Consider the following 57,671-nt stretch of genomic DNA (forward strand, 5'->3'; position numbering starts at 1 on the left):
TCGAATCCTTCTGCGTTCACGAAAAGCCACTCAAATCGAGTGGCTTTTTTGTTTTCTACTAGATTGGTTTTTAGTAACGTAGCTCAGCTGGATAGAGCATCCCGATTTCCAATCGGGACGGTCGAAGGTTCGAATCCTTCTGCGTTCACGAAAAGCCACTCAAATCGAGTGGCTTTTTTGTTTTGCATTAGATTGGTTTTTAGTAGCGTAGCTCAAGTGGAAAGAGTATTCCGATTTCAATCGGGACGGTCGAAGGTTCGAATCCTTCTGCGTTCACATCAAAAGCCACTCAAATCGAGTGGCTTTTTTGTTTTTGCATTAGATTGGTTTTTAGTAGCGTAGCTAAAGTGGAAAGAGTATCCCGATTTCAATCGGGGACGGTCGAAGGTTCAAATCCTTCTGCGTTCACATTCATTTTTTGATTTTTACATTAATTATAAATTAGATGAATTACTTCTATATTTTATATTCAACTTCATTAGATCAATATTATATTGGTAACACATCTCAAAGTTTAGAGGAAAGATTACGCAAACATTTATCAAATCATTCTGGATTTACTGGAAAAGCAAAAGATTGGACTATAACTTACTTTGAAGAATTTGAAACTAAATCATTAGCTTATAAACGTGAATTGGAAGTTAAAAAATGGAAAAGTAGAGTACGAGTTGAAAAGTTAATAAACGAATTAAAGGAATAGTTGAACTGAATTGAATTTTCCAGTTTTTAATTGTGAGGGTCTAAGGTTCGAACCCCTCCGCGGTCAAAATAAATATTAAAAAGCCTGTAAAATTATACTTTACAAGCTTTTTTTATGGCAAGAATCCTTAATAGTCTAAGCTTTGTTTAAATAGTAAAACAAAAAAAACAGCCACAATTTCATTACTTGTCACAAGACAAGTGCCACAGGTTTTATTCGCTCTTTCTTTGCATAGTATTAAACAAACAAATATTATGGAAACCGAAAAAACAAACACACAGAACGAATTAAATTCTTCATCATCAAACAGTAAAAACACAATTGTAATTGTTCATGGAGCATGGTCATCAGCTAATGACTGGCATCATGTTGCGGGTTATCTTAACTCTCCAGAAAACAATTTAATTATTGTAAATCTTCCTGGTCATGGAACTGACCAAACACCCGTATCGAATATTAGTTTGCAACTTTATGTATACGAGGTTTTAAAAGCTATTGGCAGCACAACAAATGTTACCCTTGTTGGTCACAGTTTTGGCGGAATAGTAGTAAGTGAAGTAGCAGAGCTGATTGCTCCGCAAATAAAAAAACTAATTTACATTGCTGCTTTTGTTCCTCAAAATGGAGACAGTTTACTGTCACTTGCACAAATGGATTCAGAAAGTCATGTAGGTAAAAATCTTATTGTAGATGAGCAAGCGGGAGTTGCTTCTATAACTAAAGAAGCAATTACAGACGTCTTTTTAGCCGATGCTCCAAAACCAGTAGCAGAATATGTAACTAATAATCTACGACCAGAACCTTTAGCTCCATTGTCTACTCCGGTTACATTAACTGATGCTAATTTCGGTAAAGTTTCTAAGGTATATCTTCACAGTCAAAATGATCATACTATTGGCTATTCACTTCAGCAAAAAATGGTTGCAGATGCAGGAATCTTAAGAATTTACTCACTTCCTTCAAGTCACACTCCATTTATAGTATTTCCTCAAATACTATCCTCAATTATAGCCTTAGAAGCTAAGTAAAACACATTTCACAACATAAATAACATTTAAAAATTACAATCATGAAAAAATTCAAATTGATTCAATTCGTCATGGCCGTATGTGTCATAATATTATCATCTTGTTCAAATGATGATGCACAGCCACAGCCTGAAAAACCTAAAAATTATGTACTCGTTCATGGCGCATGGCAGGCTCCCTTTGTATGGCAGGCAGTTAAAACTAATCTGGAAAAACAAGGAAACAAAGTAGTTGTTGTCGAATTACCGGGCCATGGCGCTGACCAAACTCCTCCAAGCCAAATAACGCTGGACGTTTATAAAGAAAAAGTAATAAACGCACTTTCAACAATAGACGGGAAAGTAATTTTAGTAGGTCATAGTTTGGGCGGTATGATAATTTCTTCTGTCGCAGAAGCTATGCCTGAGAAAATTGAAAAACTGGTATATGTTGCCGCTTATTTACCGGTTTCAGGTCAAACATTAGATCAGTTGGCACACATGGATCCTGATTCTCAACTTGGAATCACTGGCAATCTAATTTTTCATTATGATCAGGGTATTGTAGATGTAAAAGAGGACCAGATCGTTAATCTTTTTATTCAGGATGGTACTCCGGAAATTCAAAACCTTGTGTTGAAAAACTACAGAACAGAACCTTTAACTCCATTCATTAATCCTGTAATGCTTACCGACAATAATTTTGGATCAGTTAAAAAGGTTTACATCAAAACTTTACAGGATCATGTTGTGTCACCGTATTTACAAAACAAAATGATTTCAGCTAACAAAGTTGAATCGGTATACGAAATAAATACAGGACATAGCCCATTCCTTTCAAAACCAGATGACTTGTCATCAATCTTAACAAAAATCGCAGTAAACTAATTATCAACAAATAACAAATATATATCATGAAAAAGTCAATTTTATTAATAGCAATGCTATTGCTTACAAGTATTACAGCTTCATCACAAACGAGCAAAGCTAAAAACGAAAACACAATTGTAATAATCCATGGTGCATGGTCGTCATCAAATGATTGGCAGCATATTTCAGAAGATTTAACTGCTGGTGGAAACTCTGTTATTTCTGTTAACCTTCCGGGACATGGAAGCGATAATACAGTAATTTCAACTATTAGTTTAAAGCTTTATGTTGAGGATGTGAAAAAGGCCATTGGAAACAAACAAAATGTAGTGCTTGTTGCGCATAGCTTTGGCGGAATTGTAGCAAGTCAGGTTGCAGAAGACATTGCACCTCAAATAAAAAAGGTAGTTTACATTGCAGCTTACGTACCAAAAAATGGAGAAAGCTTATTATCTCTTGCACAAACTGATGGAGAAAGTCACGTTGGAAAAAATCTTATTGTAGATGAGAAAGCAGGAATTGCAAGTATAAAAAAAGAAGGTATTGCTGATGTTTTCCTTGCAGATGCTCCAAAACAAGTTGCTGATTATATAAGTAATAATTTAAAAGCAGAGCCATTAGCTCCTTTAGCGACTCCGGTAACTTTGACCGAGGCTAAATTTGGGAAAATTAATAAAGTATTTGTTTACACTTTAAATGACCATACAATAGGTTATACGCTTCAGCAAAAAATGACAAAAGATGCGGGCATCGAAAGATTATATGCGCTTCCGTCAAGTCACACACCTTTCATCATGTTCCCACATGTTTTGGCTCAAATCATTGCTGTAGAAACAAAATAAATCTAGCTTAAATTAAATAGACAGGTAAGAATCATTGTTAGTCAATAACAAACTTGAATTAAGCTTTCAGCGGCAAATAATTGTTCTTATCTCAATTATAAATAATATCTAAAAACAAATGGAAACAAAAGAAAATATTTTAGCATTAGGCGAATTCAATCATAAAACAGCGCCGACAAAATCTATAAACGTAAATGGAGCCGATTTTACTTACCGCTCTTTTGGAAAGAAAGAAGGCATACCAGTTATTTTTTTACAACACTTTACCGGAAACATGGACAATTGGGATCCTGAAGTTACAAATGCAATTGCGAGTAACTATCCGGTAATATTATTTAACAACAGAGGTGTTGGGAGTTCAAACGGGATTACTCCTGAAAATGTAACAGAGATGGCGAAAGATGCTGTAGATTTTATCCGCGCTTTAGGTTACAATAAGGTTAATATTTTAGGTTTTTCTCTTGGCGGCTTTATAGGGCAGGAGATAGCGGCAAATTATCCGGAATTGGTGAATAAACTTATATTGGCAGGTACAGGATCGATAGGAGGAAAAGCAATTGCGCAACTGGAGTCGCATTTAGAAAAAGCTTTTGTTGATGGACCAGACAGAGTACTGATTAACCTGTTTTTCAGCAAAACGCCAAGCAGTATCAAAGCGGGTGAGGCTTTCTTAGAAAGATTATCTGAAAGAAAAATAGACAGAGATTCCCCAACGAGTCAGGATACAATTGCAAGCCAGGCGAAAGCTATTATAAACTATGGTTTAGCAACAGATGAAAACAACACACAGCTTAAAGCTATTAAGCAGCCTGTACTTATTGTTAATGGAAATCAAGATAATATGGTCGATTCGATCAATTCTTATATAATGCTTCAGAATATTCAGAATGCAAAATTAGTACTTTGGAGTGATTCAGGTCATGGCGGGATTTTTCAGTATTCTAAAGATTTTTCTCAGGAAGTAAATTCATTCTTATTGAATTAAAATCAAATTGAAGTATATAATTTATAAATAAAAACCGGTTGCTGGGCTATTGTTTTGAGATGATGGTAAAAGAAATGGCAGCAGTAACCGGTTTAAAAAAAACAATAAACGATTGGTTTATGCAATTGCAAAAAGAACATAAATTTTGTTATTCAATAAATATAATAATCTTAGTCATTTCTATACTTCTGATCCTGATACAAAGACAAAAAAAGCTAACAGCCCAAAGGAGAAATCTGGAACTTGAAAAGCAAATTAGTGAAATGAATAATGAAAGGGAATTACTCAAAAAAGAAATTGAATTGAGAAACAGGAAGCTTTCTGCGAGAGCATTATATCTTTCGGGCAGAAATCAGCTTATCAATAATTTGATTATGTCTATAGAAAATATTCCAAAACTTTCAAAAATCTCCACTTTGGATATTCATATTAAACATTTAAAAGATTATTTAAAAAGCGATAATGAATGGGAAACATTTGTTTTTCATTTTGAAGAAGTAAATCCCGGTTTTCTGGCAAGACTTCGAAAACTGCATCCTGCATTAACCTCAAATGATATGCGCTATATTGCTTATATCTATATGAATTTAACGACTAAAGAGATTTCAAATCTGTTGAGTATAACAATATATGCAAGTAAAAAAAGAAAAGAGAGAATTATTTCGAAGATAAAACTTCCTAATGATATAACTTTATACTCTTATCTCTCAAATATTTAGAAAAAATGTCTCTCATTTGTCCCTTAATAGTGTCTTTTTTTTCAGGTGATTTGAGATTGTGTTTTATCTAATTATTAGGTAATTGATTATTTTTGACCTGCAACGGTCTTGTAAAGAAGCTGTTGAGTATAATATTAACTAAGAAACCAATGGACAAACAAGGACTAAAAAATTACATCATAAAAAATTTACCATTTCCAGACCGTACTTTAGATGAGGTGGTAGAATTTTTTGAAGAAATTACTGTTGAAAAAAATGAATTTTTTCTGAGAGAAGGAAAAATAAATGAACATTATTTCTTTTTGCAGAGCGGTTTTATGAGAGCGTTTACACATGATATTGATGGAAATGAAATCACTACAAATTTTTATCAAAAAGATAGTGTGGTATTTGAAGTGTCGTCATTTTACTTAAAAACCAAATCATCTGAGAATATACAAGCGGTTACAGATTGCAGAGGTTTTGCCATCAGTTATGATCAATTAAACGCATTACTGCATACGGTTCCTGAGTTTAGGGCTTATGGAGTAAAAATGCTGGCTAAAGAATATATGATGTTTAAAAAACGTGCGCTGGAATTAATTAATCTTAGTGGTGAAGCCCGATATGAAAATCTTATTACAACCAATAAAGAAGTATTTCAATTTGCCCAGCTCAAACAAATCGCTTCTTACCTAAATGTTACCGATACATCATTAAGTAGAATTAGACGGGAATTTTCAAAAAAATAAATCGAATTTTGTTACTCATTTAAATAAATTATTTCATGCCAAATATTGCAAGATTCTTTTTAATCACTTTTTTTTCTTTAGTGTCATTATCCCTTTTTAGTCAGGAAAATGCAAAGGAAGAAATGTTGATTAAAAAACCGCTTTTCTTCAGTACAAAACATACTATTGATATTAACGGAAAGCCTTTAAATTTTACGGTAATAGCAGATGAAATATTTCTTAAAAATGATGATAATAAAGTTATAGCCAGTGTGTTTAGTTTTTCCTATATAAAACAAAATAAAAATAAAGAAGTCAGACCTGTCATTTTTGTATTTAATGGCGGTCCGGGATCGTCTTCTATTTGGCTGCATTTGAGTAGTATTGCACCGTGGAAAGTAAAATTGACTCCAGAAATTAATTCTTCAAATGTACCACCATTTGGATTAGAAGCTAATAAAGATTGTTTGCTCGACGTAGCAGATTTAGTTTTTATCGATCCTGTGGGAACTGGTTTTAGTCATATTATTTCTCCCGGTACACCGCAAGATTTTTATGGAGTAGATCAGGATGCTGAATCAATGGCGCAATTTATAGAAAAGTGGCTGATAAAAAATAATAGATGGAATTCGCCAAAGTTTCTTATTGGAGAAAGCTATGGAAGTCAACGCGTTTCAGTTCTTCCCAGAGCACTTATGGGTGGAGTAACGTATTCTGGTATAATGAGATGCATTACATTAAACGGTATTATTATGCTGGGAACTACACTGGAATCGCCTTTAAAAAAGTTAACAACAGATGCAAAATTAGAAAGAGCAGTATCATTACTTCCGACTTTAGCAAAAACAGCCTGGTATTATAATAAAATAGACAAAACGTTATCTTACGGAGAATTTCAAAAGGAAGTTTCAGCATTTGCAGAAAAAGAGTATTTGAATGCACTTTTACTGGACAATCAGCAAAAACTTTCGGTAGAAGAAAGAAATGTTATAGTTGAAAAACTTTGCAAATACACAGGATTGTCTAAAGATTTTTTTTCATCAACTCTTGAAATAGCTCCCAAAATTTTCGCAGACAGTCTTTTGTCGAAAGAAAATTTACAAATTGGATTATACGATACAAGATACAATCTTCCGCTGGAGCATTCTGGTAATGATCCGGTTGCAGACGATCCTTCAATGGCGAGATATGTTCCCGGATATACTGCCGCATTTAGAGAATTATTAGCTTCAAAATTAAACATTGACATTCAGGATCCGTATAGAACTATTGATTGGAAAAATATTTCGTTTCAATGGCAATGGTCACGAAAAGAAACTAAAGAAGGCCCTGATTTTACCGACGATTTAAATGTTGTTTTACGAAGAACTCCAAAACTAAAAGTATTCATAGCGGGAGGAAGTTATGATTTAGCTACTCCGGTAGGTTATGCTAAAAAAACGACCGAAAAAGCAAAATTTTCTGCAGACAGAGTTATTTTTAAAGAATACGAATCCGGGCATATGTTGTATTTAGGAAATACCGGAAAATTATTTAGCGATGATTTACGATCGTTTATTTTAAGTTGCTCAAAATGAAATTGATAAAATTTAAAAAGTTTGGATTTGATAACTTAAATTCACAAAAATCAACACTCAAATCGAGTGTTTTTTATTTTTTTAATACTTGTAAACACGAGATTGTTTCCGTTATATTTCTTTTAATATTTTTTCATTTTAATAAAATAAAAAAAGAAAGTTTTTAATTACATATTGATACATTTCTTAGATTTGTATAACCACTCAAAAACTTTTAATCATGCCGGTAATTGAACAATCAGAATATAATTTTCCTTCTATTATTCATCGTAACAGGCACGTTTCGACTATTTATGCTGCGTTGTTTAAAAAGTTTGATGTTCCAGGATATACAAGAGAAAAACTGGAGTTGAAGGACGGAGATTTTATCAATATTGATTTTATTATAAATGATCCCAAAAAAGCAGTAATCCTGTGTCATGGTTTAGAAGGGGATTCCCGAAGAACTTATAATAATAGCTGCGCGGCTTATTTTCAGCAGAAAGGTTTTTCTGTTTTTGCATGGAATAATCGCACTTGCGGAGGAGAAATGAACCGTTTGCCAAGATTGTACCATCACGGAGCAGTTGATGATCTGGATGAGGTAGTTCAGTTTGTTTTACGAAAAGGATTCGAAGATGTTTATATGATTGGATATTCAATGGGAGGAGTTCAGCTTCTGAATTATTTTGGATGGACAAAAATCGATGAACGTATAAAAGCCGGAGTTTCTATTTCTGTGCCAACGCATATTGCAACAAGTGCCGAGATATTGAAACAAGGCTTTAACAGAGTGTATTTAAAGAACTTTACAATCGATATTAAGAAAAAACTAAAATACAAAGCGGCGCAATTTCCTGATTTTATAAACCGTGATCAAATTGATAAAATTACTTCTTTTGATGAGGTTGATCAGTATTTTACTGCACCGCTGCATGGTTTTGCAAGCCGTGACGATTATTATCAGCAGGTTTCTCCTGAATTTTCGCTTAAAAATATTACTACTCCGGTTTTGATTATTAATTCTCTTGATGATCCATTTTTAGGTGAAAGATGTTATCCAAGAGCCATAGCGCAAGAAAGCGAATATGTTTATCTGGAAACGCCAAAGTATGGCGGACACTGCGCTTTTCCGCTGCGAAACTCAACTTATTCTTATGCAGAAAAAAGAGCTTATAAGTTTTTCAAATCTTATAAAACTGCAGAAAATATTAAAACAGAATATTAGTAATTTCTTTTTTGGGTCATTTCCAGTAAATTTTCCATACTATCAGGAATCATATATAATAACAAATTGTCTGAAGTTGTTGGAAGCCCTTCATAGGAAACTGCGCCCAGATACTGCTCGGCAAAATCAAAACTATATACCTGCCAGTTCTGCGTGTTTTTTACGAGTTTAAATTCTAAATTATGCTGTCCGTCTGTGCAGGGAATATATTTGAAATCCTCATCAATTCCTTTTCCTAAAGCTTTTACAAAGGCTTCTTTCCGTGTCCATAACGTATAAAAAGTGGTTTTTTTATCATCAGCATTCTGAATCAATAATCTTTCGTGATCATCAAAGATATCCGGAAGCAGGTTTGTGAATTTAAAATCTTTAGATAAAAATTCAATATCCAGCCCCACTTTTTTATGTGAAACCGCTATCGCCGCATAATCTTCCGAATGCGAGATATTGAAGTGCAGCCACGGGTGTGAGGCTAGATATGGTTTTTTATTAAAGTCATAATCAAGATGAATATTTTTTATATCTGATTTAGTGTAAGCTCCTAGAATAAGTTTTAAAATCGATCTGTATATAATGAATCGGTCCCGGTCAATTTCCTTATAAAAGCGTTTTGCTTTTTTGAGTTCAGGAGAATTTAGAAACTGCGATAAATTAGATTTAAGCTCAATGAAACTGGGCAGATAAATACTATATATGATAATATCACTAGTATCTAAAGAATATTCTTTACCAGAAACCAAAGTAACGCCCTTTATATCAGAAAAAGAGATAAAGAGCTTAGATGTTTTCATTTTTTTCATCTAAGATTTCTTGAAGTAATCTCGCTAAAAATACATCATTCGGCGGGGCTACAATGTCTAAATGATTCCCAGAGATATTATGAATGGTTACGCCTCCCAGCGCAGCTTTTTTCCAGCCAAGATGTGTTGGGTCAAGTCTGTAATTAATGTCATCTTTAGAGCGAAATAAATCAACTTCAAAGTTTTGCGGTTTAAGGTGGTAACGATCCACAATTTTTTTAACCATGCTGTCAGCTTCAATAAATTCTTTTAGCGCCAGTTCTTCCTGTTCGGTCATTTCATCTTTTTTACCAAAATGCCTTTTCAGGATATATTCTTTTTTGCCATTAATACGCATTTTAAAAGCTTTCCAGCTCAATAACATTTCCTTTAAAAAGTCTAATCTTCTGTGTGTAATATCAAAGTATCTAACGAGTTGTTTGCGTCTGTAACTTCCATAATAATAAGAAGAATCCACATAAGAGTCCAGTAATGCCGTTAAGCTTACTTTTCGTCCTTGTTCCTTTAATTGACGGGTCATTTCGAAAGCTACAATTCCGCCAAAAGAAAAGCCTGCCAAAGCATAAGGCCCTTTTGGGTTTACTTTTATAATAGCATCAATATAATGCGCAGCCATAGCTTCAATGGATTCGTACCATCCGTCAAAACCTTTAGGCTTAATACCCTGAATGGCATAAATAGGCTGATCTTCATCAAAATGTTTACTCAAATTGACAAAATTTAAAACATTAAGTCCGGCACCGTGAATAATAAAAAGAGGCACTTTATGTCCGCTTGGGCTTATTGGAACTAAACAATCAGAATAAATTTCGGTACCCGTATTCAAAAGTTTGGCAAATTTCTCAACAGTCGAATATTTAAATAATGCTGATAGCGGAATTCGTTTTCCGGTATATTTCTCTATTTCGATCATGACTTTTACTCCCTTAATAGAATGTCCGCCCATTTCGAAGAAATCACTAAAAATATCGATATTTTCTAAACCAAGGCTTTCTTTCCAAATAGCCGCTACAATACTTTCTTCCTCTGTGCGTGGAGCAGTATATTCAATTATTTTGCTTGTTTTATATTGTGATAATGCTTTGCGATCAATTTTGCCGTTAAGTGTTGTTGGTATTTTCTCCAATAGATTAAAATCATGCGGCATTAATTGTGCAGGCAGGCGAGTGGCCAAAGTTTCGCGCCATAAAGGAATTTTAATTTCTGCGTCCTCTATACTGGAATCAGGAACAACATGAGCTATAAGAAAGTTTTCATTAGCCAATACAACAGCATTTTTTACACCGTCAAGCTGCAGCAATGCGTGTTCTACCTCACCGGGTTCAATACGTTGTCCTCTAATTTTAACCTGTTGATCCAGACGACCTAAACATTCGATTTCATTGGTTTGAAGTAATCTTCCTAAATCACCTGTACGGTAAATGATGTTTTCTTTATTAATAGAAAAACTATTTTTAATAAATTTTTCTGATGTAAGTTCAGGTCTGTTCCAATAGCCTTTTGCAACACCATCACCGCCAATGGCAATTTCACCAACTTTTCCCGGAGCGACAAGCTGCCCTTGTTCATCAATGATATAAAGTTGTGTATTGGCAATAGGCTTACCAATAGTGATTAAAGTATCATCAGCTTTTACCTGTTTTACAGCCGAATATATAGTGGTTTCCGTTGGTCCATAAACATTCCACAGCGTATTACATTTACTTGTAAGTTCTTTGGCAAGATCTGCAGGCATTGCCTCACCGCCGCATAAAGCCTTAAGCGATAAAGGTTCATCCCAGCCAGAATCTAAAAGCATCGACCATGTTGTGGGAGTAGCTTGCAGAAAACTGATATTTCCCTTTTTTACTAATTCAAGTAAAAGTCGTCCATCTCTCGCAGTTTCCTGATCTGCAAATATTAAGGTTGCGCCTTTAAGGAGCGGCAAATATAGTTCCAGACCCGCAATGTCAAAAGATATAGTAGTAATCGACAATAATCTGTCGTTTTCACTAATACCGGGTTCTAAAGCCATACTGCAAAGTAAATTAACTAAGTTTTTATGCGTAATAGGAACGCCTTTTGGATTTCCTGTTGATCCAGAGGTGTAAAGGATATACGCCATATTATCCGGACTCACAACAGAAGACAATGGTGATGCATCATAATGGTTTAAGGATTCCATAGCATCTTCTATAAAAAGTGTAAGCGGCCATGATGGTAAGGATGCAAATAATGTTTTACTGGTCAATAAAACTTTTGCTCCAGAATCATTCAGCATAAATTCCAAACGTCCTTTTGGATATTCAGGATCGAGTGGAAGATAAGCCGCACCGCACTGCATTATGGCTAACAAAGTATAAAGCAGTTCCGGACTGCGCGAAACAGAAACCGCAATAATATCTCCGGACTGAACGCCTTGTGCTTTTAAATAATGGGCTAATTGATTTACTTTTTGGTGTAATTCAAGATAAGTAGTTTTTGTTTCATGAAATTCTAAGGCAATATTGTTTGGCGTAAGTTCGGCTTGTTTTTTTAATAACTCGGATAAGGAAACATCCGGATAAGATACTTCAGTATTATTCAGAGCTTCATAATCAGCTAAATAATGACTTCCAAGGATGTCTGATAAAGGCTTATCTGCACCAGTTATTAATTTATGGATGATATCTTCAAAGGTTTGCATCATTTGATTGATCGTTTCCGGCTTGAACAAAGTAGTATTATACGACCATTGAAATACTGGCCCGTTTTTAGTTCTAAAAATATGAAGCTGAATCTCAAAAGTTGCATATCCTCTAGGATTAACTTTAAGTTCATGAGAAAGACCTGCAAATGAAAAATCACTTTCTATATCCCTTCCCATATCAGCTGTTAATACGGCTGGTACCAAAGGAATTCTGGAAGAATCTCTCGCAATAGTCAAACTCTTAAGCAGATGTCCAAAACTTACCTGTTGATTTTCGTAAGCATCAAATAACTCAGAATTTCTTTGCTTTAGGTATTCTAAAAAAGTAATATCAGGATTAATTTTACTGCGCAAAGGAAGCAAATTCGCACAATCTCCAACCAATTGTTTCATATTGTATAATGTATTTCCCGAAGAAGGAAACCCAACAACTAAATCATTTTGACCCGTGATTTTGTATAAAAAAACTTCAAATGCGGCAAGCAGCGTAGTCACTAAACTGCAATTAGCACTTATTCCTATATTTTTTAAAGAATCGGTCATCGTATTATCATAAGGAAAATCAATACGATTACTATTATAAGTTCGCAAAGAAGGTCTTGGATAATCCAGCGGTAATTCGATTGTAGGAGTCGATTCTTTATAAATAGTAAGCCAAAAATTTTCCTGCTGTTTGTATTCATTTGTTTCCATAAATGAATTTGCTTTTTCGGCATATTCACTAAAACGTTCCGGATTTGGCAGGTTTGGTTTTTTATTTTCAACATAAGCAGAATAAAGCATACTAAGTTCTTCTAATATAATATCGACACTTAGTCCGTCTCCAACAATATGATGAATGGTTAAGGTTACCAGATATTCAAATTCATCAATTTTAATCAAATTAATTCTGAATAACGGGCCGTTAACAAGATCAAAAAGTCCATTTACTTCTTCTTTAACCAAAGTTTCTATTGTAAGTTCTTTTTCAGCTGTATCAAGGTCTGAAAAATTATTATGTGAAATTTTAAAATCAATATCGCTGTAAATACACATATAGCGTCCGTCTGGACTAAAAGCAGATCTCAAGCCTTCATGACGCTGAATTAATGTTTTTACGGCCTGCTCAAATGTGTCTATTATTAAGTTGCCTTTCAATTTAATAGAAACAGACAAGTTGTACGCTTTATTAGCATCACTGCCTCCAAAAATACAATCTGACCATATTTCCTGCTGTGAATTTGTGGTTTGAATTACTCTTTCAATTTCAGGTAAAAACGGATTAAATTGAACTTCAGTTTCAGTTTTTATTTGAGATTTATTTTTCATTGTTATCATAATTCTATTTTTAAAAGTAATTGCACAGTTTTTAAATTGACAATCTGAATTATTAATTATGTTTATCTGACTCTAATAACATTGTTTTGTTGAACTTTCCTTTTTGAACAGGGTCTTCAATAAACCATGCCGGATTTCCGTTTTCGTCCCGTCCCAGTTTACTGCCGTGAATAGGTGGTTCGTTTGCCATTATGGTATATTTCTTTTCTTCAGCATTAGTTTCAATGAAAAGATGTCCGTTTATTTTGGAAAGGTCAAAAGCTTTTTCTTTTTTATGAACGCCATTTGATCCGTTTGTCCCGACTCGATTTTCATGATTAAATGTAAGAGCATCAAAATGTTTTACTTTTAAATTGACGAATGAAGTATTTCCGTTTGCAGATGAATGCTGTAATCCTTGCAGTTGATCTACTTTTTGGCTCAAAAGCTGAATTTGCTGTATAATTTGCTCTAATGAAGTTTGATTTTGATTTACAGATAATGGAGCTTCATTTGTTAACATAGAAGGCTGAATTTCATTAGAAACAATTTCATTTTCTTTAATCTCACTTTCAGCTTCTTCAGGAAGATTTAAATCTATATAATCTGCCAAAAGCGCTGGAGTAGGATATCCTTCGTTGAGTTGTCTAAAAGTGATAGGCAGATCAAATTCTTTTTTCAGTCTTCCGGATAATTGAGTGAGCGATAAAGAATCCAATCCTAATTCTAAGAAAGTATTGGAAGCCGAATCAGGATCATAAGTTATTCCCGATGCTTCTGTTATGATTTCTGAAATTCTAACTGATATAGATTCCTTTCTTGATTCTTTTGCTGTAGCAGAAATGCTTTCCGTTTCTTCAGAAATATTCGGAATTATTTCTGAAACTGTATTTCTTTCAACTATGGTTTCAATAACATTTAAAGGCTCAATCCAACACGGTTTTCGGTCAAAAACATAACCAGGTAATTCTATTTTTTGTCTTTGCTGTTCATTGTAAAAAGATTTCCAATCTGGATTTATTCCTTTAGCCCACAGTTCACCAACAGTATTTAATAAGGTCGAATATTCATTGTCTTGTTCTTCTTTAGGAAAATTGATGCTCGAAAAAGCAGGTATAACTTTGCCGGCCGCCTGCTGACGTGCCAGCGTAATAAGGGTTTGACCCGGACCAACTTCTAATAAAATATAATCTTCTAATTCAAATGCAGTATCCATTGCATCTGCAAAGCGTACTGTATTTTTTAAATGGCTAACCCAATAACTTGAACTTGTGGCTTCTGTATCTGTAAGCCAGGTTCCGGTTGCTGTTGAAATAATAGGAAGCCTCGGAATACTTAATTTTATTTTTTCTATTTCATCTTTAAAAGAATCCAAAATAGGTTCCATCATAAAAGAGTGAAAAGCATGACTGGTAAGAAGCAGTTTGTTTGGAATATCCTGGGCATCAAGTGCCTGATTAAATAAGGCAATATCTTCTTTAGTACCCGAAGCCACACAAAACTGACTTGAATTTATGGCTGCAACCGAAAGTGTATCAGGAATAAGTTCATATAGTTTTTCTACAGGAACGCGTACCGCTAACATTGATCCGCCGGGAAGTTCGCTTATCAATTTTCCTCGAATCGCGACAATATGCAAGGCATCTTTTAAACTCATAATTCCGGCTAAATGTGCTGCTGCAAATTCACCAATACTATGACCGCAAAGAAAAGTGGGTTTAATTCCCCAGCTCGTCCATAACTGAGCCAGTGCATATTCTGTTACAAATAAACTGGGCTGCGTTAAGCGTGTATCTTTTAAACGTGCTTCGGCCTCAGCAGAATTAGTTTCGGGATAGAGGATTTCGCGAATATCTAATTTTAAATCCTCCATTAATAATGCTGCACATTTATCTACAGCTTCACGATATACTTTTTCGTTATCATAAAGTGTTTTTCCCATTTGCAGATACTGCGCTCCTTGTCCCGGAAACAGAAATCCCATTTCACTCGGCACACTTTTTAATATAGAAGATTTAGTACTTTTTGCTTTTAAAGAAATTAATTTTTCGACAGCATCCTCTGTAGAATTTGTTACTAAAAAGCTGCGTTGGTTAAAATCGTCTCTCGTAATATTTAATGAATAAGCAATGTCTGCTAAAGGAATATTTCTTGATTTATCAATAAAATGACCCAAAGCATTTTCGTAACCTAATAAACTGTTTTGGCTTTTTGCAGACCACATCAATAATTGAAGCGGACGTCCGCCAGAAGAAGGTAAAGGTTCTGCTGTATATTCTTCGACAATAGCATGAACGTTTGTGCTGCCAATTCCAAAAGAACTCACTCCGGCTCTTCTTATGCTATCCGTTTCCCATTCAATTAATTTATTGTTGATATAAAAAGGACTGTTCGCAAAATCTATATTTGGATTGGGTTCGTTGAAATTAACCATAGGCGGAATCTGTTTGTGGCGCATGGCTAATAATACTTTCATTAAACCCGCAACTCCGGCAGCCGCTGTAGTATGTCCCATATTGCTTTTTATAGAACCTAACGCGCAATAATTGTTTTTTTCCTGTTTGCCATAGGCTATTTTAAGTCCTTCAATTTCTATTGGATCTCCTACGGGAGTTGCAGTTCCGTGCGCTTCCATATAACTGATTGATGAAGGCGCAATTTGGGCATCATTAAAAGCATTTATAATCGCTCCGGCCTGACCACGCGGACTTGGCGCCATAAAACTGCCTTTGTCTCCGCCGTCATTATTTACGCCAACGCCTTTAATTACGCCGTATATAATATCGCCATCTTTTTCTGCTTCTTCCAATCTTTTTAGCACAACAACTCCGGCACCGTCACTAAAAACAGTACCTTTTCCAGATACATCAAATGATCTTGTCGATCCGTCAGGGCTTTTGATAAATCCGTCATCATAAAGGTGTCCGCTATTTATAGGACAAGTTACGCTCGATCCTCCTGCAAGCGCTATATCGCACATGCCGGTTCTTATGGCTTTTACGGCTTCGGCTACGGCTAATAATGAAGTAGAACAGGCAGAATGTACACTAACCGATGGCCCTTTTAAATTTAAATGATAAGAAGTTCGCGGCGCAATAAAATCTTTTCCGTTTACGGTATAGATTTGTAATTCGCCTACAGAACTTTTCAGCTCTTGGTTGTTAAATATATTATGTTCGTAATACGTATTGATTTCACTTCCAGAATATACGGCGATGCTTCCTTTATAATGTTTCGGAAGATGTCCTGCTTGTTCCAGAGCTTCAAACGAAATTTCCATAAACACGCGTATTTGAGGATCCATAGCGGCGGCAAGCTGCGGATTTAGTCCGAAGAAATGAGCATCAAATGTTTTAGCTGAAGGTAAAATTCCTCTTGCGCCTATATAAAATGGATCTTTACGAAGACTTTCGGGTAAACTTGGATCTAATTCTTCTTTGGTAAATAAGGAAATGGTTTCTTTTCCCTCTTTTAGAATTTCCCATAATTCTTCTATAGTATCAGAACCTGGAAATCTTCCGGCCATTCCGATTACGGCAATATCTCCGTTAGAGTTTTGTTTGTCTGTTTGTTTAAAGGCAAATGAATCTTCTTTGGTATTGTTTTCTTCTAAAGTACTGGCAAGTTCTCTAATAGTAGGATGAATGTAGATTTTTGAAACAGAAATATCCAGTTCTAATTGCTGTCTCATTAAAGACGTTACTTTTTGTGCCAATACAGAACTTCCGCCCATATCAAAAAAATCATCATCGATACCAATACTTGCTATTTGCAATTCCTCGCTCCAAATTTTTACAATATCTTTTTCTAACTGCGTATTTGGTTTCTTGAATGGCGGTGCAGAATCTGGTCTGTTGTGTTCAGGAACGGGCAGGTTTTTTTTATCCACTTTTCCATTTGGAGTAATCGGAAATTCGTCTACCCAAATGTATTTAGACGGTAATAATATTTCGGGCAAAACTTTTGAAAGTGCCTCATGAATTAGTTTTTCATCTTGTAATTCAGTACCAGATTTTAAATAAGCCACAAGTTTATCTTCATTACCAAAATAATTGCTGACGATTACGGCAGATTGTTTTATTTCAGGAATACTATTTAGAGCGGCTTCTATTTCGCCTAATTCAATGCGATGCCCTCTTATTTTTACCTGATGATCGATACGGCCTAAACATTGAAATTCTCCATTTGGCAGTAATTTCCCCAAGTCTCCGGTGCGGTACAGAATAGCATTTGGTTCTGCAGAAAACGGATCGGGAATAAATTTTTCAGCGGTAAGTTCAGGACGATTCCAGTACCCTTTTGCTACTCCGTCTCCGCCAATTACAATTTCTCCAATTGTTCCGGGTTCGACGGCTTTTCTTTCTTCATCTAATAAATAAATTTGTGTATTGGCAATTGGAAATCCAATGGTAATTAGTTCATCATCTGCCTGAATTTGTTTTACTGCTGACCAAACTGTGGTTTCAGTTGGGCCATACATATTCCAAAGTGAATCACATTTTGATGTTAATTGTCGCGCTAAGTTTAAAGGCATAGCTTCACCGCCGCATAACGCTTTTAAAGCCAGCGGTGTTTCCCATCCGGAATCAAGCAGCGATTGCCATGTAGTAGGTGTAGCTTGTAATATTGTAATTTCTTTTTTTTGTAAAAGATCAAGTAAAAGATGCCCGTCACGAGTCGTTTCATAATCGGCAAAAACGACTGTCGCACCTTTTATTAGCGGCAGAAATAATTCAAGACCCGCAATATCAAAAGAAATTGTGGTGATCGATAATAATCTGTCTTGTATATGTATACCCGGTTCAATTGCCATACTGAACAGGAAGTTTATTAGATTTTTATGCGTAACTGTAACGCCTTTCGGTTTTCCGGTAGATCCTGAAGTATACATGATATACGCCGCTGCATCATAAGAAACAGAAGTTGAAACAGGAACAGCAGGATATTGATCCAATGTAGTTAAAACGTCTTCAATTACTATCGTTTTAGAATAAGCGGGCAATGAATTAGTAAGTGATTTTGTAGTCAGCAAAAAACTGGCTCCAGAATCTTCAAGCATAAATTCTAAACGTACCGCCGGAAATTTTGGATCTAATGGTAAATAGGCCGCGCCGCATTGTAAAATAGCCAAAAGTGAAGCCACTAAATTAGGAGTTCGCTCCATTGATACAGCAACAATCTGTCCGGAAGATAAACCCTGCGCCAAAAAGTAATTCGCCAGCTGGTTTGTCATTTTTACTAACGCTGCGTAGGTAACCTGTTCTTCTCCAGATTCAAGTGCTATTGAATTGGAAGATAAAACAGCCTGTTCTGCAAAAATCTCCGGTAACGTATTTTTAGGATACGACATTTTGGTCCAACTTCTGTCGTTGGCTAAATCATTGTTGTTAGCTCTTTTCATTTTAATTGTATTAAAATTAGAGTGGAACAAATAATAAGATTCAATTAATGGGAAACTAAAGAAAAACGCGACTTACATCCGGGTTTACATGTCATTACTAAAAATGACTGCATTTTTTATTTACAATGGTCTTCTTCGTTAATAAAGTAATGAAAGGTTATAAGTAGTTTTTAATCATTGATTTGGCATTTATTGAAATTATATTTATGTCCTAGTAATCAATATGTTAATCAAAAAAAGTAATTTTTTTTTACTAATACTTGCATTTTCTGTATAAAGCCATTATTCTCGATGAATTGCATATTTTAAATTATTTGGGACATTTTTTTTAAACTGACCTACGTTTTTAAATCAGTTTTAGGTCTGCAGTTTTCTCATCAAATAACAGGAGCTTTTTTCGAGATAAAATTACAGTCTAAATTATCTGCGGACATATTTTTAAAAGTCAATAATTCCTTATTCAGACCAATTTTTCCTTTGTAAGGAAAAACTTTATTTTGATAACAATTTGTAGGAGAAAAATATTTAGCTTTGTTGCTTGTAAATATCTTGTATTCAATAAGATAACTGTTAATTTAATACAGATTTTTTTATAAAGACACCTCATAATTAAAGATTAAATAAAAAGGATTTAGCGATATAATTTAGTCAAATAAATTGTCGTTGTAATTAAGTATCAACCAGTTTATACTAGCGTTAAATATTTAATTTTTGGAACTATTATTTAAGTTATATTGGCAGCTATTTTTTTTTAAATAATCGCATTAATTTATAGAAAAACATTTTTTTTGATGTAGGTAAATAGTCATTAAAATACTACATTTTGTGTAGTTTATCGGAAATAAAATTCGTTATATCGATTTTATTTTGCTAATAAATATTTTTGCAGCATAAATTATAAGGCCTATAGCACTGTGAAGTATTTAAATATAAAAAACCTAAACCTACTCATAATTATGATGGCGTTTATTCCTTTTAAAGGGATTAGTCAAAATACGCCGGTAAATGATACCATGGAAACTATAATTCCATCCGGAAGTAACGCAACCGGAAGTTCAGGATCTGTAACATATTCAATTGGACAAGTATTCTATACCTACATTGGAACAGGTTATAACGTAGCTCAGGGAATACAACAGCAAGAATCAGATGAAACTTTGGATAATCCGGAAGTTGAGGTGCCTGAAGTATCCATATTAGTTTTCCCAAATCCGGCAGCAGATTTTGTTAATGTAAGCCTGAAAGCACCAGAGTTAGAAAGTAAAGACCGATTGTACAGACTTTATGACATTCAGGGCCGACTATTAAAACAAAACAAAATTAATCAAACCGAAACTCAGGTTAGTTTAAATAACCTAACTCCTTCTCTTTATATACTTGTGGTATATGTAGACGGCAAAATTTTGGAATCATTTAAAATATTAAAAAAATAAAGAATAAGACAATGAAATCTGCGCTTACCATACTAGTATTATTTGTGACTGTTACGCTTAAGTTATATGCACAATCACCAGAAAAAATGAGTTATCAGGCTATTATTCGATCACAGAATAATGACTTGGTTGGCAACTCGCGAATAAGCCTAAGAGTTATTGTACATCAAGGCAGTGCAGCGGGAACTATTGTGTATCAGGAAACACATTCTGCGACTACCAATAACAATGGTTTGGTTTCTCTTGAAATAGGAACAGGAAATATTACTACGGGTACTTTTAGTGCAATTGCATGGGAAAAAGGCCCATACTTTATAGAGACACAAGTTGATGTAAGCGGAGGAGCTAATTATAACATTATGGGAACTACACAGCTTTTGAGTGTTCCTTATGCATTACATGCAAAAACAGCCGAAAGACTGGTAGGTACAGCTACTACAACACCAAGAGCGGCAATTATTCCGTTTACCTCTTCCAGAAACATTACTACTACAGATGTAAATAATACAATAGAATGTACCGCAACATCTACATTAACATTAACATCTAATTTTACGAGTATGCTGACAGGCGATACTATTAATTTAGAAGCTCATAATGGTGCGGTATTAACGATACAAGCATCTTCTGGCGTAACTATTAACTATACTGCAAATGGAAGTGCGAAGTTTACCAGCGCATCTGGAAACGTAAGATTTGGATTTCTTAGAAAAACAGGCACAAATTCCTATATTATATCGGGACAATGAAAAAGTTAGTATTTTTTTTACTCTTATCAACAGCAGTTTTTTCGCAAAACTATCAATATGCTCTTGAAGAAGCTCCGGTTACCGTACCGGAACCACCAACAGGCGTAAACAATCAAATAGAAGAAATTAAATATTTTGAAGCTCATTTACTGCCGCTTGCGCAAAAAGGAACGCTGCAGGCTGCTTTAGATCAATACGGTGCTGTACGTTTAGAAAAAGGAGATTACTCTGGAGTTGATCTTGTGATGAAAAGCAATCAAAGATTATACGGACATCCTACATTATCTAAAGTATCGAGTATTAAAATCGCTGCCGGAAGTACCAATGTACATATTGAACAACTTTCATTTGTAGATCGCACGGTTACTTTTGAACCGGGCGCGCCTATAACAAATTGCGTTCTTAAAACTTTAAGATATGTTTACATTAATGGAAGCGGAGCTCAATTAGATAATAATGAGCTGATCAATATTGGCGGACAAATTAAGTTTGACTGTAGTGCATCTGGTTATTTCAGAAACAATAAGATTATAAAACATCAGGCGCAGTCTATTTCCAATCAATTAATCATGAAAGGAAATACCACAACGCCAAGTTATGGTAATGTAAATCTGCATTCTAATTATTTAACTCCTGCTGGCGACGCAACAGATATCGCCGGATTACAATCGGCTACTTTTGTTGGGGTTGACAGTGAAGGATGGAACTTAAACGGACAAGGCACAAAAGCAATGTTTACGGCTAAAAATATGGGTAATTTAAAGATTACCGATTTTGGAGGAGGTAATGCTTATTCTGCTGTTCAAACAGGATCTTATGATATTGATGCTCAAAATGTTTTCTTCTTAAATAAATATCTGCGAACCACAAATGATGTGATTTCGGCCAGAACGAATATGTTTTTAATCGATGGAGAAGGAGCATACAAAAGAGGAAACGGAACTGTAACAGGTTTTGATTTACTGGGGAATTTAGACAAAAGCAATGCTGTAAAATATAACGGAACAGAGCAAACCAGCACGATTACAAATACAGCAGTTGTATCAGCCATTAGCAATACTATTTTAGGTACAAAATATACAGCTTGGGCAAGAACAGCCTGGGAAACACTGCCAGATCCATTGGGACCAAACTGGAAAACAGAAAGAACCGGAAAAGCAGATCAAAGAGCCTATATTCAAAATCTTATTGATACAAAAGGAATTGCCGAATTACCGGAAGGAATATTCTATATAGGTGGTACTTTAAATGTTCATCTTGATGGAAATCACGGTATAATAGGAAAAGGAACAGGAAAAACAGTAATTGTAGGTTTAAAAGATGATTTCCCTTTAATTACATTAGACACAGGAACTGATACTAATTTTGTTTTGGCCTATTTAACACTCCAAGGCGGAAGCGAGGGAATATATGCGGGTAAAAGAAATGGAGTTGGAATTGGCCAGATTGCTTATGCAAATTTAAGGTTTATCACTTTTAGAGATCAGACTAACGGAATTCACCTGTATCAAATTATGGGGCTTGATAATAACTTTTTTGAATATTTAGGTTTTGTTAATTGTACCAGAGGTTTCTTCCAGGAACCATTATTACCATACGCAGGTGATTATAATACATCGAGTTATGTTGATAAAACAATGTATTACAAAAGTCAGTTTATAAATTGTACAACGGCAATGTCAATGAAGGCAACCCGACCAGATAACTTAAATGCCTGGGTAGACTGTAAGTTCGACAGAGGTCAGACTGCTTTAGATATGGGAGCACAAAATTATCCTGTAATTGCCAATTGTGATTTTAGTAATTATACCGGAGCGAGCGTAATCAACAGTAATTCAATTTCGATATACAGTTCTAATTTTTTCAATAACACTTCATCTGCGGCAACTTTAAATGCTATGATTACTTATATTGAAGGATGTAAATTTTCCGACAGTTCTAATATGTTTGCGCCTGTAGTGTACAATTCGACTTTTCATTACATTCTAAATTCAACAGTTGCAGGAAATGTAGTAGTAGCAAAACCGTCAAACTTATATTATGATTCGTCTGCGATTTATGTAAACTCTACATTATCAGCAAATCCTACATTAAGTAAATTATTAGTAAATGTAAAAGTAGGCGTGCCAACGGTGATAATTAATACAACACCAAATCCGTATCCGCAGTTATTGGTGACGCAATAAAAAAACAGAAATAAAATACAGTTAGAGGTTCAGATTATTTAATCTGAACCTTTTTTTATTCTTCAATTTCTGATTAACAGGAATATTTTTTAATTACTTCAAAAAACATCAAAATCTTATTATAAATCTTACATAATCAATGTTTTAAAGCGGCTGATAATACTGGTTTAAGTAATTTTTAAAGAAGTTTTTCAGCCATTTTTACCTCAATATGATAGTTGTAAAAGGCTGCAAATTGTATTTTATCGGATTTTAAAATCCTTTGAACAGATTTATTATTATAAACTGAAAACAATATATATTTTTAACCACGATTTAAAAAGAATACTAAATAAAAACGGTCATTTAGCTTTATTCTTTATTAATAATTAAACAGTTATTGTAAAATAGTAGTTTTTTTACAAAGTATAATGAAAAACAAATTATCACTCTATTATATTTTTTGAGGTACAATAGTAATCTCAAAATAAGGATTATTTATATTTTTTGTTTTATGAAATACAGTGTATACGAAAATATTAGAAAAATAAGAGAATTAAAAAATCTAACCAGAGAATATGTGGCGGCCGAACTAAAAATGAGCACCAGCGGTTATGGCAAAATTGAAAGAGGCGATGTTGATTTGACAGTGTCTAAATTAATTGAAATTTCAAAAGTTTTAGAGGTCTCAATTGAGTTCATATTCAAATTCGATGTTTCGATTTTTTTTAATGAAACAACCAGATAGATATCTGGAAAATAGAAAGCAAGCTTAAATAGATAAAATAAATAATTAAAAAAGAAGGTTATGGAAAATTACTACTTAAGAATAAAAGAGTATCGGTTGCAGAATAATCATACTCCTGAATATGTTGCCATTCAGATGGAAATAAGTGTAAAAAAATATGAAAAAATTGAAAATGGAATGATTGACCTAAAATTATCAAAACTGGATAAACTGGTTAAAATTTTAGGAATCAAAAAAAGTGAAATTTTCAGATTGAGTAATTAGTATTTTTTTTGAAAAAAGAAGAGTTCTATAAGAACTCTGTTTTTATTTATGTTATTACTTATGTTTTACTTTTAAAACATATCCCAAAGATTCTAAAATTAAAACATAATGCGTTTTTGTAATGTCTTTTATAACGGCATTCTGATCACAAAAAGGCCCGGAATTCAAATGTATTTTATCTCCTATTTGGTATTGCATCACTGAAATTTCTTTAGCAGTATCTCCACAATTAAGCCATTCTTTTATCGTCTCGATTTCCTGGTCTTTTACAATTGCATGTCTTCCTAACCAAAATAAATACCTCACAACACCGGGAGAATAAAACACCATATTTCTATCTTTTTCAGGTATTTGCACAAAGATGTAGTTATTAAATAACGGTACTTCTACCTTTATTTTTCTATCAGATCTTTGCTGTGTTTTTTTAATCACGGGGCAGTAACAATTAATGTTATACTTCGTTAATTGTTCTGCTGCTCTTTTTTCCCATTTCGGTTTTGTATAGACTACATACCACTTCATAATTCTTAGATTTATTTATAGTAATTGTAAATCAGTTTAAAATAAGGTAAGTTGTATTGGTATTTATTTTTTCTGAAATGTCTTCCTTAATAACTGTTAATAATAGTTAAAAGATAAAGCTGTTTTAAAGTACCATTTCAGTATTAATATAGGATGTAAATTTAATCTGGAGAGACTAAAATTATTTACGATTTTCATGCTAATTTTTCCTTATTTAGGACATTTAGTTACAAAAAAGTAATTTCTTATCAGCTTCATTATCATAATTTTATCTTAAATTATTGTTTTATTCAGATTGATATTTTGGATTTTAATTTCCTGTTTTGCATAACAGGATTTAATCTTTTTAAAACAGTCAAAAAACACAATATTTTTAGTTTTTATACCCTTATTTTTTTTCTTTTTTGAGTAGTATACATGTAACTATTCACGGGGAACCCATTTTTTAAAATTTAAAAAATAGCGCCAAAACCCCAGTAAACAGGTTCACAATACTTTTTCACAAATCATTACTCCATTCATAAACTGATTATTTAATTTAAAACATTAAAAAGATGAAAATTGGAATAACCTTTAGTGCTTTTGACTTGCTGCATGCGGGACACGTAAAAATGCTTGAAGAAGCGAAACAAAATTGTGATTATTTAATTGTTGGCCTGCAGACTGATCCAACATTAGACCGCCCAACAAAAAACAAACCTACGCAAACTGTTGTCGAAAGATACATACAGTTAAAAGCGTGTAAATTTGTTGATGAAATTGTACCTTATGCAACAGAGCAGGACTTAGAAGATATTTTGAAATCTTTTACTATTGATATGCGCATTTTAGGAGATGAATATAAAGAGAAAGACTTTACCGGAAGAGCTTATTGCGAAGAAAAAGGAATCGAGTTGTATTTTAATACCCGCGACCATCGTTTTTCGAGTACTAACCTTCGTCATGAAGTGTATCAAAAAGAAATTTTAATACATTCTAATGGCAATTAGTACCACTATTACTCATGTAGTTTTAACTGGCGGAGTTGGCAGCAGATTATGGCCTCTTTCCAGAAAAACACTTCCAAAACAATATCTTGAACTTTTTGACGGACAATCACTTTTTGAAAAAACAGTGGCTCGTAACGAAAATGTTTCAACCAAAATGATAGTTGTTGGAAATATTGAAAACTACAAAATGACGAATGCAATTATGTCAAAACTCAATAAGCATTTTACTCATATTGTAGAAGCCGTCCCTCGTAATACAGCCGCAGCAATTGCCTTTGCCGCATTTGCATCAAAACCAGACGATATTTTATTGATAACCCCCTCAGACCATATTATAGAAGGCAGCGAATTATACAATAATGCTTTATGGCACGCCATTGTATTAGCCAATCAGGATTATTTAGTAACCTTTGGCATAGAGCCCACAAAACCGGAAACAGGTTACGGTTATATCGAATTTGAGGATGAAAATGTAATCGCATTTCACGAAAAACCTGATTTTGAAACGGCGATGATGTATCTTAAAAAGAAAAATTATTTCTGGAACAGCGGACTTTTTTGTTTCAAAGCCGGAAAGTTTTTGGCAGAACTTGAAAAGCAGGAACCCGAAGTTTTCAAAGCTTCAAAAATAGCCTGGGAAAACAATACAAATGGGTTTTTGAACTATGAATTGTCAATCAATATTCCTTCTATAAGCATTGATTATGCAGTTATGGAACGAAGTAAAGACATTAAAGTTGTTCCCGCTCATTTTGACTGGTCAGATTTAGGTTCTTTCGAATCGGTTTATGATTATTTGGTTCAAAAAGGACATCCCATCGATGCCAACAGAAATATTGTTATAGGAACTTCATTGCACACCACTTTTATCGGCGTTAAAAATTGCATTTTGATTTACACCGCCGATGCTTTGATGGTTTTGCAAAAAGAAAATTCTCAGGAAGTAAAACAAGTTTATCAGCAGTTAGAATCGATTGCTTCTCCGCTGCTGTAAAATAAAATTTACGCTATGATCAATAAAAAATCCATAATATATATTGCCGGACATAACGGAATGGTGGGAAGCGCCATTTGGAGAACGCTGACTGCAAAAGGCTACGCCAATCTAATTGGAGCATCCAGCAAAGAATTAGATTTAAGAAAGCAAAAAGCAGTTCGGGATTTTATCAGAAAAACAAAACCAGATATCATTATCGATGCCGCCGCAAAAGTGGGAGGAATTCAGGCGAATAATGATTTTCCGTATGATTTTTTGATGGAAAACATGCTGATTCAAAACAACCTTATTAATGAAGCGCATCGTTTGGCAGTAGATAAATTTATTTTTTTAGGAAGCTCCTGTATTTATCCAAAACTAGCGCCGCAGCCATTAAAAGAAGAATATCTGCTCACAGCTCCTTTAGAACCCACTAACGAATGGTACGCTTTAGCAAAAATCTCCGGAGTAAAATTATGCGAAGCCATACGCAGACAATATCAAAAAGATTTTGTCAGCATGATGCCAACCAACTTATACGGAACTCACGACAATTTTGATTTAAACAGTTCTCATGTTTTACCCGCCATGATCCGTAAGTTTCACGAAGCCAAAGAAAACAACAATGCCGTAGTAATTTTGTGGGGAACAGGAACACCCATGCGTGAATTTCTATTTGTAGATGATATGGCAGAAGCAGTAGTTTTTGCTTTAGAAAATGAGCTTCCGGAACATTTGTATAACATTGGAACTGGAAAAGATTTAACCATAAACGAACTGGCCGCATTGGTACAAAAAATTGTAGGCCATACTGGAGATATCCTTTGGGACGACACAAAACCCGACGGTACACCACGAAAATTAATGGATGTTTCTAAAATGCACAGCATGGGCTGGAAACACCAAATTGAACTCGAAGAAGGAATACAAAAAACCTACACTTGGTTTTTAGAAAACATCGAAAATTTCAAACAAAAGGTTTACTGATCTTTTGCCCTTCAAATTACCCCAAACCCCTTTATCGTTAACCCTTTATAAAATTTGCGACTTTGCAGCATAATGCCTTTGTGCCTTATAATTAAATTATGAATCCATTGAAAAAAACAGCTCTTATAACAGGAGTTACAGGACAAGACGGAGCCTATTTAAGTGAATTTTTATTAGAAAAAGGCTATATCGTACACGGATTAAAAAGACGTACTTCTTTATTTAATACAGACCGAATTGATCATTTATATCAAGATCCTTATGTAGAAAGCAGAAATTTTATTCTGCATTACGGGGATATGACAGACAGCACTAATTTAACCCGAATCATTCAGGAAGTTCAACCCGATGAAATCTACAATCTGGCCGCCATGAGCCACGTAGCCGTTTCATTTGAAACTCCGGAATATACAGGAAATGCAGATGGTTTAGGTACCTTACGACTTCTGGATGCCGTTCGTTTGCTGGGCTTAGAAAAAAAGACAAGGATTTATCAGGCCTCAACCTCAGAATTGTACGGAAAAGTACAGGAAGTTCCGCAGTCTGAAACAACGCCATTTTATCCGCGTTCGCCTTATGCCGTAGCCAAAATGTACGCGTATTGGATTACGGTAAATTACAGAGAAGCTTACGGAATGTATGCCTGCAATGGGGTATTATTTAATCACGAATCACCCATTCGCGGCGAAACTTTTGTAACACGTAAAATTACCAGAGCAACGGCACGAATTGCTTTAGGACTTCAGGATAAATTATATTTAGGAAACCTTGACGCACAGCGCGATTGGGGGCACGCCAAAGATTATGTACAAATGATGTGGATGATTCTTCAGGCCGATGAACCGGAAGACTGGGTAATTGCTACAGGAAAAACCACAACAGTTCGCGAATTTGTACGAATGAGTTTTGCCGAAGTTGGTATTGAACTGGAATTCAAAGGAAAAGGAATAAACGAAAAAGCTCTTGTAAAATATTGCAGCAATCCAGACTATCAAATTCCGATTGGTAAAGAAGTATTAGAAGTTGATGCGAATTATTTTAGACCAACAGAAGTAGATTTACTGGTAGGCGATCCCACAAAAGCCAGAACGAAACTCGGCTGGAAATGCAAATACGATTTAGAATCATTAGTAAAAGAAATGATGCAGTCTGATTTAAAACTAATGGAGAAAGAACAGCATTTAAAAGAATGCGGTTATACGATCTTAAATTATTTCGAATAATGAATACCGCAAATTAATTTAAACACATAGAAACATAGTTTTTAGGAATCTTAAAAAAGATTACAAAAAGAAACTAGTTTCTAACACATAGTTCTCAATGTTTGTCATTCCGAGGAACGAGGAATCGCACAAGCAACTCCGCAACAGCAAGTCGCCAATCTTTTTCAATTCTCTAATGCGATTACTCGTTCCTCGGAATGACAAGATTGCACTGTCTATGTTTGTTAATGCAAGTGAAACGCCTTTTAAAGATTCCGAAAATCTATGTCTCTATGTGTTTAAAAGAATTAAGTCTCATGAAAAACGTATTTAAATGAAAATCAAAAATATTTGCTGCTTAGGAGCCGGTTATGTTGGAGGACCAACAATGTCTGTAATAGCATTGAAATGTCCCGAAATAAAAGTAACAGTTGTAGATTTAAATACAGATCGTATTTCGGCATGGAATGAAGAAAATTTAGATAAACTTCCTGTTTATGAACCCGGACTTGCCGATGTAGTTCGTGAAGCAAGAGGACGTAATTTGTTTTTTTCGACCGATGTTGATGCTGCAATCGAAGCTGCAGATATGATTTTTATAGCCGTAAATACGCCAACAAAAACATACGGCGAAGGCAAAGGAATGGCTGCCGATTTAAAATTTGTAGAATTATGCGCCAGACAAATAGCCCGAATAGCCAAAAATGATAAAATTATAGTCGAAAAATCAACGCTTCCTGTTCGAACAGCACAAACTTTGCAGACTATTTTAGATCATACCGGAAACGGAGTAAAATTTGAAGTACTTTCTAATCCCGAATTTTTAGCTGAAGGAACTGCCATCGAAGATTTATTTAATGCTGATCGAGTTTTAATTGGAGGAAATCAAACCGAAAGCGGTCAAAAAGCCATTCAGTCTTTAGTTGATATTTATGCACATTGGCTTTCGCCGAAACAAATTTTAACCACAAACGTTTGGTCTTCAGAATTATCAAAATTAACGGCCAACGCCTTTTTAGCACAAAGAATTTCATCAATTAACGCATTATCCGCTTTATGCGAAGCCACCGAAGCCGATGTCGATGAGGTTGCCGCAGCGATTGGAACAGATAGCAGAATTGGTTCTAAGTTTCTTAAAGCTTCGGTAGGATTTGGAGGATCTTGTTTTCAAAAAGATATTTTAAACTTAGTGTATTTGTGCCGTTATTTTAATCTGCCGGAAGTCGCTAATTATTGGGAACAAATTATTATTCTAAATGATTATCAAAAATACCGTTTCGCCAAAAATATCATCTGTTCCCTTTTTAATACCGTAAGCGGAAAAAAGATAACCTTTTTAGGCTGGGCTTTCAAAAAAGATACAAACGATACCAGAGAATCGGCAGCAATTTATGTAGCGGAACATTTAATCGAAGACGGAGCAGAAATTCATGTTTACGATCCTAAAGTTTCCGAAGAAAAAATTAAAGCAGATATGCGCTATTTATGGGAATTAAAAGGACTTTCTGAAGAAAAAATCAAATCAAAATTAAATCAAATATTCGTTTATAAAAAAGCCACAGATTCGCTCGACGAGGCTCATGCAATTGCTATATTAACAGAATGGGACGAATTTAAAACCTACGATTGGGAAAGCATTTACAACAATATGTACAAACCTGCTTTTCTATTTGATGGCCGCAATATTCTCGATTTTAAAAAATTAGCCACCATAGGTTTTCAGGTAAAAGGAATTGGAAAAAATAATTCTTTTAGTGCTAAATTAAAAGTAGAAAATGAACTGGTCATTAGATAAAATAAAACAGCACCAGCATTTCGATAAAAGTCTAAATTTTATAAAATTAATTTCGATTGTAGGAAGTACAGAAGTAATCCTAAAATTAATCGGATTTGTATCCGGGATATTAATTGTCAGAATGCTGCCTGTTCCCGAATACGCCTTATACACGCTCGCCAATACCATGTTAGGTACTTTAGTAATGTTTACAGATTCCGGTATTTCAAACGGAGTCATGGCACTGAGCGGCAAAGTATGGAAAGACCGTAAAAAACTGGGAGAAGTTTTGGCAACAGGTTTAGATTTAAGAAAGAAATTTGCATTTATAGCCTTAACCGTTTCTACCCCAATAATCATTTATTTATTATTAAAAAACAATGCAAGCTGGTTATCGGCAGTTTTAATTTTTCTGTCTTTGATTCCCGCTTTTTACGCCGCCTTATCAGATTCTTTACTAGAAATAACACCCAAGTTACATCAGGATATTTCGAGTTTACAAAAAAATCAATTGCGAGTTGGATTCGGACGATTGCTATTAGTAATCCTAACAATTTTTATTTTTCCCTGGACATTCGTCCTTATTTTGGCTTCAGGAATTCCGCAGATATACGGCAATTCCAAACTCAAAATAATCAATAAAAAGTTTGTAGACAGCCACCAAAAGCCAGACCCCGTAATTCGTAAAGAGATACTCAAAATTGTAACCCGCATCCTGCCCAATATTATATTTTATGCACTATCAGGACAAATCGTAATTTGGATATTATCTGTTTTTGGCAACTCTACTGATTTGGCAAGTATAGGAGCGTTGGGCAGATTTGCGGCACTCATGGCTTTTTTTACCACGATATCAGGTACTTTATTTTTACCCCGATTTTCAAGATTAGCAGATGATAAAGAAATCCTTTTAAGATATTTTTTATTTTTTCAGTTGATCCTTTTTTTGGCTGCAGGCTTTATAATGCTGATCGTATTTTTATTTCCTGCTCAAATGTTATGGCTTTTAGGAGCCTCATACAGTTCATTATCATCTGAACTTTTTTTGATTATGTTATCCAATTGCATCGGATTAATTGCAGCAATGAGCGGTAATTTAATAGGCAGCCGAGGACATTTTTTAAACCCAATATTTGTAATTGCGTTCAATTTAGGAACCGTTATACTCGCTTATTTTATTTGGGATTTAACAAAGCTTCGAGGCATTTTATACTACAGTATTTTTAACCAATGTCTTTCATTATTAGTGAATTATATATTTAGTTTTTCAGTAATAATTAGAGCTAAGAAATAAATTAAAGAATAAAGAATAAAGAATAAAGAATAAAGAATAAAGAATAAAGAATAAAGAAATAGATTAACAATCAATCATTATAAACATAGCCCGCGGTTTCAACCGCGGGAACGCAAGATGATCACAACCCGTTTCCCGTGGTTGAAACCACGGGCTATATTTGAATAGGTTTGAGCGAATTATTTGGAAACATAGCCCGCGGTTTCAACCGCGGGAACACAAGATGATCACAATCCGTTTCCAGCGGTTTCAACCGCTGGAACACAAAGAGATTAACGAGCTATATTAAAAACTATAGAATTTAAGCATGAATAAATTACCAGGCCAAGGCGGACTTACCAAAAAAATAACCATAGCAAAAGGCAGAGTAAATCGTAAAAAGTTTGCCAGACAAGTAGCAATAGGATTATATCATTTGGTAAACCAAGTCAGTAAAAAAAAAACTATTGAAATGGAGGTTGCCAGTTTCTCCTCATTCAATGATTTTCACGAGCAGGTCTTGTCTGTTTTATCCTTTATTCGCTACGTAGGAAAACCAATTAAATGGACACTTTATTCAGACGGAACACATACTCAGGCACAAATAAACCAACTCGAAAGCAATTTTGATTTCCTAAAAGTCGCCGAAGGACTCGACTGGAGCGAAATAGAATCCTTAAAAGGTTTATGTAAAGAAGAATTAGAACCTTATGAAAACTACCTAATTGATTATGCTAAAAAATATCCATTAGGAAAAAAACTGTTTTACTATTTAAATCATCCAATAGAAAAACCAACACTATTCATAGATTCAGATATTTTGTTTTATGAACACGCCAATGTTTTAAAACTAATACTAACAGAAAAACCCAAAGCAAACGGCTGGTATATGCCAGATGTAAGCTGGGGATGTTTAGACAGCCGTTATAAAGCCCTAAACTCAGAACAAATATATCAGGTAAACTCCGGTTTTATTTTTGCCAATGAAGCTTTTAAGAACATAAAAGAATCCTTAGACTTTTTTAAAACCTATAATTTCACCTACGAATATTTTAGCGAACAAACCGTTTACCATCATTTGCTAAAAAATAATTCCTATATGCCTTTAACACCTAAAACCTTCATTTTAGACTCAGGCGATCAATTTGATTTTTCCTATTTATTCAACCCAAAACAAATGGCCGTTCGACATTATACAGGGCCTGTTCGTCATAAAATGTGGCAGAAAAATTATAAATGGCATTTAAGCTTATAAATCGATATAGATGAAAAAAGGTATTGTTTTAGTAGCCAATTTAAAAAGTCAGTGGTACAGCGAAAACCTAATTTATTCCATTAGAAAAAGCGGCTGTACATTACCAATTCGACTAATTCATTTTGGAGGAGAAAAAGTAAATTCTCAATATATCTTAAATGAAGTTGAATTTTTAACCGTAGAAGATTTTTCAGAAGAAGCCAGAAGTTTTATAAAAAACCTGAGAAGCGTTTTAACAGAATGCCCAATGGGATTTTTGTACCGCTTTTTAGCATTCTTTTCAGATTGGGATGAATTTATTTATACCGATAATGATATCGTGGCATTAATGAATTGGGAACGTTTGTTTGAATTTGCAAACGGACACGATTTAGTTCACGCCGATACAGAATACACAACCTGCGGCATACACAATTATTTGCAGCCCGAAAAAGTAAAAGAAAATTTCGGAAAAGACAGTTTAAACTCCGCCATTACAGCCGGACACATATTGGTCAGAAAAAGTTCAAAAATGATTGAAGATATGAACGCCGCTGTAGAATGGTTCAAGCAGCATCCAGAAATTCCAAAAAAACACGACCAATCCTTATTGCATATCGCTTCATTATTGGGAGACTGGAAATTACTCAATTTATGCAAACCTCCATACAATTGGCTCAGTTCATGGTCTGGAGATTATACCAATAGTTTAGATTTAATTCATGCCATTCAGGGCGGATACAAACAAAACACAGACTCATACAAAATTTGGTATTCGCAATTGTCTGAAGAATCTAAAATAGTGGTCAATAAACAATCTTCTTTTCGCGCTTTAAATGTACCCATTAGTCATTTGCATTATTCCGGCAGAGGCCGTTTGGGAGCAGAATCAATCGACGAATTAATGTATTCCAGCCAGACAGATAAAGAGCGAATGATGAGTTTGTATAAAGTGCAAAGCTCTGATTTATTTTACATTACCTATATCAAACATCAATCAAAACGAGTTACAAGAAGACTTAAACGCATCTTAAATTTATAATACTATATGATGAATGCAGCAGTTTGCACTATTTTCGAGGGTCACTACCATTTTGGAGTAGCTGCACTTTCTAATTCACTATATCAAAACGGATTTAGAGGCAATATTTATGTAGGTTATCGGGGCAAATTACCCAACTGGGTTTTAAAAGGTGAAAAAGAAACAATTGGCAAATGGAAAGAAGCCATTGTTCTAACTCCCGTGCAGGAAATAAAACTGATTTTTCTGCCAATAGTGACCAACTATAATATGGCAAACTACAAGCCGGATTTTATGCTGGAACTCTGGGAAGGCCCGGCAAAAGATGCAGACGCTATGTTTTATTTTGATCCCGATATTGTGATAAACGATTCATGGGTGTGTTACGAACAATGGATAAACTGCGGCGTTGCACTTTGCGAAGATGTTAATTCACCTTTGCAGGAATTTCATCCCCGGCGGCAAGGCTGGAAAAACTATTACAAACACTATCACATCGATTTACACTTTAAAAATGCCATTTATGTAAACGCCGGTTTTGTTGGACTTCTTAAAAAAAACAGTTCCTTTTTAAATTTATGGGTTCAGATGCAGGAACTTATGGGACCTGCGATTGGAGGTTTGGAGAATTCTATTTTTTTGAATCAATCCTATAATTCAACGGTTTTAAAAAGAGAAGGATTCCAAATTTTTGATAAACCGGATCAGGATGCTTTAAATGCAGCGATTGAAGTTTATAATGATCCTGTAAGTTATATTGGAAAAGAAGGAATGGGTTTTTCTGAAGGTGATTCGACAATGTCCCACGGAATGGGAAGTCCAAAACCATGGAAAGCGCACCATTTATTAAGAGCCGCGCAGGGAAAAATCCCTAGAAATTTAGATGTTATTTATTGGAAATATTGCAGTGAACCCATATTGGCACATTCTAAATGGGAAATTACACGAAAATTAATAGGTATTAAAGTAGCCAAAGTTATTGGAAGATTCTATAAAGTGTAAAATTTTTTAAAACGGATAAAAAATTATGATTCCAAAAACAATTCATATTTGCTGGTTTAGTGGTGAAGATTATACGCCATTTATAAAAGAATGTATGGCTACATGGAAAATTCATCTGCCTGAATTTGAATTACGAATATGGAATAAAGATAGTTTTGATTTTGATTCAATTCCTTTTGTAAAAGAAGCTTTTCAGGCAAAAAAATGGGCTTTTGCAGCAGATTACATTCGTCTGTATGCCTTATATACCGAAGGTGGTTTATATCTGGATTCTGATGTTAAAATACTGAAACCGTTTAAGGAAACATGGTTTGATTATGACTTTTTCAGCGCACACGAAATACATCCCGGTTTGTTTGAAGATGCAGGCGGACTTAAACAGTTAAACGCTTCTTATCTGCCAGTAAACGGCGAAACAATTACCGGTTTTGCAGTTCAGGGAGCAATTTTTGCCTCGGTGCCCAATCATCCGTATATCAAAGATTGTTTAGAACAATATAAAAACCTGCAGCTATTTGGTGAGGACGGAACCATGAATTTAAAAAAAGTCATAATAGGTTCTGTAATAACTCCGGTTGCCGAAAAATACGGTTATACCTATCAAAATAAAGAACAGGTTTTAAGAGAAAATATGCTGATTCTTCCGGCGAATATTCTGGTAGGAAATTCTATTTATTTAGACAGAAGATCGTATGCAATCCATTTAATAAACGGAAGCTGGCGCGGAAAAAAAGGAATTGAAAAATTCCTGCATTTAGTCCGGAACCATTACCCCAGATTATTTCCCGTCGTCAATTTTATTGATAAAAGCGTTAAAAAAACCTATCGTACGTCAAAATACCTCAAAACAATTATAACAAAACACTCATCCATTTGATTGACGAAAAACTAAAAAACCTCCCTATAAAAATCAATAATTAAATCACGAAATGGAAATACTCTTCATTTGCGGCTCTGCAGAAATTGGTAACGATGGAGTAGGCGATTATACCCGCCGCTTATGTGGTAAACTTATAAAATCCGGCCACGATGCACAGATTTTATCTTTATGCGATCACGAAGCCGTTTCGTTTATCAGCGAAACTCAGGTTGTAGAAGAAACTCCCGTAATCGTACATCGAATTCCGGTTGCTGTACCAAACGATCAGCGTTTAATTTGGCTGCAAAAAATCCTGAAAGATTTTGAACCTGACTGGATTTCGCTGCAATACGTTCCATATAGTTTCAATCCAAAAGGATTGCCGTTTTGGCTTCCTTCTTATCTAAAAAAAATTAGAGGAAATCATAAATGGCATATTATGTTTCATGAATTATGGCTGGGAATTGATACCGAATCTTCCATTAAACACAAATGTATTGGAAAGTTGCAGCAGGTAATCGCCAAAAAAATAGTCCACAATACAAAAACACACTCCATAAATACCCAAAATAAATTATACCAGTTCTTTCTTCAATCTCAAAATATCAAAGCAGAAGTTTTGCCTATTTGCGGTAATATTCCGTTAACAGCAGAGAAAAAAGAACCAATAGAATTTGCCCAGTTTGTTCTGTTTGGAACCATTCATAACGGAGCTCCTTTTGAAGATTTTATTAAAGATTTAAGCAGTAATTCAGATCAATTTGAGAAACCTATAAAATTTGTTTTCATCGGTAAAAACGGCCCTGAACTTACTAATTATACAGCCATATTAGATAAATATAAAATCACTTATGAAATTCTAGGCGTACAATCTGAAAAAGTAATATCACAGGTTTTGAGAGACAGTGATTTTGGAATATCAACAACTCCGTATTTTCAAACAGAAAAAAGCGGTGTTTTTGCAGCGTACAAAGAACATCAAATCAATACGATTTGTGTTTCAAGAAATTGGACGCCAACAAAAGGGCAATATGTGATTCCGCAGATTATTAAATACGAAAAAAACAATCTGAATATAACACCGCAAAACGTTGAGATTTCAGACTTAAATGCTATTGCTGCGCAGTTTATCAATTCAATTTCGGTAGTATGAAATTATTGGTTTCACATCCAACTTTAAACGCCAATTCAAAAAATCTCGTAACCGGTTTATTGAAAGAACAGCAGCTTTTTAAACTGTTTACTTCGATTGCTATATTTCCCGGACAATTATTATTTAAGCTTGGAAATAATCCGAAACTAAAAGATTTAAAAAGAAGAAGTTTAGACGAAACCTGGCAGCCCTACACACGATCAAGATCCTTTTTTGAATTCGCACGTTTATTGACTTCAAAATTTAAATTAGATTTTTTAATCACACACGAAAAAGGGTTTTTCTGTATTGACAAAGTCTATCAAAAGCATGATAAATGGGTTGCTGATAATTTAGCTGAATTAAAAAAAGAAGGTCTTTTAGGCGTTTATGCATACGAAGACGGAGCTTTATCGACATTTAAAGCAGCAAAACAATTAGGACTTTACTGCATTTACGATTTACCAATTGGGTATTGGAAAAGCGCCCGGTTATTGATGCAGAAAGAATTTGACATTAACCCTGCTTGGTCAGATACGCTTACAGGTTTCAATGATTCACTAGGAAAACTGAGCAAAAAAGATGAAGAATTAGCTCTGGCAGATGTAATTTTTGTTGCCAGCAGTTTTACCAAAAAAACATTAGAAAACTATAAAGGAAACCTGCCCGAAATAAAAGTAATTCCATACGGCTTTCCGGCAGTTACCAGAAAAAAATATTACGAACCTCTTTTAGATCGAAAGCTTAAAATTTTATTCATAGGAGGTTTATCGCAGCGAAAAGGAATATCCTATTTATTTGATGCAGTCGAAAAAATGGAAGACAAAGTTGAGTTGACAATTGTGGGGCATAAAGCAGTATCCAATTGCGAAGCATTAAATCAGGCATTAGAAAAACACAACTGGATTCCGTCATTATCTCACGATGAGGTTTTAGAGTGTATGTACGAACATGACGTATTTGTTTTTCCTTCTCTTTTTGAAGGTTTTGGTTTGGTTATTACCGAAGCCATGTCGCAGGGAATTCCGGTTATTACAACCAATCGTACCGCAGGCCCGGATTTAATAGAACACGGAAAAGACGGATGGATTGTCCCCGCCGGATCTTCAAAAGCCATAAAAGAAGTCATTACTCAAATACTTGAAAAACCGGAAATATTGGAACAATTCGGGTTTGCCGCTCAAAATAAAGCGCAAACCAGACCGTGGTCAGTTTATGGAAAAGAAATGACCGATGCACTTTCTTCATTAAAAGATTTTGTAAACAATTAGAAAAATGGACACCCCAAAAGAACAAGATTTAGAACAATCTTACAAAACCTTAAAAATAGCCATTTGGCTGTATTTTTTACTTTGGGTTTTTGAAGGCGCTCTCCGTAAATGGATTTTGCCAAGTCTGGCTACGCCGCTTTTAATTGTGCGTGACCCAATTGCTATTTTCATCATCATAAGAGCTTTTTATCTTGATGTAAAATTTATAAACGGCTATGTAGTTTTAAGCGCCATTTTTACATTATTGGGTTTAGCGATTACGCTCACTTTTGGACACGGAAACCTATTTGTAGGTCTTTACGGAGCAAGAATTATGCTGATTCATTTTCCGCTGATTTTTATAATTGGAGCCGTATTTAAAAAAGAAGATGTCCTTAAAATGGGACGTGTCATGCTGGCTACCAATATTTTAATGACCATCATTATTTACCTTCAGTTTACAAGTCCTCAGACTGCTTACATCAATACAGGTTTGGGCGGAGAAGGAAGTGCAGGTTTTGATGGCGCAATGGGATATTTCAGGCCATCAGGAACATTTTCGTTTACAACAGGATTATCGGCTTATTATATTTTGGTTTCGGTATTTGTATTTTATTTCTGGCTTTCAAAAGAAACGTGTTCTAAACTTTTACTTATTTCCAGTACAGTAGCGTTAATAATTGCTTTGCCGTTAACGGTGAGCAGAACCGCAGTTTTAGGCGTTTTATTAGTTGGATTTTTTGCTTTTGCAGGATCAACAACCAGTGTAAAATCATTAATACGATTAATATCGACCGTTTTAGTAATTTTGGTTTTATTCATGGTTTTACAAAAAACAACCTCCATTTTTAATTTAGGAACTCAGGTTTTTATGAGCCGTGTTGATACGGCAAAAGGACAAGAAGGAGGATCTATTGTAATGCGAACTATAAACGGATTTACAGAACCCATCACAACATTATTAAAAGCACCTTTATTTGAAGGCAATTTAGGAATGGGAACAAATGCGGGCGCACAGTTATTAACAGGTCAAAGAAAATTTTTAGTTTCAGAAGGCGAATTAAATCGTGTGGGCGGCGAGCAGGGGCTTATTTTAGGCGGCGGTCTTGTCGTTTTGAGATTAGTTTTAGCCTTTGGACTTTTTTACAGTTCTATAAAATTACCCGGAAACTATAAACTATTGCCCTTAACATTCTGCGGAACGGCTTTGTTTTTAATCATGCAAGGTCAGTGGGCACAGCCAAGTATGCTGGGCTGCGCCGTGCTTGCCACAGGTTTATTACTAGCTGGTATAAACATCAATTTGAAAACAGAATGATGAAAATTGTCCTTTTTACGCATCCTTCCTTTACAGCTCATCAAAGCATGCCTCGCTATGCCAATATGCTGCTAAACGGAATGAAAGAAAGAGGACATGAAGTAGCAGTCTGGAGTCCGAAAGCAAGATTTTATAAACTGCCCATAATGAAATCCTTTAAAAAATGGCTGGGTTATGTGGATCAGTATTTTGTATTTCCATTAGAAGTAAAACTAAAATTACGCAATTCATCAAAAGATACTCTTTTTGTATTTGCAGATCAGGCGCTTGGGCCGTGGGTTCCTTTGGTAAAAAACAGAAAACACGTTGTACACTGCCATGATTTTTTAGCCTTAAAATCGGCATTGGGAATGGTGCCTGAAAACCCGACATCGTTTACCGGAAAGCTGTATCAAATTTATATTAGAAGAGGTTTCTCAAAAGGAAAAAATTTCATTTCCATTTCAAAAAAAACACGACAAGATTTACACCAGCTTCATTTAGGGGAAATCGCTAATTCAAAAGTATGTTATAATGGATTAAGCCGTCCTTTTTTTTCTCTGCCAAGAGAATCTTCAAGAGATTTATTAGAAACAAAATTCAATATACTTTTATCTCAGGGTTATATCATGCACATTGGCGGGAATCAATATTATAAAAACCGACAAGGTGTTTTGGAGATTTACGAAACCTGGAGAAACTTATACCATACAAACATACCGTTGGTTTTAATTGGTGAAGAACCATCAGAAGAATTAAATCTTCTGCACAAAAAATCACCATTCAAAAGCGATATTCATTTCATCACCAATTTATCAGATGAACATGTTAATAATGCCTATTCCGGAGCAATTTGTTTATTGTTTCCGTCATTAGATGAAGGTTTTGGCTGGCCCATTATTGAAGCAATGGCTTCTGGATGTCCGGTAATCACGACCAATAAAGCACCAATGAATGAAGTAGGCGGAATGGCCGCTTTTTACATTGAGAAAAAACCGGCAGATCCTGCACAGTGGCAGCAATGGAAAGAGGAAGGCGCAAAAACAATCGAAAAAGTATTGAAATTAAGCCGGCCTCAGCAAACGGAAACAATTGAAAGATCTTTTACCCAGTCACAAAAATTTACAACAGAATATTTCCTTGATGCTGTCGAAGTTATTTACAAAGAAATAAATCAAATTGTATGAAAGTAATCCATTTTATTGCGGGGATTGATAAAGGCGGCGGAGGAACTACAGAATATATGCGATTATTAAGCACGGCTTTATCAAAACATATGGAAATAATAGTAGCAACAAAAAAAACGGCTCATCCTATAGATATTCCGGGTATTCGAATTAAATTTTTTGAAGGCGGTATTTTGAGATGGTTTGATATGCTCGAAGAGTTTAGAATCTTTTTAATGGCCGAAAAACCAGATATAGTTCATATTAACGGAATCTGGAGTCCGCAAAATTGGGGTTTTCAAAAAGTAGCTCAGGAAATAGGTATTAAAGTAATCCTGTCTCCACACGGCATGTTAGAACCTTGGATCATGGCTAACAATCCGTGGAAGAAAAGATTAGGATTGTTTTTATATCAAAAAAAAGCCATTCAGGATGTTGCCTTTTTACATACAACTGCAGAAATGGAAGCGCTAAATATTCAGTATTTAGGATTTAAACCGCCTATTTCTATCATTCCAAATGGTATTGATTTAAACGATATCAAAGGAATTAAAGAATGTTACGGAACAAAAAAAATGGTTTTTATATCCAGAATTCATCCCAAAAAAGGAATTGAATTACTGCTGGAAGCCTGGCGTCATTGTAAGACTGATGGATGGAATCTTGAAATTGCAGGAAATGGCGATAAAAATTATATAGCGCATTTAAGCAACAGTGCCAGAGATCTCAAAAATGTAAATTTTGTCGGCGCAAAATACGGTAATGAAAAATGGGATTTTTTACGATCTGCCGATGTTATGGTGCTGCCAACGCACAGCGAAAATTTCGGAATTGTAATTGCAGAAGCACTGGCTCTTGGAGTTCCGGTAATCACAACACAAGGCACACCGTGGGAAGATCTTGAAATACACGAATGCGGCTGGTGGATAAATTTATCGGTTCAAAATCTCGAAAAAATCATTACGCAAGTATTGAATACAGCAGCTTATGAACTGGAAAGTATGGGCAGAAAAGGAAGAAGACTTGTGGCAGAAAAATATGAAATTAAAGCTGTTGCCAATCAAATGAACGACTTGTATAAAAAAATACTTAATTAACGCAGTTTTGGATTTATCTACTTATAGTCATTCTTTTAGCTTAAAAAACAAAATTTCAAGATTGATCTGGAATTTTGCCCGGCTGATTATATTTCGCCCATTTGCTTCCCGTTTATTTAAAACATGGAGAGTTTTGGTACTAAAATGTTTCGGTGCAAAAATAGATTGGTCGTCACATGTTTATGCTTCCGTAAAAGTATGGGCTCCGTGGAATTTAGAATTGGGTAAAAATTCCAGTTTAGGACCTAAAGTGGATTGTTATAATCAGGGAAAAATCAGCATTGGTGATAATACCATAATATCACAAAAAGCCTATCTATGTGCCTCTACCCATGATTATACTAAAAAAGATTTTCCTCTACTATTAAAACCAATCACGATAGGAAACGGCGTATGGATTGCTGCCGATGCTTTTATTGCGCCGGGAGTTTCTGTAGAAAATTATTCTGTTGTAGCCGCCCGTTCCGTAGTTATTAAAGATGTTGAGGAAAATTCCATAGTAGGAGGAAATCCTTCCAAACTAATAAAATTTAGAAGCTTTGAATAAAATTCCAATTTCCGTAATCGTTTCTGTCAAAAACGAAGCGCAGAATTTACCCTCATGCCTGGATAAATTAAAGCGATTTTCCCAACTAATTGTAGTCGATTCAGGTAGTACTGATGATACCATAATTATTGCAAAAGCTATGGGAGCCGAAGTATTGCAATTTCAATGGAATGGTAAATTCCCTAAAAAACGCAATTGGGCATTGCAAAACGCAAACCTTCTTAACGAATGGATTTTGTTTCTCGATGCCGATGAATTTGTTACAGATGAATTTGTCAACGAAATAGAACATAAAATCCAAGATCCAACATATAACGGTTTCACGATTCGTTTTGAAAACTATTTTATGGGAAGAAAACTCAAGTACGGATATGGGTTTCAAAAATCGGCACTTTTTAAGAAATCAAAAGGAGCTTACGAAAAAATCGAAGAAGATTTATGGAGCCATTTAGATATGGAAGTGCATGAACATCCTATTATCGAAGGTAAAGTAGGCGTTATCAAAGCAAAAGTCGTTCATAAAGATTTTAAAAATCTGGAACATTATATAGATAAACACAATGCTTATTCAAGTTGGGAAGCCCAGAGATATTTACAAATCAAAAAATCTAAAAACACGCTTTTATCCTTAAACCAAAAAATTAAATACGGACTTCTAAATACAGGATTACTTCCTGCAGTTTATTTTTTTGGCGCTTATTTTTTAAAGCTGGGTTTTTTAGATGGAAAAGAAGGATTTTATCTGGCACGTTTTAAGTCACATTACTTTTTTCAAATTCAAACAAAAATTGATCTAATCAAAAACAAGAATTAATATGAAAAGAATATTAATAACTGGAGGAGCCGGATTTGTAGGCTCACATTTATGTAAAAGATTATTGAATGAAGGGAACGAAGTAATTTGCCTCGACAATTACTTTACCGGAACCAAATCGAATATTATTGATTTAATCGATAATCCGTATTTTGAAATGGTGCGTCACGACATAACAGAACCTTATTATGCTGAGGTCGATGAGATTTACAATTTGGCTTGTCCGGCATCTCCGGTACATTACCAGTATAATCCAATAAAGACCATAAAAACATCGGTTATGGGCGCAATCAATGTATTGGGATTAGCAAAACGCGTTAAGGCAAAAGTCTTGCAGGCGAGTACAAGCGAAGTTTACGGCGATCCTTTGGTACATCCGCAAACCGAAAGTTATTGGGGACATGTCAACCCAATAGGAATTCGCTCTTGTTATGATGAAGGAAAACGCTGCGCCGAGACTTTGTTTATGGATTATCACAATCAAAATAAAGTGGCCATTAAAATCATCAGAATTTTTAATACCTACGGCCCAAACATGAATCCGGCAGACGGCAGAGTGGTTTCTAACTTTATTGTTCAGGCTTTACAGGGAAAAGATATTACCATTTTTGGTGACGGTTTGCAAACCCGTTCGTTTCAATATGTTGATGATTTAGTCGAAGGCATGATTAGAATGATGGGTTCAGATCGTGATTTTTTAGGTCCGGTAAATCTGGGAAATCCAAACGAGTTTACGATGCTCGAACTAGCGCAGGCCATTATTGAACTGACAGGTTCATCATCAAAAATTATTCATCTTGGTTTACCGCAGGATGATCCCAAACAAAGACAGCCGGATATTTCTTTGGCTCATAACAAACTAAATGGCTGGAAACCTCAAATAGAATTACGCGAAGGTTTGACTGCTACAATCGAATATTTTGACCAATTATTGCTAAATCAGGCAAAGCCTTCTTTTTCACAATTTCCTTATTAAGGAAATAATATAAATGATTTCCAACTTAAAACTTTGACTTTTAGGGGTTTTAACGACAATTGAGGCGGTTCATCGAGAACTTTTTTTAGTAGAAATCTTTTGTTTTAGTTTTATATGGAAATTATGTAACATTTTTATCCTAAAGTATAATTACTGATGAAAATTACCATAATTACAGTGTGTTACAATCGTAAAGCTACGATTGAAAAAGCGATTCAAAGTGTGCTTTCACAAAATTACCCTGATATCGAATACATCATTATCGATGGTAATTCTAAAGATGGAACGCAGGAGATTATAGAATCTTATAAAGATCAAATTTCTAAATATATTTCAGAACCTGATAAAGGTATGTACGATGCCATTAACAAAGGTTTTCAACTGGCAACAGGAGATGTAATTGGTTTAATGCATTCTGATGATGAGTTTTACGATCGAAAAGCGATTTCAAGAATTGCGGCTCGTTTTGAAAATGATAATACTATCGACGGAGTTTACGGCGACGGAATTTATGTTTCCAATGATAAAGAGGAACGTTTAATCCGCGATAGAATAGGAGGCGTTTTTAGTCTTAAAAGAGTTAAAAAAGGATGGCTGCCCCTTCATCCAACAGTTTATTTAAAAAAAGCTGTAATTGATAAACATGGTTTATACAACCTTGATTTTAAAATAGCATCAGATACTGAGTTTTTGCTCCGCTATTTGTACAAGCACAAAATTAATATGAGTTACATCGATGCCTATATCGTGAAAATGAGAATGGGCGGCATGAGTACCAGTTTAAAACGTGCTTTTGAGGTTTTATACGAAGATTATAAGATTTATAAGTTTCACGGTCTGGCAGCCATATTTGTTGTCTTTCTTAAAAAAAGTATCGCTCTTAGGCAGTATATAGTTCATTAATAAAGGATAAATATTGATCATCAGTATTTTTTTCATCATAGTGAACATAGGTCTTAAGCAGATTTATTTCAATAGAATTTAGAGTAATTAAAAAACACTAAAATATACTACGATGAACATGAAGAAAATTTTACTTCCGATATTTTTATTGCTTTTATTAATGCTTCAGTCTTGTACCACAAAAAAAGAAATGCTGTATTTACAAGATTTAGACAGCTATGCAAACTCGACTTTAGTTTATACATCGACCAAAATACAGCCCAACGATATTTTAAAAATTGATGTAGGAGATCTTAATCCTGTGGTAGCGGCGCCTTTTAATATGAATGTGGGAACTACCAACGGACAAACCTCTGTAGAAATGATGAAATTATCAGGGTATTTAGTGACTCCTCAGGGAAATATCATGATGCCTATTTTAAATGAAGTGAAAGTAGGCGGCTTAACGCCAACTAATGCAGAACAAAAAATAAAAGAACGCTTAATAGGCGAAGGTTATTTAGTAAATCCTACCGTGCAGGTTAGAGTTCTCAATAATAAATTTACCATTTTGGGAGAAGTAAATTCACCCGGCGTAATCCCTTTTAGCGAAGAATCTATCAGCCTTCTCGACGCCATAGGACTGGCAAAAGATTTAACCTATTCTGCCGTTCGAACAGATATAAAACTAATCAGGGAAGTGGACGGAAAACGTTTGGTTTTTCATATTGATCTAACCACAGCTTCCTGGATGAACAACCCAAATTTCAGAATCAGGCAGAACGATGTTATTGTAGTAGAACCCAATAAACTAAAAGCAAACAGCGGCGGTTTAATCAAAGATCCTATACAGGTTTTGGGTATAACAGCTTCTCTTTTAGCCGTCGTTTTACTTATTGCACAGTGATAAAGTAATGTACAGCTTGAAATTATGTGTTATGAATACTGTTGTATAATTAATTGAATAATTATGGATTTTAAAAAAGAATTTTTAAAGTATCTCAAGTTTTGGCCTTGGTTCCTGCTTAGTTTAATTTTATGCGTAGGTGCAGCATTCATTTTTATCAAAATAGTGCCGCCAACGTACCAGACTTCGGCTATGATTTTTTTGGATAAAAAACAAGAAGACAAAACGAAAATTATAACCATTAGTACCGATCAAAAAAATAACGAAGATAATTTAGACGACGAAATCAGATTGATTACATCTAACGAGTTTTTGCTGGGTGTAGTAAAGAATTTGAAACTAAATGTGAGTTATTTTGAAAAAGTATATACCACACAAAATAATGCTGTAAACGAAGTTCCCTTTGTTTTAAAACTAACGGTTTCCAGAGATTCTTTACCGCAGGTTTCGTATGAAATTAAAGTAGATAAAGGCGGATTTATTATAACTGATGTTGCTTCAGAAAAGAAATACCGCGTAAATGGATATGATGGAAAAGAAGCAGTGTTCGGTTTGCCATTTAAAATTAGATTAGCCTCAAAAGCAAAGAAAAATGCATCGTATTATTTTGATAAAGAATATAAGGTAAATCTGGAACCAACAGACGCTGCTTTAAAAGAATTGAAATCATCGCTTATTGTTTTATCCGATGAAAAATCAAAAGGAACAATCGAACTAAATCATATCAGTTCTGACCCTGTACGCTCACGAAAAATATTAAATGAAATTATCGTTCTGCTGGATAAAAGCATTGTCATCAACAAACAAAAAACGTTTACCAATACCGTTACGTATTTAAACCAAAGGATAAAAAGTTTTACCAGAGAAAAAGATTCTATTGAAAGTGTAAAAGAAAGATACCTGCAAAACAATGAAATAGCCGTAATGGACAATTATATTGCCGAAAAAACTGCCGACAGAAGTCAGAAAACGGAAAGTTCTTTACTCAACGAAAAGCAAATTTCACTTGCCAATTATGCCATTAACGACATCAGAAAAAGAGAACCCGGCCAGACTTTAGGCACTAATTATAATTTAGAATCATCGATCGTCAATCAAATGCTTTTAAATTATAATACAAAGCTCATGGATAGTGAATTAATCTTGCAGAGAGCACAAAAAAACAATCCGGCGTATATTACTTTAATGACGCAGTTAAGAGTTTCAAAACAAGAAATATTGAATTCTTTAGAAGGCTATTTAAACTTTCTAAATCAAAACAATATCGTCAATAAAACTCAGGAAACTATTGCCGCTTCAAAAATTAAAAACATTCCTACGCAAGATAAAATATTGGGTAACATCAATAGTAATCTTAGTATGAAAGAAGAAACCTATGTAGCATTATTACAAAAAAAGGAAGAAGCAGTTTTGAACGGAGCAATTCTGGAATCCAACTTAAAAACTTTAAATGCGCCAGAAACGAATTATTCAGCCATATTTCCTCAGCCTAAATCCTTTATGCTGGGAGCTTTTCTGTTTGGTTTACTGCTTCCTTTTGGGATAATATACGTTCGTTTATATCTGGATACCAAAGTGCATAACGAAGAAGACATTCAAAAAGTAATTGCCAATATTCCTATTTTGGGACATATTCCTAAAATAAATACCACCGAAAAGTTAGAAAATACAGCGACTTCTCATTCGTTAATTGCAGAGGCAACGCGTACTTTGGTTTCAAATATTCGCTATTTGCTGCACAAAAAAAAGGAAGACAAAGGAAATATAATCCTGTTTACGTCTTGTATTCAGGGAGAAGGAAAATCCTTTTGTGCCTTTCATAATGCAGTAACAATTAGTAACCTTAACAAAAAAGTATTACTAATTGGTGTTGATTTAAGAAATCCTCAATTGCATGAATATTTCAATATCAACAAAAACGTATCAGGTCTTACCAATTACCTGGCGAATAAAAATGATGACTGGAAAGGATTCCTGCAAAAAGACACTAATTATTCTAAAAACCTTGATATTCTGCTTGCTGGCGAAGTGCCTCCAAATCCTTCTCAATTAATCACCAATTCTAATTTTGAAGTATTGATTGAAGAAGCAAAAGACCTGTATGACTTTATAATATTAGATACCGCCCCAGTACAAATAGTGTCTGACACGCTCAATTTTAGTCATTTGGCAGATGTTACTGTATTTGTTGTAAAATACGATTATACAGATAAGAGCAATTTAGTTCAGGTAAGTAATTTTATTAAAAAAGAGCAATTAAGGAATGTTGGTATTTTGATCAATGCCGTAAATATGAAAACGGCATACGGATATGGTTATGGCCGAAACTACGGTTATCAGTATCAGGAATTGAAAATAAAAAGACCTTGGTATAAAAGAGGTCTTAGAATAAAAGAAGCCTAAGTTATATTTTTTCCCGCCGCAAATTCACCCCAAATACTAAAAGCACATTTACTAAAAAATTAAATAGTGAACAATGTTTCAAAAAATAGTTCTGTTGATATTGCTTGTCGTTATTGGTGTTGTTTTCTATTTTTCCTGGCTGCCCGATCCTAGTTTAAGAACCGAAAGTTACCTGCCAAGATGGCTTTTAAACTGGAGTAATCATTATTACAATCTACGCACTGCTGTCCCTTTTTTAGCCGTTGGTTTTCTGTTAGAAGCATATGTACAGCAAAAGAGCCCGAATGAAACAAATCAAAGCAAAAATTTAAACTTTATACAAAACATAGGCATCGCTGCCATAATTGTTTGTATAGCCGAAGGAGGACAGTTTATAGTTCAAAAAAGAAACCCCGATATAATGGATGTTTTTTATGGAATTATAGGAAGTATAGCAGGAGGATTGTTTTACAATTTATTCAAAAAATTAAAAAAATGCGAAACAGACATAAATTTACCTTCATAATCTGCTGTGCAATTGCAGACATGATCGCTATGATACTTGGTACTATAGTGTTCCTGAATTTTGCAAGCGAAGAGAGGATTGGCTGGAATGCTTTGCTTTTGGATAAAATGATTCCTATTACAATTTTAAGCTGGTTATTCTCAGTAACTTATTTTCAATTGTATCGAATAGATGTTCTTTTTAGTCTGGAATATTTTTTTCGCAACAGCTGGCGTGCTTTTTTTACACAGAGAATCTTGTGGCACAGTTATATTTTTATTTTTCAGGATAACGTTCTTTACTTTTTTGGAAGTCGGGCAAACCTTTTTCAATTGAGCTTTTTGCTATTCTATTTTCTGCTTTCCAGAATTTTATTTACACTGGTAATAGGAGAAATTAAAGGATGGGTTTTTAAACAATATACAGTTGCTATATGGGGATTTAATAAAACGAGTATTGAGTTAGCTTCTCATCTGGAAACAAATTCTTTTTTTATTCAATTTTTGGGTATTCTTAATGAAAATTCGACTGCAGATTATAAAAGCAATGAAGAATTTAGCGAAGCACTTTCTGAAGCCATTCATAATGCATCCAGAGATCATATTAATGAATTGTACATTGTATCCAAACCTGATTTTATTTCAGATTTAAACTATTTTTTTGAGCTTGGTGACAAATACTGCATGCGTTTAAAATTTGTCCCTGACTTTTCATCCATCTCAAAAAAACATTTTAACTCCAGTCATTTAAATAATTTCCATGTTATTAAACCTCGTTTTGAGCCGTTACAAAATGCTTATAACAGATTGATTAAAAGAATATTTGATATTGTTTTCAGCCTTATGGTGATTGTTTTTATCATGTCCTGGCTTTATCCTTTACTGGCTATTTTGATTAAAAGACAGAGCAAAGGCCCGGTTTTATTTAAACAAATGCGAACAGGCAAAAAAAATGAACCTTTTTGGTGTTATAAGTTTCGAAGCATGTACATGAATTCCGGAGATGAAAGTCAGCAGGCCAGAAAAGGAGATTCGAGAGTTACGCCAATTGGAAAATTCCTGCGAAGGACAAGTTTAGATGAAATGCCCCAGTTTTTTAATGTTTTGATGGGAAATATGAGTATTGTTGGGCCGCGCCCGCATATGATTAAACACACAACAGATTACAATTGTCATATCAATAATTTTATGGTTCGCCATTTTGTAAAACCAGGAATTACAGGATTAGCTCAGGTTTCGGGACTTAGGGGAGAAACCAAAAGAGTAGTCGACATGAAACGCCGCGTTACTACAGACATACAATATCTGCAGCGCTGGAGTTTAATTACAGATATTAAGATTTGCTTGTTAACCGTTATTGTGACTCTGAAAGGAGATAAAAATGCTTTTTAAATTTAAAAACTAGAAATTATGGACATTACTAATTACTTTATTGGTGTACTCACAGGAGTTTCTGTGACAACCTTTTTTATTGGAAAAGAATGGTATAGATATTATACTAAATACACGATTCAGCAAAAACAACTCGACAGGGTTTTGAAATTGAATGATAAAATAAAAAAGCTAAAAAGCTTAAGTACCGCAGATACACCAAACCTTAATGCAGGTATTTAAGATTTTCTAATTTACAATTTAACTCAAACACTTACTTACAGCTTAAAAAGAAAACAACAAGCCTTTTATTTTTTATGAAGTAAACATCTTCGTTGATTTTTTGATTCTTTACTAATATTTTTACCAAGAACCACCTACAAATAAACTGCACTCAAAAGTTTACACGATTTATAACCAAATAAGATAAAAATGAGCTCGATATATATATTGGGCTCATTTCCTTTTACATTTATCTTAATTCCTCATTGTTGTACTACCTTTAGACACTCTTTAATTTCTTGTTTTAAATATCCTTTTATCTTTTAAATTTCATGATATAAAAGTGGCTCTGATTTTATATTCCAAAGAAATTTTCTATCACTGTATTATTAAAATATAATTTATTTATAAGAAAAGTTAAATGCTAATTCTTAAGAGATGATCAGAAAAAAAAGAGTTTTAGTTAGGGACAATAAAGGGATTTTTTTAAAAATGTTTAAAAGAAAATTTAAAAATGACTTTGAATTTTCTGAAGACTCTTTTTTATTGAAAAACGAGAATAAATCAAACCAATACGATTATTCTGTATTTGTAATCTATGAGTATTCGGAACTCGTAGAATTTTTCAAATTAGAAAGTATAAAAGCAAATTTTATGGTTTGCCTGTTTAGTAAACACCTTTACAACAGCATGTCATTAATAGGCGAAATCAAAGGTTTATTTTTAATAGATGCCTCAAAAACCAAAATAGAAGTTTTGCAGGATTTAAAATTCAATTTTAAGAAATCCTCCAGCCACATTCCAAAATTACCGGATAAGAAATTTGTAATATCCAACATGATCGAAAAACAGCTCGAAATACTGCAGAGAGCACTGTATTTTATGATGTAAATAAACTCAATAAAAGCTAAAAACCATCCGCCGGCGCAGATGGTTTTTTTATTTTTTCTAACAACAATTTTTAACTAATTATTTACGCTTCGCCATTTGCTATTGCAGTAATTGCCGAAATAGAAGGCAGAAGCAAATAAGCCGTTCCACGGGTTACTACAAATTGAGGCAGAGGCCCATCGATAACAATGTTGTTTCCATCTTCCATAGGAATCGTAAAATTAGGATCGATATTGCCCGGTAGCGGCACAATACGATTCGCAACCAAAGGATCTTGCGGCGTATTTTCGGCAGGATCAAAAACATTGCTGAAATTATTCAAGTTAATCCATCCGTAAAGCGTTTCAAACTGACTGCTTAAATCACCACAAAGAAATAAACCAATCAATCCGCGGTCTGCTTTAGGATCAATTGATAAAGGCGGACCATACGGCATTCCTCGTCTTATAATACGCGGAACCGTATCTGAACCAGCTACTTCAACACCTTCATCACGTGGATTTGATACTCTTGTATGTGCAGAAAACGGACATTTAAGCCCTTGCATATCATCTTTTAAATAACCAAAATCAGTAGCTTTAGAAGTATCATGTTCCGGTTTGTCTGGCGAAAGTACTAATGGAGAACCATTTCTCCATCTTCCGCACATTTTCGCAGCAAGCCATTCTTCTGCATAATCCTTCGTGTTTTTAATTTGCGGTGCAATCGATTCAGCCTGTGTATCAAGAAAGTTATTAAAAGCTTCAACATCCTGATACAAAATTCGAAACGCATTATAACAGCCGTTTTTAGCAAAAGCAGCTTCCGGCCCTGAAAGTGGCCCCGGAATTGGATTTGGAAGCGTACTGTAACCTATTAAAAAGTTGTTGAGGTCTTGCTGATCTTTTCCCGCAGGATTATCATTCAAATTAGGTTCATCAATTGAATCCCTGTAGCGAAAATGAATATAATCGGATGGCACTAATAGATATTGCTCTAATCTTCCGCTTTCAGACTCTAATGGTTTCAACTCCGTAACCATTCCGTTGCTTTTCAGGGCGGCATCAGTTATAATGCCTACAATTTTTTCCTGTGCCGTTGGGTTCATTGCATACGCATGCACCACACAATGCACATCTTCATTACTGAATTTTTGATTCCACCATTGATCAGGTGCACCTGTACCATAATCTCCTAAAGACTGCTGTGCATTATTGACATCCCACGGGCCTTTTTTAAACGTAGAAGGAAAGCTGGAGTTTTGAACATTAAGACTTGGTTTTACAATCCCAATTCCGTTAGCCGTAAGACCAATATTTAGCATGATTTCAGGTTTTAAAGCGCCCCAGTCTTCTGCACTTTGCAGGTATGGAAGCAAATCCTTAAAAAAATCCTGAATATATTTTAAATTAGAAATGTCGTTATCGAATTTAAAAAGCATATGTACAGAACACGGATGCGTATAACCGTTTATGATAAGGCCTTGTATATCGCTTAATTCTGGTGCTGCAGCCTGAGGTGTTTGTGTATAATTCATAAGATTAAGTTTTGGGTTAAAGAAAAAAACAGCCGGATCAAATGACACAGCTGTAATTATGAATACTTTTTCTTATTTATTATTTAGAAAACTTAGCTACAATTTGCTTTACAGATTGTGGATAAGCATAATAAAGATCCTGAGACTGGCTAAGATTACGTTCATTAATAAAATTAGAGAAAATCGTATATGTAATATCGTCCGGGTTAGTTGGGAAATCTGCCGGTTTGTTTGCCCATAAGGTAATAACTAAAATAAATGCGGCTCTAATAGTAGTCGAATTATTAAAAAATGCTTCTAAGTAAGAATTCATATTTCCGTCAAATTCTGTAATAATTAAAATTCCCGCAATACCTTTTCCGTCAGTATTAGGTACAAGGGCAATTCGTGCATAATGCACAATCGCCATTTTATCCAGAGAAGCTTTTGTTATAGGATTATTAAAATTTTCATAAGCTGTCTGAGCTGTTGCCTGTGCTTCGTCAGTTTGATAAATAGGAACATACATGGTTAATGGATTCACGGTTTGCATAATAGATTCTGTTTTTTGGATTTTGCTTACTCTTTGTTCCCGTTTTCAGCATCGCGGGTAATTGAGGTGATTGAAGCCGAAATTACTCGAGATAGAAAAGGCATTTAAAAAAAATGACACCAAGCGGAAATTATCAGTCATAAAAGAGACTTTATGCGGGATATTTCTATGATTAAGTTTATTGGGTTAACTCTTGTTTTTATTGCGTTAATACGATTAATCGAGACAGAGTACATTTAATTATTAAAAATACGCCTCAACTTAAATTATAAGAATGTACTTTAAATACCTATTGACTTGTATCGTTTTGTTTTCAATTAATGCAAATTCACAAATTGTAGAAGAAAAAAAGAATTTCCGCGCCGCAGATTCACTGTTGAAAGAATCCAGTTTTTCGGTTCACAGAGATAATTATTTTTTGACAGGTGTACCCGTAAATGAAGCAATTACCCGAAATTCTGCCGACGTAAAATACCAGATCAGTTTTAAACTGCGATTAACTTCAAAACCGTGGGTGGGTGGTTTTTTTCCTTATTTAATGTATACTCAAAAAGCGTTTTGGGACATTTACGCCAACTCAAAACCATTTTCTGAAATCAATTTTAATCCCGGTTTTGCCGTTGTACGCCCGTTTTATTTAAAAGGAGGAAGGCTTACTTACGGAACAATTTCTTTAGAACATGAATCAAACGGGAGAGATTCTATTTATTCCAGAACTTGGAACATGCTTGCCTTTTCGTTAAAATCGCAGGTTTCTCCTCGATGGACTGTCGGAATCAGAGGATGGATTCCGCTTGTTGATAAAGAAGATAATCCTGAATTGACCAAATATGTAGGTTACGGCGAAGCCAGCGCAACGTATCAAATACAACCCGGACGCTGGAGTGCCGATATTCTCTTTAGAAAGGGCAGCGGACTTATTAATTACGGATCTTTGCAGACACAGGTAAACTGGAAACCCTTTAAACATGAAAATTATTATCTCACGCTGCAATGGTTTGTAGGTTATACCGAAAGTTTAATAGATTATCAGGAACACAAAAGTATGGTGCGTTTAGGATTTACGATCAAACCTGAAAATATGGGAATTTTTTAAGCAGAAAAATCATTTTTTACTCGCTGCCCAAAAAATAGAATTTCTCAAAAGAGTAGTGTAAGCCTCATTCTCAAACAATTCAGGAGAATGTCCCATAAAAATATAAACGTTTCGGGATTTAAAATGGTCGTTTGTCCACACAACCGGATGATCGCCCATTTTTATTTTGGAATCAGGTTCATAAGTAGTTTCATCTACCGAAGCTAATACATGAACATTTGCTCGCGGACTTTTATTGTAAGTATACCATTCTTCTTTTTTGATCAAGAATTCAGGTGAAATTCCTTTGGTTACGGGATGCGATTTATCTTCAATATTCACTTTCGCATTCGCAAAAGTGGCAATGTAATTTTCAAAACGTATTCCTCCCATAAAATCAGAAAACCATTTCCACATGGGGTAACCATCAAATTCGCCTAATAAAGTAGCGTGATGCAAACCAACCCATCCGCCTTTGCAATCATTCATATATTTCTCAAATGCTTTCATAGATTCCTCGCTCCAGGTATATGGAGGATAATCCAGCTGAATAAAAACCTTATATTGTTTTAAAAAAGCATCGTTAATTTTAGTCGTGTTTTCAATATAATCAATTGTAAAACTGCTGTCGGCTGCCAGTTTGTTCAGCCACGGTTTTGCGGCTTGGGAAAACGCTAAATGATGTCCGCCGTTTTCATACAAAACCAAAGCTTTAAACTTAGATTTTTTTGATTTCTGTGCGGTACAATCAACCTGAAAAATGAAGATTGTTATAAATAAGATTAGAAATTTTTTCATCTAATAATTGAGGTTTTTTTATCTAATTTTTATTTGTCTGCCAAAGCAGTAATGGCTTGTAAAAACCACGCAGAATGCGGAATCCATTGTTCTGTCCAGCGCCATTCGTCATTGCCGTCAACATCCATTTTAAAATCAATTCCGGAACCGTCTGGATTTCCTTCTTTACCCGTAATTCCGTTAGAAATTCCGCCTTTCTCAGAACCATGACCATAATTTGAATGCATATACGGCACATTGGTTTCTCCAAATTCATATAAAAAACATACCGAATACGGATTGCAGCCTAAAATCCATGATAATTGCTGCGAAGCATATAAATCAAGCGGTTTTTTCTCAGCGCCATTATTTTTTACAGCAACTACTTTACCGCCTTCAATTGCAGCTGTTGCCAGCGATGCTAATCGGGCATTTTCTCCCTGCCACCACCAGCCGGTTTCATTATCATGCGGAATAAAAAAGCCATCTTGTACTTTGCCGTTAAACAAGAAACTTTGGCGTGCATAACCAAACGGATTTTCTACATTATTGGTAACAGCTAAATTATATTCTAAAGCTTTTTTGATCACGTTTTTGGCATTCTTTATTTCGTTGCTGTCGGTTTCTTTTTTCAAATATCTTGTCAAAGAAACTATTGGTAAACCTGCATCTGCAGCATGCCAAAACGGACGATTTCCGTCATTACTTCTAAACCAGCCTTGATCTGTCATTCGGTTTTCGAGATTGTGTGCCCATTTTCTCGCTTCATTTTTATAGAAATTATCATTGGTCGCAATCCATAATTCCGTTGCCGCCATTAAAGCACAATAATCATCAATAATATTTTCTTTTCCGTCATCATCATATTTAGTATTATTTACTAAAAGATGCGCATAAGCACGTTTTGCTCCGTCTAAATATTGCTGAGAGGTAAAATCACCGTTTTTCTTCCATTGCGAAATTCTGGCTAATGAAGCTATTGCCATTCCTGCGCCTTCCCGAAAAGCACTTTGATATTCATCTGTAGTTACACTATTGGCTTTAAGCCCAACAATTCTTCTCGCAGCAGGATTTTTATCAAAATAACTGAAAACGATCATATAAAAATAATCCTCATTTGATAAACAGCGCATCATATAATCTGCTCCCCAAATAGCTTCGTTATCTAAGGAATCTTTTATTTTCCATTGCGTCAACTGTTTCGGAAGTGTTTCTGAGGTATTAATAAGCGACCATGTTACCAAAGGTGTCTGCTGCGGAGAAACAAAATTAGCATAAGCCAAATGCGAAAAATATTTACTCACATCGCCAGATGCATCACACCATCCGCCGCGAACATCTGCTGTTTTTGTGCTGCCGTATAAAATTATGTTTTTGTCGGCTTCGAGTTCTTCGGGCGTATTGGCTCTTTGTTTATTGTAATAATGAACTATGGAAGAGATAACTCGTTTTGCCAGTATATTTTCTTCAATCGAAAATTTCTCCGAAGCATAAATTTGATCTGCAACTTTAAAAGTAATTTTATAAGTTCCGGTTTTTTGAAAAGAAGAGAAATCAGCTTTATAAAATTTTTCACCAAGCTTCCAGTCGTCCACATTTTGCGGTTTCCCAATTAATGCTGTAAATACTGTTTTATGAGTTTGAGTATCAACAACATCAAAAGATGTATTTTCACTAAGATTACTGGGATATGCTATAATGGCTATTTTGGGGCTTTTCGGATCAAAACCAACCTGATTTACATAAATTCTGGTATTACTATATGCCATTATAGAAAGAAACAGCACTATAATGAGATATCTAAATTGCTGACGGAGTTTTAGCATAGTTTATTTTTTTATAAAGCAAATTACAAAAAAGTGAAAATTTATACTGCTTTTCTGTTCTTCTAAATTTCATTAAAAAATCAGGAATAACTTTAGGAACTTATTTTTACTGCGATTGTAAGTAAAATCAAGATAAAAGTGATGTGTATTTGATGTGCTTTTTATTGCAAAACAAAAAAGTAAGAAACAATTTCTCTTGAGAAGTTTTAATAATTTATTTTGTTTGTAATGTTTTGAAATCGTGTGTTTTAACTTTTTTTTATTAAATTTGATATGACAATTTCTAGCAATAGTGATTATGGAAAAATTAAAACGCCCGGTTTATCTTAGAGCTGGTACTGATGATTTTTTTAGAAAAATGCGCAACGAAGTCACCGAAACGGTACTGCAAAATTCATCATTGTACCTTTTAAATGTTATAAAGTCTTTAGGTCTTTTGGTTTTGTTTTTTTTATTTTATGGCTGTATTTTATTTTTTGGAAACAGCACACCTTTACTTTTTCTTTTTTATATTTTGTGTGGTTTTAC

General features: G+C 34.5%; 49 protein-coding genes (1 of these 49 running past the window's edge). 41 read left to right on the forward strand and 8 right to left on the reverse strand.

Annotation, left to right across the window (positions count from 1 at the left end; genetic code table 11):
* The first annotated feature begins 445 nt into the window (after window positions 1-445).
* From ACODSB_RS08250 to ACODSB_RS08290, 9 genes are all read left to right on the forward strand, one after another.
* Complete coding sequence (locus tag ACODSB_RS08250) at window positions 446-700, forward strand: GIY-YIG nuclease family protein (protein WP_488936692.1); 255 nt, start codon at window positions 446-448, stop codon at window positions 698-700.
* Window positions 701-954: 254 nt separating this feature from the next.
* Window positions 955-1,728 (forward strand): alpha/beta fold hydrolase, encoded by a 774-nt coding sequence (locus tag ACODSB_RS08255; RefSeq protein ID WP_488936693.1) that lies wholly within the window; start codon window positions 955-957, stop codon window positions 1,726-1,728.
* A gap of 41 nt (window positions 1,729-1,769) precedes the next feature.
* Window positions 1,770-2,594, forward strand: a complete 825-nt coding sequence (locus ACODSB_RS08260) for an alpha/beta fold hydrolase (RefSeq protein ID WP_488936694.1) — start codon at window positions 1,770-1,772, stop codon at window positions 2,592-2,594.
* 26 nt (window positions 2,595-2,620) lie between these two features.
* Window positions 2,621-3,418 carry an alpha/beta fold hydrolase gene (locus ACODSB_RS08265; protein WP_488936695.1) on the forward strand — a complete coding sequence of 266 codons (798 nt, stop codon included), beginning with the start codon at window positions 2,621-2,623 and terminating at the stop codon, window positions 3,416-3,418.
* A 118-nt stretch (window positions 3,419-3,536) separates the two neighbouring features.
* Complete coding sequence (locus tag ACODSB_RS08270) at window positions 3,537-4,403, forward strand: alpha/beta fold hydrolase (protein WP_488936696.1); 867 nt, start codon at window positions 3,537-3,539, stop codon at window positions 4,401-4,403.
* A 263-nt stretch (window positions 4,404-4,666) separates the two neighbouring features.
* Window positions 4,667-5,122, forward strand: coding sequence for a helix-turn-helix transcriptional regulator (locus ACODSB_RS08275; protein WP_123924566.1), 456 nt, complete (start codon window positions 4,667-4,669; stop codon window positions 5,120-5,122).
* 149 nt (window positions 5,123-5,271) lie between these two features.
* Window positions 5,272-5,853, forward strand: a complete 582-nt coding sequence (locus ACODSB_RS08280) for a Crp/Fnr family transcriptional regulator (RefSeq protein WP_053470240.1) — start codon at window positions 5,272-5,274, stop codon at window positions 5,851-5,853.
* Between the two features lie 35 nt (window positions 5,854-5,888).
* A complete protein-coding gene (locus ACODSB_RS08285; RefSeq protein WP_488936697.1) occupies window positions 5,889-7,409 on the forward strand; it encodes a S10 family peptidase in 1,521 nt (506 codons plus the stop codon).
* Between the two features lie 220 nt (window positions 7,410-7,629).
* Window positions 7,630-8,616 carry a YheT family hydrolase gene (locus ACODSB_RS08290; protein ID WP_488936698.1) on the forward strand — a complete coding sequence of 329 codons (987 nt, stop codon included), beginning with the start codon at window positions 7,630-7,632 and terminating at the stop codon, window positions 8,614-8,616.
* Here ACODSB_RS08290 and ACODSB_RS08295 read toward each other — a convergent pair.
* The 3 genes from ACODSB_RS08295 to ACODSB_RS08305 are packed head-to-tail and all read right to left on the reverse strand — an operon-like array spanning window position 8,613 to window position 18,781.
* Entirely contained in the window at window positions 8,613-9,407 is a 795-nt protein-coding gene (locus tag ACODSB_RS08295; RefSeq protein WP_488936699.1) for a 4'-phosphopantetheinyl transferase family protein, read from the reverse strand. The genes ACODSB_RS08290 and ACODSB_RS08295 overlap by 4 nt on opposite strands.
* The gene (locus ACODSB_RS08300) at window positions 9,394-13,401 is read right to left on the reverse strand and encodes a non-ribosomal peptide synthetase (protein ID WP_488936700.1); all 4,008 of its coding nucleotides are present in this window, start codon (window positions 13,399-13,401) and stop codon (window positions 9,394-9,396) included. Before ACODSB_RS08300 ends, ACODSB_RS08295 begins: the two co-directional genes overlap by 14 nt.
* A 52-nt stretch (window positions 13,402-13,453) precedes the next feature.
* Entirely contained in the window at window positions 13,454-18,781 is a 5,328-nt protein-coding gene (locus ACODSB_RS08305) for an amino acid adenylation domain-containing protein (protein WP_488936701.1), read from the reverse strand.
* 956 nt (window positions 18,782-19,737) lie between these two features.
* Here ACODSB_RS08305 and ACODSB_RS08310 point away from each other — a divergent pair.
* The 5 genes from ACODSB_RS08310 to ACODSB_RS08330 all read left to right on the forward strand — a co-directional run bounded on the left by ACODSB_RS08310 (window position 19,738) and on the right by ACODSB_RS08330 (window position 24,140).
* Window positions 19,738-20,214 carry a T9SS type A sorting domain-containing protein gene (locus tag ACODSB_RS08310; RefSeq protein WP_180858758.1) on the forward strand — a complete coding sequence of 159 codons (477 nt, stop codon included), beginning with the start codon at window positions 19,738-19,740 and terminating at the stop codon, window positions 20,212-20,214.
* Window positions 20,215-20,225: 11 nt separating this feature from the next.
* Window positions 20,226-20,963, forward strand: a complete 738-nt coding sequence (locus ACODSB_RS08315) for a DUF8740 domain-containing protein (RefSeq protein WP_488936702.1) — start codon at window positions 20,226-20,228, stop codon at window positions 20,961-20,963.
* Complete coding sequence (locus ACODSB_RS08320; protein WP_488936703.1) at window positions 20,960-23,149, forward strand: hypothetical protein; 2,190 nt, start codon at window positions 20,960-20,962, stop codon at window positions 23,147-23,149. Before ACODSB_RS08315 ends, ACODSB_RS08320 begins: the two co-directional genes overlap by 4 nt.
* Window positions 23,150-23,642: 493 nt before the next feature.
* Window positions 23,643-23,876 (forward strand): helix-turn-helix transcriptional regulator, encoded by a 234-nt coding sequence (locus ACODSB_RS08325; RefSeq protein ID WP_053470231.1) that lies wholly within the window; start codon window positions 23,643-23,645, stop codon window positions 23,874-23,876.
* Window positions 23,877-23,936: 60 nt separating this feature from the next.
* Window positions 23,937-24,140: a helix-turn-helix domain-containing protein gene (locus ACODSB_RS08330; RefSeq protein ID WP_053470230.1), complete on the forward strand. Its 204-nt coding sequence runs from the start codon at window positions 23,937-23,939 to the stop codon at window positions 24,138-24,140.
* Window positions 24,141-24,194: 54 nt separating this feature from the next.
* Here ACODSB_RS08330 and ACODSB_RS08335 read toward each other — a convergent pair whose 3' ends face one another.
* Window positions 24,195-24,662, reverse strand: a complete 468-nt coding sequence (locus ACODSB_RS08335) for a UpxY family transcription antiterminator (protein WP_488936704.1) — start codon at window positions 24,660-24,662, stop codon at window positions 24,195-24,197.
* A 554-nt stretch (window positions 24,663-25,216) separates the two neighbouring features.
* Here ACODSB_RS08335 and ACODSB_RS08340 point away from each other — a divergent pair.
* The 25 genes from ACODSB_RS08340 (at window position 25,217) to ACODSB_RS08460 (ending at window position 51,417) form a co-directional block, all read left to right on the forward strand.
* On the forward strand, window positions 25,217-25,651 hold the full coding sequence (locus ACODSB_RS08340; protein WP_053470228.1) for an adenylyltransferase/cytidyltransferase family protein: 435 nt from the start codon (window positions 25,217-25,219) through the stop codon (window positions 25,649-25,651).
* The gene (locus ACODSB_RS08345; protein ID WP_488936705.1) at window positions 25,641-26,645 is read left to right on the forward strand and encodes a mannose-1-phosphate guanylyltransferase; all 1,005 of its coding nucleotides are present in this window, start codon (window positions 25,641-25,643) and stop codon (window positions 26,643-26,645) included. The genes ACODSB_RS08340 and ACODSB_RS08345 overlap by 11 nt, the downstream gene beginning before the upstream one ends.
* Window positions 26,646-26,663: 18 nt before the next feature.
* A complete protein-coding gene (locus tag ACODSB_RS08350) occupies window positions 26,664-27,614 on the forward strand; it encodes a GDP-L-fucose synthase family protein (protein WP_488936771.1) in 951 nt (316 codons plus the stop codon).
* A gap of 98 nt (window positions 27,615-27,712) precedes the next feature.
* Window positions 27,713-28,837 (forward strand): GDP-mannose 4,6-dehydratase, encoded by a 1,125-nt coding sequence (gene gmd / locus ACODSB_RS08355; RefSeq protein WP_488936706.1) that lies wholly within the window; start codon window positions 27,713-27,715, stop codon window positions 28,835-28,837.
* A gap of 313 nt (window positions 28,838-29,150) precedes the next feature.
* Window positions 29,151-30,611 (forward strand): UDP-glucose 6-dehydrogenase, encoded by a 1,461-nt coding sequence (locus tag ACODSB_RS08360; RefSeq protein WP_488936707.1) that lies wholly within the window; start codon window positions 29,151-29,153, stop codon window positions 30,609-30,611.
* Window positions 30,592-31,884 (forward strand): MATE family efflux transporter, encoded by a 1,293-nt coding sequence (locus ACODSB_RS08365; RefSeq protein ID WP_488936708.1) that lies wholly within the window; start codon window positions 30,592-30,594, stop codon window positions 31,882-31,884. The genes ACODSB_RS08360 and ACODSB_RS08365 overlap by 20 nt, the downstream gene beginning before the upstream one ends.
* 307 nt (window positions 31,885-32,191) lie before the next feature.
* Complete coding sequence (locus ACODSB_RS08370) at window positions 32,192-33,118, forward strand: hypothetical protein (RefSeq protein WP_488936709.1); 927 nt, start codon at window positions 32,192-32,194, stop codon at window positions 33,116-33,118.
* A 10-nt stretch (window positions 33,119-33,128) separates the two neighbouring features.
* Window positions 33,129-34,139, forward strand: a complete 1,011-nt coding sequence (locus ACODSB_RS08375; RefSeq protein ID WP_488936710.1) for an alpha-mannosyltransferase — start codon at window positions 33,129-33,131, stop codon at window positions 34,137-34,139.
* 6 nt (window positions 34,140-34,145) lie between these two features.
* Complete coding sequence (locus ACODSB_RS08380) at window positions 34,146-35,120, forward strand: hypothetical protein (RefSeq protein ID WP_488936711.1); 975 nt, start codon at window positions 34,146-34,148, stop codon at window positions 35,118-35,120.
* A gap of 25 nt (window positions 35,121-35,145) precedes the next feature.
* The gene (locus ACODSB_RS08385) at window positions 35,146-35,997 is read left to right on the forward strand and encodes a glycosyltransferase family 32 protein (protein ID WP_180858738.1); all 852 of its coding nucleotides are present in this window, start codon (window positions 35,146-35,148) and stop codon (window positions 35,995-35,997) included.
* A 52-nt stretch (window positions 35,998-36,049) separates the two neighbouring features.
* Window positions 36,050-37,132, forward strand: a complete 1,083-nt coding sequence (locus tag ACODSB_RS08390) for a glycosyltransferase family protein (protein WP_488936712.1) — start codon at window positions 36,050-36,052, stop codon at window positions 37,130-37,132.
* On the forward strand, window positions 37,129-38,382 hold the full coding sequence (locus ACODSB_RS08395) for a glycosyltransferase family 4 protein (RefSeq protein WP_488936713.1): 1,254 nt from the start codon (window positions 37,129-37,131) through the stop codon (window positions 38,380-38,382). Before ACODSB_RS08390 ends, ACODSB_RS08395 begins: the two co-directional genes overlap by 4 nt.
* 4 nt (window positions 38,383-38,386) lie before the next feature.
* Window positions 38,387-39,679 carry a hypothetical protein gene (locus ACODSB_RS08400; protein WP_488936714.1) on the forward strand — a complete coding sequence of 431 codons (1,293 nt, stop codon included), beginning with the start codon at window positions 38,387-38,389 and terminating at the stop codon, window positions 39,677-39,679.
* The gene (locus tag ACODSB_RS08405) at window positions 39,676-40,845 is read left to right on the forward strand and encodes a glycosyltransferase family 4 protein (protein WP_488936715.1); all 1,170 of its coding nucleotides are present in this window, start codon (window positions 39,676-39,678) and stop codon (window positions 40,843-40,845) included. The genes ACODSB_RS08400 and ACODSB_RS08405 overlap by 4 nt, the downstream gene beginning before the upstream one ends.
* Complete coding sequence (locus ACODSB_RS08410; protein ID WP_488936716.1) at window positions 40,842-41,921, forward strand: glycosyltransferase; 1,080 nt, start codon at window positions 40,842-40,844, stop codon at window positions 41,919-41,921. Before ACODSB_RS08405 ends, ACODSB_RS08410 begins: the two co-directional genes overlap by 4 nt.
* 133 nt (window positions 41,922-42,054) lie before the next feature.
* Window positions 42,055-42,468, forward strand: a complete 414-nt coding sequence (locus ACODSB_RS08415) for a putative colanic acid biosynthesis acetyltransferase (protein ID WP_488936717.1) — start codon at window positions 42,055-42,057, stop codon at window positions 42,466-42,468.
* Window positions 42,461-43,282 (forward strand): glycosyltransferase family 2 protein, encoded by an 822-nt coding sequence (locus tag ACODSB_RS08420; protein ID WP_488936718.1) that lies wholly within the window; start codon window positions 42,461-42,463, stop codon window positions 43,280-43,282. The genes ACODSB_RS08415 and ACODSB_RS08420 overlap by 8 nt, the downstream gene beginning before the upstream one ends.
* 1 nt (window position 43,283) lies before the next feature.
* Window positions 43,284-44,258: a UDP-glucuronic acid decarboxylase family protein gene (locus ACODSB_RS08425; RefSeq protein WP_488936719.1), complete on the forward strand. Its 975-nt coding sequence runs from the start codon at window positions 43,284-43,286 to the stop codon at window positions 44,256-44,258.
* 156 nt (window positions 44,259-44,414) lie between these two features.
* A complete protein-coding gene (locus tag ACODSB_RS08430; RefSeq protein ID WP_488936720.1) occupies window positions 44,415-45,161 on the forward strand; it encodes a glycosyltransferase family 2 protein in 747 nt (248 codons plus the stop codon).
* Window positions 45,162-45,273: 112 nt separating this feature from the next.
* Entirely contained in the window at window positions 45,274-46,047 is a 774-nt protein-coding gene (locus tag ACODSB_RS08435; RefSeq protein ID WP_180858721.1) for a polysaccharide biosynthesis/export family protein, read from the forward strand.
* Between the two features lie 63 nt (window positions 46,048-46,110).
* Entirely contained in the window at window positions 46,111-48,450 is a 2,340-nt protein-coding gene (locus tag ACODSB_RS08440) for a polysaccharide biosynthesis tyrosine autokinase (protein ID WP_488936721.1), read from the forward strand.
* Window positions 48,451-48,523: 73 nt separating this feature from the next.
* The gene (locus tag ACODSB_RS08445) at window positions 48,524-48,955 is read left to right on the forward strand and encodes a hypothetical protein (protein ID WP_488936722.1); all 432 of its coding nucleotides are present in this window, start codon (window positions 48,524-48,526) and stop codon (window positions 48,953-48,955) included.
* Entirely contained in the window at window positions 48,925-50,325 is a 1,401-nt protein-coding gene (locus ACODSB_RS08450) for an exopolysaccharide biosynthesis polyprenyl glycosylphosphotransferase (RefSeq protein ID WP_488936723.1), read from the forward strand. The genes ACODSB_RS08445 and ACODSB_RS08450 overlap by 31 nt, the downstream gene beginning before the upstream one ends.
* Before the next feature lie 18 nt (window positions 50,326-50,343).
* A complete protein-coding gene (locus ACODSB_RS08455; protein ID WP_053470206.1) occupies window positions 50,344-50,547 on the forward strand; it encodes a hypothetical protein in 204 nt (67 codons plus the stop codon).
* 471 nt (window positions 50,548-51,018) lie between these two features.
* Window positions 51,019-51,417 (forward strand): hypothetical protein, encoded by a 399-nt coding sequence (locus ACODSB_RS08460; RefSeq protein WP_123959181.1) that lies wholly within the window; start codon window positions 51,019-51,021, stop codon window positions 51,415-51,417.
* Window positions 51,418-51,499: 82 nt separating this feature from the next.
* Here the strand turns inward: ACODSB_RS08460 and ACODSB_RS08465 are convergent, their stop codons facing one another.
* Together ACODSB_RS08465 and ACODSB_RS08470 are read right to left on the reverse strand one after the other, a co-directional pair.
* Window positions 51,500-52,933, reverse strand: a complete 1,434-nt coding sequence (locus tag ACODSB_RS08465; protein ID WP_488936724.1) for a Dyp-type peroxidase — start codon at window positions 52,931-52,933, stop codon at window positions 51,500-51,502.
* Between the two features lie 79 nt (window positions 52,934-53,012).
* A complete protein-coding gene (locus ACODSB_RS08470) occupies window positions 53,013-53,465 on the reverse strand; it encodes a hypothetical protein (RefSeq protein ID WP_123924567.1) in 453 nt (150 codons plus the stop codon).
* A 274-nt stretch (window positions 53,466-53,739) separates the two neighbouring features.
* Here ACODSB_RS08470 and ACODSB_RS08475 point away from each other — a divergent pair, with 274 nt between their 5' ends.
* Window positions 53,740-54,561 carry a phospholipase A gene (locus tag ACODSB_RS08475; RefSeq protein ID WP_488936725.1) on the forward strand — a complete coding sequence of 274 codons (822 nt, stop codon included), beginning with the start codon at window positions 53,740-53,742 and terminating at the stop codon, window positions 54,559-54,561.
* Between the two features lie 9 nt (window positions 54,562-54,570).
* On the opposite strand, the gene ACODSB_RS08480 is transcribed toward ACODSB_RS08475, so the two are convergent.
* Together ACODSB_RS08480 and ACODSB_RS08485 are read right to left on the reverse strand one after the other, a co-directional pair.
* A complete protein-coding gene (locus ACODSB_RS08480) occupies window positions 54,571-55,338 on the reverse strand; it encodes a ThuA domain-containing protein (protein WP_488936726.1) in 768 nt (255 codons plus the stop codon).
* 29 nt (window positions 55,339-55,367) lie between these two features.
* On the reverse strand, window positions 55,368-57,143 hold the full coding sequence (locus ACODSB_RS08485) for a glycoside hydrolase family 9 protein (RefSeq protein WP_488936727.1): 1,776 nt from the start codon (window positions 57,141-57,143) through the stop codon (window positions 55,368-55,370).
* A gap of 298 nt (window positions 57,144-57,441) precedes the next feature.
* On the opposite strand from ACODSB_RS08485, the gene ACODSB_RS08490 reads away from it, so the two are divergent.
* Window positions 57,442-57,671, forward strand: the start of a protein-coding gene (locus ACODSB_RS08490; RefSeq protein WP_488936728.1) for a fatty acid desaturase family protein. It continues 874 nt past the right edge of the window; the window shows 230 of its 1,104 coding nt (coding positions 1-230); the start codon lies at window positions 57,442-57,444; the stop codon falls past the right edge of the window.

This window comes from Flavobacterium sp. FG68, assembly GCF_057808895.1.

Excerpts from the sequence above, each read along its gene's own strand:
- ACODSB_RS08335 (WP_488936704.1), bottom strand. The coding sequence starts at position 24,662 with ATGAAGTGGTATGTAGTCTATACAAAACCGAAATGGGAAAAAAGAGCA.
- ACODSB_RS08270 (WP_488936696.1), top strand. The coding sequence starts at position 3,537 with ATGGAAACAAAAGAAAATATTTTAGCATTAGGCGAATTCAATCATAAA.
- ACODSB_RS08255 (WP_488936693.1), top strand. The coding sequence starts at position 955 with ATGGAAACCGAAAAAACAAACACACAGAACGAATTAAATTCTTCATCA.
- ACODSB_RS08475 (WP_488936725.1), top strand. The coding sequence starts at position 53,740 with ATGTACTTTAAATACCTATTGACTTGTATCGTTTTGTTTTCAATTAAT.
- gmd (WP_488936706.1), top strand. The coding sequence starts at position 27,713 with ATGAATCCATTGAAAAAAACAGCTCTTATAACAGGAGTTACAGGACAA.
- ACODSB_RS08430 (WP_488936720.1), top strand. The coding sequence starts at position 44,415 with ATGAAAATTACCATAATTACAGTGTGTTACAATCGTAAAGCTACGATT.
- ACODSB_RS08410 (WP_488936716.1), top strand. The coding sequence starts at position 40,842 with ATGAAAGTAATCCATTTTATTGCGGGGATTGATAAAGGCGGCGGAGGA.
- ACODSB_RS08345 (WP_488936705.1), top strand. The coding sequence starts at position 25,641 with ATGGCAATTAGTACCACTATTACTCATGTAGTTTTAACTGGCGGAGTT.
- ACODSB_RS08450 (WP_488936723.1), top strand. The coding sequence starts at position 48,925 with ATGCGAAACAGACATAAATTTACCTTCATAATCTGCTGTGCAATTGCA.
- ACODSB_RS08380 (WP_488936711.1), top strand. The coding sequence starts at position 34,146 with ATGATGAATGCAGCAGTTTGCACTATTTTCGAGGGTCACTACCATTTT.
- ACODSB_RS08485 (WP_488936727.1), bottom strand. The coding sequence starts at position 57,143 with ATGCTAAAACTCCGTCAGCAATTTAGATATCTCATTATAGTGCTGTTT.
- ACODSB_RS08315 (WP_488936702.1), top strand. The coding sequence starts at position 20,226 with ATGAAATCTGCGCTTACCATACTAGTATTATTTGTGACTGTTACGCTT.
- ACODSB_RS08400 (WP_488936714.1), top strand. The coding sequence starts at position 38,387 with ATGGACACCCCAAAAGAACAAGATTTAGAACAATCTTACAAAACCTTA.
- ACODSB_RS08285 (WP_488936697.1), top strand. The coding sequence starts at position 5,889 with ATGCCAAATATTGCAAGATTCTTTTTAATCACTTTTTTTTCTTTAGTG.
- ACODSB_RS08320 (WP_488936703.1), top strand. The coding sequence starts at position 20,960 with ATGAAAAAGTTAGTATTTTTTTTACTCTTATCAACAGCAGTTTTTTCG.
- ACODSB_RS08370 (WP_488936709.1), top strand. The coding sequence starts at position 32,192 with ATGAATAAATTACCAGGCCAAGGCGGACTTACCAAAAAAATAACCATA.
- ACODSB_RS08445 (WP_488936722.1), top strand. The coding sequence starts at position 48,524 with ATGTTTCAAAAAATAGTTCTGTTGATATTGCTTGTCGTTATTGGTGTT.
- ACODSB_RS08300 (WP_488936700.1), bottom strand. The coding sequence starts at position 13,401 with ATGATAACAATGAAAAATAAATCTCAAATAAAAACTGAAACTGAAGTT.
- ACODSB_RS08455 (WP_053470206.1), top strand. The coding sequence starts at position 50,344 with ATGGACATTACTAATTACTTTATTGGTGTACTCACAGGAGTTTCTGTG.
- ACODSB_RS08250 (WP_488936692.1), top strand. The coding sequence starts at position 446 with ATGAATTACTTCTATATTTTATATTCAACTTCATTAGATCAATATTAT.
- ACODSB_RS08435 (WP_180858721.1), top strand. The coding sequence starts at position 45,274 with ATGAACATGAAGAAAATTTTACTTCCGATATTTTTATTGCTTTTATTA.
- ACODSB_RS08305 (WP_488936701.1), bottom strand. The coding sequence starts at position 18,781 with ATGAAAAGAGCTAACAACAATGATTTAGCCAACGACAGAAGTTGGACC.
- ACODSB_RS08295 (WP_488936699.1), bottom strand. The coding sequence starts at position 9,407 with ATGAAAACATCTAAGCTCTTTATCTCTTTTTCTGATATAAAGGGCGTT.
- ACODSB_RS08480 (WP_488936726.1), bottom strand. The coding sequence starts at position 55,338 with ATGAAAAAATTTCTAATCTTATTTATAACAATCTTCATTTTTCAGGTT.
- ACODSB_RS08330 (WP_053470230.1), top strand. The coding sequence starts at position 23,937 with ATGGAAAATTACTACTTAAGAATAAAAGAGTATCGGTTGCAGAATAAT.
- ACODSB_RS08310 (WP_180858758.1), top strand. The coding sequence starts at position 19,738 with ATGATGGCGTTTATTCCTTTTAAAGGGATTAGTCAAAATACGCCGGTA.
- ACODSB_RS08340 (WP_053470228.1), top strand. The coding sequence starts at position 25,217 with ATGAAAATTGGAATAACCTTTAGTGCTTTTGACTTGCTGCATGCGGGA.
- ACODSB_RS08465 (WP_488936724.1), bottom strand. The coding sequence starts at position 52,933 with ATGAATTATACACAAACACCTCAGGCTGCAGCACCAGAATTAAGCGAT.
- ACODSB_RS08405 (WP_488936715.1), top strand. The coding sequence starts at position 39,676 with ATGATGAAAATTGTCCTTTTTACGCATCCTTCCTTTACAGCTCATCAA.
- ACODSB_RS08470 (WP_123924567.1), bottom strand. The coding sequence starts at position 53,465 with ATGCAAACCGTGAATCCATTAACCATGTATGTTCCTATTTATCAAACT.
- ACODSB_RS08425 (WP_488936719.1), top strand. The coding sequence starts at position 43,284 with ATGAAAAGAATATTAATAACTGGAGGAGCCGGATTTGTAGGCTCACAT.
- ACODSB_RS08360 (WP_488936707.1), top strand. The coding sequence starts at position 29,151 with ATGAAAATCAAAAATATTTGCTGCTTAGGAGCCGGTTATGTTGGAGGA.
- ACODSB_RS08265 (WP_488936695.1), top strand. The coding sequence starts at position 2,621 with ATGAAAAAGTCAATTTTATTAATAGCAATGCTATTGCTTACAAGTATT.
- ACODSB_RS08390 (WP_488936712.1), top strand. The coding sequence starts at position 36,050 with ATGGAAATACTCTTCATTTGCGGCTCTGCAGAAATTGGTAACGATGGA.
- ACODSB_RS08385 (WP_180858738.1), top strand. The coding sequence starts at position 35,146 with ATGATTCCAAAAACAATTCATATTTGCTGGTTTAGTGGTGAAGATTAT.
- ACODSB_RS08280 (WP_053470240.1), top strand. The coding sequence starts at position 5,272 with ATGGACAAACAAGGACTAAAAAATTACATCATAAAAAATTTACCATTT.
- ACODSB_RS08290 (WP_488936698.1), top strand. The coding sequence starts at position 7,630 with ATGCCGGTAATTGAACAATCAGAATATAATTTTCCTTCTATTATTCAT.
- ACODSB_RS08375 (WP_488936710.1), top strand. The coding sequence starts at position 33,129 with ATGAAAAAAGGTATTGTTTTAGTAGCCAATTTAAAAAGTCAGTGGTAC.
- ACODSB_RS08460 (WP_123959181.1), top strand. The coding sequence starts at position 51,019 with ATGTTTAAAAGAAAATTTAAAAATGACTTTGAATTTTCTGAAGACTCT.
- ACODSB_RS08325 (WP_053470231.1), top strand. The coding sequence starts at position 23,643 with ATGAAATACAGTGTATACGAAAATATTAGAAAAATAAGAGAATTAAAA.
- ACODSB_RS08440 (WP_488936721.1), top strand. The coding sequence starts at position 46,111 with ATGGATTTTAAAAAAGAATTTTTAAAGTATCTCAAGTTTTGGCCTTGG.
- ACODSB_RS08395 (WP_488936713.1), top strand. The coding sequence starts at position 37,129 with ATGAAATTATTGGTTTCACATCCAACTTTAAACGCCAATTCAAAAAAT.
- ACODSB_RS08365 (WP_488936708.1), top strand. The coding sequence starts at position 30,592 with ATGAACTGGTCATTAGATAAAATAAAACAGCACCAGCATTTCGATAAA.
- ACODSB_RS08275 (WP_123924566.1), top strand. The coding sequence starts at position 4,667 with ATGAATAATGAAAGGGAATTACTCAAAAAAGAAATTGAATTGAGAAAC.
- ACODSB_RS08260 (WP_488936694.1), top strand. The coding sequence starts at position 1,770 with ATGAAAAAATTCAAATTGATTCAATTCGTCATGGCCGTATGTGTCATA.